The 47,299-nt window shown below is 38.2% G+C and carries 37 protein-coding genes; 30 read left to right on the top strand and 7 right to left on the bottom strand.

All coding sequences use genetic code 11. The annotated features are described in order from the left end of the window. Window positions 1-209: 209 nt before the first annotated feature. The 5 genes from ACFIK8_RS07170 (at window position 210) to ACFIK8_RS07150 (ending at window position 3,833) form a co-directional block, all read left to right on the top strand. Window positions 210-932, top strand: coding sequence for a hypothetical protein (locus tag ACFIK8_RS07170; protein WP_375653458.1), 723 nt, complete (start codon window positions 210-212; stop codon window positions 930-932). A 72-nt stretch (window positions 933-1,004) separates the two neighbouring features. After that, the gene (bet, locus tag ACFIK8_RS07165) at window positions 1,005-1,817 is read left to right on the top strand and encodes a phage recombination protein Bet (protein ID WP_375669074.1); all 813 of its coding nucleotides are present in this window, start codon (window positions 1,005-1,007) and stop codon (window positions 1,815-1,817) included. 1 nt (window position 1,818) lies between these two features. Next, window positions 1,819-2,442: a lambda exonuclease family protein gene (locus ACFIK8_RS07160; protein WP_375669073.1), complete on the top strand. Its 624-nt coding sequence runs from the start codon at window positions 1,819-1,821 to the stop codon at window positions 2,440-2,442. 120 nt (window positions 2,443-2,562) lie between these two features. Next, window positions 2,563-2,781, top strand: a complete 219-nt coding sequence (locus tag ACFIK8_RS07155; RefSeq protein ID WP_273723922.1) for a hypothetical protein — start codon at window positions 2,563-2,565, stop codon at window positions 2,779-2,781. An 8-nt stretch (window positions 2,782-2,789) separates the two neighbouring features. Next, window positions 2,790-3,833 (top strand): tyrosine-type recombinase/integrase, encoded by a 1,044-nt coding sequence (locus ACFIK8_RS07150; protein ID WP_375635686.1) that lies wholly within the window; start codon window positions 2,790-2,792, stop codon window positions 3,831-3,833. A gap of 357 nt (window positions 3,834-4,190) precedes the next feature. Here the strand turns inward: ACFIK8_RS07150 and ACFIK8_RS07145 are convergent, their stop codons facing one another. Further along, window positions 4,191-4,427: an EexN family lipoprotein gene (locus ACFIK8_RS07145; protein WP_375656187.1), complete on the bottom strand. Its 237-nt coding sequence runs from the start codon at window positions 4,425-4,427 to the stop codon at window positions 4,191-4,193. Between the two features lie 1,052 nt (window positions 4,428-5,479). Beyond that, a complete protein-coding gene (locus tag ACFIK8_RS07140) occupies window positions 5,480-6,220 on the bottom strand; it encodes a hypothetical protein (protein ID WP_375636382.1) in 741 nt (246 codons plus the stop codon). A gap of 396 nt (window positions 6,221-6,616) precedes the next feature. Between ACFIK8_RS07140 and ACFIK8_RS07135 the strand changes: the two genes are divergently transcribed. The 24 genes from ACFIK8_RS07135 to ACFIK8_RS07020 all read left to right on the top strand — a co-directional run bounded on the left by ACFIK8_RS07135 (window position 6,617) and on the right by ACFIK8_RS07020 (window position 37,052). Then, on the top strand, window positions 6,617-6,943 hold the full coding sequence (locus tag ACFIK8_RS07135) for a TrbC/VirB2 family protein (protein ID WP_375636380.1): 327 nt from the start codon (window positions 6,617-6,619) through the stop codon (window positions 6,941-6,943). After that, window positions 6,944-7,252 carry a type IV secretion system protein VirB3 gene (locus ACFIK8_RS07130; RefSeq protein ID WP_273788309.1) on the top strand — a complete coding sequence of 103 codons (309 nt, stop codon included), beginning with the start codon at window positions 6,944-6,946 and terminating at the stop codon, window positions 7,250-7,252. A gap of 22 nt (window positions 7,253-7,274) precedes the next feature. Further along, window positions 7,275-9,629 (top strand): VirB4 family type IV secretion/conjugal transfer ATPase, encoded by a 2,355-nt coding sequence (locus tag ACFIK8_RS07125; RefSeq protein WP_375636421.1) that lies wholly within the window; start codon window positions 7,275-7,277, stop codon window positions 9,627-9,629. After that, a complete protein-coding gene (locus tag ACFIK8_RS07120) occupies window positions 9,626-10,147 on the top strand; it encodes a type IV secretion system protein VirB5 (protein WP_375636378.1) in 522 nt (173 codons plus the stop codon). Before ACFIK8_RS07125 ends, ACFIK8_RS07120 begins: the two co-directional genes overlap by 4 nt. Next, window positions 10,134-11,120 carry a type IV secretion system protein gene (locus ACFIK8_RS07115; protein ID WP_375636376.1) on the top strand — a complete coding sequence of 329 codons (987 nt, stop codon included), beginning with the start codon at window positions 10,134-10,136 and terminating at the stop codon, window positions 11,118-11,120. Before ACFIK8_RS07120 ends, ACFIK8_RS07115 begins: the two co-directional genes overlap by 14 nt. 197 nt (window positions 11,121-11,317) lie before the next feature. Continuing rightward, complete coding sequence (locus ACFIK8_RS07110) at window positions 11,318-11,620, top strand: hypothetical protein (RefSeq protein ID WP_015856709.1); 303 nt, start codon at window positions 11,318-11,320, stop codon at window positions 11,618-11,620. Beyond that, a complete protein-coding gene (locus tag ACFIK8_RS07105; protein WP_273788313.1) occupies window positions 11,574-12,278 on the top strand; it encodes a virB8 family protein in 705 nt (234 codons plus the stop codon). The genes ACFIK8_RS07110 and ACFIK8_RS07105 overlap by 47 nt, the downstream gene beginning before the upstream one ends. Beyond that, complete coding sequence (gene virB9, locus ACFIK8_RS07100) at window positions 12,275-13,141, top strand: P-type conjugative transfer protein VirB9 (protein WP_375636374.1); 867 nt, start codon at window positions 12,275-12,277, stop codon at window positions 13,139-13,141. The genes ACFIK8_RS07105 and virB9 overlap by 4 nt, the downstream gene beginning before the upstream one ends. Next, a complete protein-coding gene (gene virB10, locus ACFIK8_RS07095) occupies window positions 13,134-14,294 on the top strand; it encodes a type IV secretion system protein VirB10 (RefSeq protein WP_375644934.1) in 1,161 nt (386 codons plus the stop codon). Before virB9 ends, virB10 begins: the two co-directional genes overlap by 8 nt. Continuing rightward, complete coding sequence (virB11, locus tag ACFIK8_RS07090) at window positions 14,291-15,361, top strand: P-type DNA transfer ATPase VirB11 (protein WP_015856713.1); 1,071 nt, start codon at window positions 14,291-14,293, stop codon at window positions 15,359-15,361. Before virB10 ends, virB11 begins: the two co-directional genes overlap by 4 nt. A gap of 65 nt (window positions 15,362-15,426) precedes the next feature. Beyond that, window positions 15,427-15,642: an antitoxin VbhA family protein gene (locus ACFIK8_RS07085; RefSeq protein ID WP_375620165.1), complete on the top strand. Its 216-nt coding sequence runs from the start codon at window positions 15,427-15,429 to the stop codon at window positions 15,640-15,642. A gap of 10 nt (window positions 15,643-15,652) precedes the next feature. Further along, a complete protein-coding gene (locus ACFIK8_RS07080; protein WP_375636369.1) occupies window positions 15,653-17,287 on the top strand; it encodes a BID domain-containing T4SS effector in 1,635 nt (544 codons plus the stop codon). Between the two features lie 154 nt (window positions 17,288-17,441). Further along, complete coding sequence (gene traG / locus ACFIK8_RS07075; RefSeq protein ID WP_375636367.1) at window positions 17,442-19,358, top strand: Ti-type conjugative transfer system protein TraG; 1,917 nt, start codon at window positions 17,442-17,444, stop codon at window positions 19,356-19,358. 1,022 nt (window positions 19,359-20,380) lie between these two features. Then, window positions 20,381-20,584: a hypothetical protein gene (locus tag ACFIK8_RS07070; RefSeq protein WP_375636365.1), complete on the top strand. Its 204-nt coding sequence runs from the start codon at window positions 20,381-20,383 to the stop codon at window positions 20,582-20,584. Between the two features lie 10 nt (window positions 20,585-20,594). Next, window positions 20,595-22,193, top strand: coding sequence for a BID domain-containing T4SS effector (locus ACFIK8_RS07065; protein WP_375636363.1), 1,599 nt, complete (start codon window positions 20,595-20,597; stop codon window positions 22,191-22,193). 313 nt (window positions 22,194-22,506) lie between these two features. After that, window positions 22,507-23,676: a BID domain-containing T4SS effector gene (locus ACFIK8_RS07060; protein ID WP_375647472.1), complete on the top strand. Its 1,170-nt coding sequence runs from the start codon at window positions 22,507-22,509 to the stop codon at window positions 23,674-23,676. Window positions 23,677-23,997: 321 nt separating this feature from the next. Then, window positions 23,998-24,945 (top strand): BID domain-containing T4SS effector, encoded by a 948-nt coding sequence (locus ACFIK8_RS07055; RefSeq protein WP_375656183.1) that lies wholly within the window; start codon window positions 23,998-24,000, stop codon window positions 24,943-24,945. A 325-nt stretch (window positions 24,946-25,270) separates the two neighbouring features. Continuing rightward, the gene (locus ACFIK8_RS07050) at window positions 25,271-26,554 is read left to right on the top strand and encodes a BID domain-containing T4SS effector (protein WP_375647469.1); all 1,284 of its coding nucleotides are present in this window, start codon (window positions 25,271-25,273) and stop codon (window positions 26,552-26,554) included. A gap of 202 nt (window positions 26,555-26,756) precedes the next feature. Beyond that, entirely contained in the window at window positions 26,757-28,751 is a 1,995-nt protein-coding gene (locus tag ACFIK8_RS07045; RefSeq protein WP_375669072.1) for a BID domain-containing T4SS effector, read from the top strand. Between the two features lie 317 nt (window positions 28,752-29,068). Then, a complete protein-coding gene (locus tag ACFIK8_RS07040) occupies window positions 29,069-32,299 on the top strand; it encodes a BID domain-containing T4SS effector (RefSeq protein ID WP_375661574.1) in 3,231 nt (1,076 codons plus the stop codon). A gap of 857 nt (window positions 32,300-33,156) precedes the next feature. Continuing rightward, complete coding sequence (gene murJ, locus ACFIK8_RS07035) at window positions 33,157-34,728, top strand: murein biosynthesis integral membrane protein MurJ (protein WP_375636419.1); 1,572 nt, start codon at window positions 33,157-33,159, stop codon at window positions 34,726-34,728. A 60-nt stretch (window positions 34,729-34,788) separates the two neighbouring features. Next, window positions 34,789-35,859 carry a tryptophan--tRNA ligase gene (trpS, locus tag ACFIK8_RS07030; protein WP_375636354.1) on the top strand — a complete coding sequence of 357 codons (1,071 nt, stop codon included), beginning with the start codon at window positions 34,789-34,791 and terminating at the stop codon, window positions 35,857-35,859. 63 nt (window positions 35,860-35,922) lie between these two features. Further along, the gene (locus ACFIK8_RS07025; protein ID WP_015856726.1) at window positions 35,923-36,414 is read left to right on the top strand and encodes a universal stress protein; all 492 of its coding nucleotides are present in this window, start codon (window positions 35,923-35,925) and stop codon (window positions 36,412-36,414) included. A 59-nt stretch (window positions 36,415-36,473) separates the two neighbouring features. Continuing rightward, complete coding sequence (locus tag ACFIK8_RS07020) at window positions 36,474-37,052, top strand: NifU family protein (protein ID WP_273723704.1); 579 nt, start codon at window positions 36,474-36,476, stop codon at window positions 37,050-37,052. 1,131 nt (window positions 37,053-38,183) lie between these two features. On the opposite strand, the gene ACFIK8_RS07015 is transcribed toward ACFIK8_RS07020, so the two are convergent. Together ACFIK8_RS07015 and ACFIK8_RS07010 are read right to left on the bottom strand one after the other, a co-directional pair. Next, window positions 38,184-38,519 (bottom strand): zinc ribbon domain-containing protein YjdM, encoded by a 336-nt coding sequence (locus ACFIK8_RS07015; RefSeq protein ID WP_015856728.1) that lies wholly within the window; start codon window positions 38,517-38,519, stop codon window positions 38,184-38,186. Between the two features lie 1,060 nt (window positions 38,520-39,579). After that, the gene (locus tag ACFIK8_RS07010; RefSeq protein ID WP_375661576.1) at window positions 39,580-41,208 is read right to left on the bottom strand and encodes an alpha-D-glucose phosphate-specific phosphoglucomutase; all 1,629 of its coding nucleotides are present in this window, start codon (window positions 41,206-41,208) and stop codon (window positions 39,580-39,582) included. A 216-nt stretch (window positions 41,209-41,424) separates the two neighbouring features. Between ACFIK8_RS07010 and ACFIK8_RS07005 the strand changes: the two genes are divergently transcribed. Continuing rightward, window positions 41,425-41,946, top strand: coding sequence for a peroxiredoxin (locus tag ACFIK8_RS07005; protein WP_375644925.1), 522 nt, complete (start codon window positions 41,425-41,427; stop codon window positions 41,944-41,946). An 806-nt stretch (window positions 41,947-42,752) separates the two neighbouring features. Here ACFIK8_RS07005 and ACFIK8_RS07000 read toward each other — a convergent pair. The 3 genes from ACFIK8_RS07000 to pyrF all read right to left on the bottom strand — a co-directional run bounded on the left by ACFIK8_RS07000 (window position 42,753) and on the right by pyrF (window position 46,747). After that, window positions 42,753-43,385 carry a replication protein gene (locus ACFIK8_RS07000; protein ID WP_375644924.1) on the bottom strand — a complete coding sequence of 211 codons (633 nt, stop codon included), beginning with the start codon at window positions 43,383-43,385 and terminating at the stop codon, window positions 42,753-42,755. Window positions 43,386-43,886: 501 nt separating this feature from the next. Beyond that, entirely contained in the window at window positions 43,887-45,374 is a 1,488-nt protein-coding gene (gene hisS, locus ACFIK8_RS06995) for a histidine--tRNA ligase (RefSeq protein WP_375669071.1), read from the bottom strand. 527 nt (window positions 45,375-45,901) lie between these two features. Next, window positions 45,902-46,747, bottom strand: coding sequence for an orotidine-5'-phosphate decarboxylase (gene pyrF / locus ACFIK8_RS06990; protein WP_375669070.1), 846 nt, complete (start codon window positions 46,745-46,747; stop codon window positions 45,902-45,904). Between the last annotated feature and the right edge of the window lie 552 nt (window positions 46,748-47,299).

Raw genomic sequence — 47,299 nt, 5'->3', positions numbered from 1 at the left:
GAAAATTCTAGATGGAGTATATATTTTCGATAATGTAAATATTTCTGGTAATCTTGAAATTCGTGGACGCAATTCAATCATCTACGAAAGTGACTATTCAGCAAGCGATATAAGCTACATAAGCCGTTTCTAACACCGAAAAACCAATTTTTAAACACCAGCGTGATTCACGCCACGGGTGAATTGTACGCAAATCAAGGAAATAAACCATGAAAAAGAAATACAAACTTACTGATGAAACAATTCAGTTTGATGGAAAAACTCTTCACCGTATTCGTGCTTTAAGGGATTTTGATGATGTCAAAAAAGGAGATCTTGGTGGTTTTATTGAAAAGGAATATAACTTAGGTCATAAAGGTAATTGCTGGGTGTATGATGATGCCAAGGTGTATGAAAGCGCTACCATTTTTCATAATGCTAAGATATTTGATGGCGCTTGTATTAGTGGAAATGCTTCAGTTTATTCTGATGCACAAGTTTACAGTCGTGCTGTTGTTTACGGTAATGCCAAGGTTTCTGGTAGTGCACATGTTTTTGGTGATGCTGTTGTTCGCGACAAATCTCATGTTTGCGGTGATGCAGAAGTTTACAATGACGCACGTATTTATGGTGACGCAGCAGTTTTTGAGAATGCACGAATAAAGAATAGTGCCAAGGTTTACGACAATGCTCGTGTATATGGGAACGCAATAATTTGTGGTCCTGCTCTCATTTATAACAATGCTAAAGTTTATGGTGATGTCATTATATCATGCTCCAATTTCACGTATGAGGATGATGTTAATTATGGAAATGTTGAGATTTTTGGAGATGCAAAAGTTTATGATAGTGCTCGCATTTATGACGCAGTCAAGATTTTTAGAAATGCCGAAATTCGTGGATTAGCTAATATTCGCGGAAACACGAGAATTCCTCAAGACATAAAAATTTAACAACAAACCAGCCTTTTAACAGATGCGTGATTCACGCCACGGGTGAATTGCGCGCAAATCAAGGAAACCAACATGACAAATTCTCCTTTAACAACCATGGCAAGCAAATATGGGTTTTCTCATGATGAATTTCGTGAAACTATTATCAAAACATGTATCAATCATAACTTCTCTCATGAAGAATTCGCTGCTTTTATCTCTGTTGCCAATACTTATGGATTAAACCCATTAACAAAAGAAATCTATGCATTCCCTAAAAGAGGCGGCGGCATCATACCCGTTGTTTCTATCGACGGTTGGATAAAGATCATCAAATCAAATCCTGACTTTGATGGCATGACCTTTCAAGATCAACTCAATGAGGATGGGAATATCATTGCTATCAAATGTGCTATTCGTCTCAAAGGGATTAAAGACCCTATCGAAGTCACCGAATATCGCAAAGAATGCGAACAAGAAAAAAGTGAACCTTGGAAAAAATACCCCGCACGTATGTTGCGCCATAAAGCTACTATACAGTGTGCTCGCTATGCTTTCGGGCTTTCCGGTATTTATGAAGAAGATGAAGCCGCACGTATCCATGAAGCAAACCATAACGTACAAACGAAGTTAGTTTCTTATGACGTGCTTACGCAAATCAAACAATTAATAAACATCACTCAAACAGAAGAAGAAAAAGTGCTTGAGTATGGACGAGTCCAAAAGCTTGAAGATCTTCCTGATGAAAGAGCACAAAGGATTTTGGATGTTTTGCAAAAGAGACAGCATGAAAAAGAACAATCTTTCCTACAACAAAAGCAAATAGAAGCGCCTATACAAGATGCCGAATATATTCACGTCCAAGATATAGAATATGCACCACAAGAACAAAGAACGGTGGTGTGAGATGGAACAAAGAACAGCAGAATGGTTCCAAGCACGCTTGGGTAAAGTCACCGCATCTAATGTTTACAACATTATCAGTAAGACAGCAAAAGGATTGCCTACAAGCAAATATGAAGACTACAAAATCAAACTCATAACAGAGCGCTTAACAGGCGAAACAAGCCCCTATTATGAAACTGAAGATATGAGATGGGGTATCGAACATGAAGATGATGCCTTGAGAGAATATGGCTTCATTTATGATGCCGATATAACAAAGTGCGGCTTTATCCAACACCCCACAATAGAAATGGCGGGGGCTAGCCCCGATGGTCTCATTGGAGAAGACGGTTTAATCGAAGTCAAATGCCCGAGATCAGTAACACATATGCGCTTTTGTATAGGTGACGAAATCAAACCAGAATATCACGCACAAATGCAATTCCAAATGGCTTGTACAGAACGAAAATGGTGTGATTTCGTAAGCTATGACCCACGTTTTACGGGGGAATTCTTTCACTTACGCATGAAAGTCAAGCGTGTTCTCCGTGATGATCAACAAATTGAACAGATCAATCAAGCTGTTGAAGCCTTTTTAGCAGAGATAGAACGAGAGATACAACAACTCTCAACAAAAGCTGCTTAACCTTATGGGGGTGTTTTGTTCCCCGCATATCTACGAGCACCCCCACCCTTCCTAACAACTTTCAACACAAGCGTGATTCACGCCACACGTGAATTGCATCTCAATGTAAGGAGAAAAGATATGGCGCCTCGTCCAGCTGCTATAACGCAACCAGCCATTGCACGCGCTTTAAGAGAAGCTAAAAAACAAGGTTGTGAACTCGTAGAAATCAAACCTACCGGTGAACTGCTTATCTATCTCAAATCCGATATTCCACTACCAAATTCAGCAGCGCATCCAGACAAACTTTTAGATTTGTCAAAGAATGAATATTACGAAACCGCGCTCTCTAAGATGTAAAATTGATTATGCCAAAACCACGCCCTCCTCATCTTGTCAAACAAATTACTCAACATGGCAAAATTGTATGGTATGTACGTATTGGTCATGGCAAACGCATTAGAATACGCGGTACCTATGGAACGCAAGAGTTTGTTGATAACTACAAAAGCGCACTTGCCGAGTTACAAGGACTTATACTTCCTAAATCCAAAACCGGTAAACTTGTTGAAGGTTCATTTGCATGGCTGCTTAAACAATACTTTAACAGCTCTAATTGGCATAGCTACTCTAATACTACAAAGAAACAAAAAGAATACATTCTTATGAAGATATGCGACTCCATAGGAAATATTCCATACCAAGCAATTGAAAAGAAACATATCATAGCCGGTGTTGAACGGCGCAAAGAAACACCAGCAATGGCTAGAAACTTTCTGAAAGCCCTTAATGGACTTTTTAATTGGGCAATTGATCAAGGTCTTTTGGAAAATAATCCAACTTTAGGCGTCAAAAAACCTCCTCTTAAAAATAAAAGCGGCTTTCCTATTTGGACAGAAGAAGATGTTGAGAAATATTATCAAAGATGGTCCCATGGTACCCATGAACGCGTTTGGATTGATGTTCTTTTATATACGGGCTTGCGTCGTGGTGATGCGGTACGAATTGGTTGGAAAGATGTGAAAGATAATATCATTCATCTTAAGACAGAGAAAAGTAAATTCCAAACAGATGTCTTTCTACCTATTTTACCGGAATTAGCCAAAACGCTTGAAGCTGGTCCTATTGGAGTAGAAACATTCATCTGTAGTAAAACTAATCAAAAACTCTCCAAAGAAAGCTTTGGCGATACATTTAGAGACGCTTGTAATGCGGCTGGCATTAAAAAATCGGCGCATGGATTAAGAAAATTAGCAGCAACACGCGCAGCTAACTCTGGTGCAACAGTATCACAACTCAAAGCAATTTTTGGCTGGACAAATGATGCTATGGCATCTCTTTACACAAAGAGCGCAGATCGTAAAAGACTAGCTCTTGAAGCTATAAAAAAGCTCCAAAAAGATGAGGGATAGAGGCAAAAAAACTCAATAGAATCAAGATTCACCTATTCCCCCATATTAGACATAACTATTTTATTTTACTTGCTTTTTATATACCATTCACGGACACCACCGTGAAATGGGATTGGCTGCCTTAAGAGATGTTTCTATAAGACAATGCTATCCAGTTTTCTCATGATCATAATCCTCAATCTAACAAAGATGAAACAAACAATAGGATTGCAAATATGATTTTGGAAGCTCATCTGAAAGATGAAAAATGATAAAAAATCTCCGCTATAAAATTTAAAGAAGAAACTATTCGTTGAACCGTAACTTCTTTATTTTAGAATTTTTATATAACACTTTACTGTTGAGTATGCATAACCGTTAAAACGCATGACCACGATCTATAGAATTAAGCTTTGGCGAGAAAAACATTTCAGTATCTGCTTGTAAAACATTTTGACAATTTTTAGATTCCTTAACAGCTTGTCCTGAAAGAAAACACTTCTTTCCCCATTCTTCCCTTAATTTTGCATCTTTCTTAAAATCTTCTACGCTATAGTTTTTTTCACACCCCACAGCGAATAATAGAGCCATGCATAATAAAATATTTTTTTTCATTTTACCCCTCTTTAAATACCTTATCTGTTAACATCATCCCCCAAATGAGTTCTAAATTTTCATACTGTACGAGAATACAGCCTTACTATCACTTGCTTGCTTTCAAAGTGAACACTCTGAGTAAAATAACGCAAGAAGAGCTCACAACAGCCATCGTATGAGTTTGTCATTAAAGCACAATGAGAAAGAAAAAGCCCAAACTGAGTAAAAATGACGAAATCAGAAGACGCACTAATGTTTTTTTCCAACTGATTTCAAATAGTGACATTGCGATAGGAACCGCGCCCCGCGCCCTATAGAAAGCCTATGAGCATTATAATACTTAAGTATCACGATCAATAGACTACAAAGCCTTTACAAAAAAGTATGAGCTCTTTTTACCTATTTGTATGTTGATTATTGTTTCCCCCATCAAATGCTTAAATAAAAACGTCTTGTGATATATAGAAACAATCAACAATGCAAATCATTTTTACGAAGATTTTTTCGTGTGGAGTCTGTTTGAAATCCATCTTTTCGAAGTCTGAATTTAGAAGCAGATAATTATGAAAGCTTTTCAAGGAATGAAACAGTTTGATCACTTTTAAAGAAGTAAAAAAACGTGATCCAATCCTGAAGACAAAATTCTGATGAAAAAAACTTTTGCTATGAATTCTTTTAAGGCACTGTAAAATATTCTATCCGTTATATCAAATGTTACGCCATTTTGAGATCTATTCATTTTTCACTTTTATCAACTCTGCTCTAGAAATCCATTTCTTGAGCGTTTTTTATCGTCTCATTTTCTCCTTCAAACACAAATACTCAAAAATGCTTTGCCACTAACAATGACATTTTCCTGCTTTTATAAAACACATAAGTAAAAATAGAGGAGGGATTTTGAGAGCAAACCTCCCTTGAAAAGGGAAGTATTATTCATTTACTTCACAAACGGAAATAATCTCACGGTTTATTCAAATTTGCCCTATGGTCTTTTGCCCTATGGTCTGGTGCAATTTTATTGATAAAGTTTCCTTTATACAAATTTAAATAAATATGTTCGTTAAAGCCAATCACGGATTTTCAAAGGGGTTGTAAGATCCATTATCTCGCCGCCATTTTAAAGGTTCAGTGAAATCACTTGACCAAAGACCAATCTTGTTGTTGCGTGCTTTTTCTTCCGCATGATGGTACTGGGTTGGAATAGGATCTTTCCCCTCTTTTGAGAGTACCAACATACCTTCTGTAAGACCTGCCTCAGCTAAATCAACCCCTTGAACAAAACATTGCGCATAATAAACACCATTGTGCATCAAAGCCTGTTTACAGGATAAATCCTGCCCAAGTGTTTTGGTGACAAGCCAAGCCGTTGTAACCGCACCACAGGGCCATTCTTGATCATTTAATCGTGCTTTTTGGCGTGGTGCACATGTGTCTACACCATAAAGATGAATATCACGGGTGATATATGAGCGCCAAGATTGTGCAGCAGGCGTCAGCAATTTAAATGTAACCCCACTTGTAACAGAGGCCTTACCATGAAAAACAACAGTATTATTTGCAACATCGTTTGATGAAACACTCTTCTGCAAATCGAGAGCTAGTTCATTTTTTTCTAATTGCTGTTTGGTGATAGATTTAACCAAATTTTCTTCTTCTCGGTTTTCTTCTTCTCGATAAAGATTGAGAATATCTTGTATATCTTGCATCCCAAATGTTTTAAAAATGCTGAAATCTATTTTATCTTTATATTGGCTTAATCCCCACACTATGGAACCCATAATGTAAATAATAACAATCAATTTAAATAGCATTTCTTAACACGCTCACTCAAAAAATTCATTGTTTTTCTATCCTTTCATATTATATATCACCAATACCCTTGTTTTTAAAGAAAAAATCCAGATATTTGTGTTGCATATTAACTACATTTTGTAAAGAATAATATTCCTTCTTGCATTGTTTTAATATTATTGTCTTTACCAATGAATACAACTTAAAATTGCCATTTTTATGTAACACAATCTCAATTTGAAAAGACTTCTGTCTCTTTAAGAAAAAGAGTTTGAGAGTGAACAGATCCACTATCAAGGCTTTTAAAACAAACAAACGAGAAGAATTAACTGTCATCAAATAACAGCATTTTTCAGTTTTTAGAGGCAATAGAATGTCGACATATGAACAAATATTATTTGTTAAAGAGAGGTAAAATGACAGATAATAGATCCCAGAACATCATTTTTATCGTTATCATGACCATGCTGCTTTTTACAGCATTGCTTGTATCAGATCCTTCTTATGCTGCTCCTGCTGCTGATGGGAGTGGTTTCGCAAAACTTGAAGGTGTTTTAGGTAGCATTGTCACAATGATGACGGGTCCAACGGCAAAGCTTATTGCAATTATATGTGTTGCTGCTGTGGGTATTGGCTGGATGTACGGCTTTATTGATTTACGCAAAGCAGCTTACTGTGTTCTTGGTATTGCTATTGTTTTTGGTGCCCCTACTCTTGTCGGTAAATTAGCGAGCACGGCATAAATGAACGAAGACACTCTTTTCCTTGCCTGTACACGACCGTCCATGTTTGCCGGTGTCACAATGGAAGCGATGGCGCTCAATGTCATGGCGACGTCCGTTCTTTTTATTTTAACGAGTGGTTTTACCGTGATTGGTTTTGGTATTGGGATGCACTTTATTTTGCGTGAAGTGACAAAACATGATCACAACCAATTTCGCGTATTATTTGCTTGGCTCAATACCCGAGGAAAACAAAAAAACCTCAACCGATGGGGAGGAGGTTCTACCTCCCCCTTACGCCTTATCCGCACTTATAAGGAACTAAGCTGAAGGAGCCAAACCGGTGAAACAGATGTCAATAATGAAACGGGAAACTTTGCCTGAAGAATATATTCCCTATATACGCTATATCAACCAACATGTCGTTGCTTTAAATTCGCGCTGTTTAATGGTTGTGATGGCTGTTGAGGGCGTAAATTTTGACACTGCGGATATTGATCAATTAAATTCTTTACACAACCAATTAAACACCCTTTTAAAAAATATTGCAGATGAACGGGTTGCTTTATATTCTCACATCATCCGCCGCCGTGAAACGATCTACCCAGAAGGTCATTTTCTTTCATCTTTTGCAACAACATTAGATGAAAAATATAAAAAGAAAATGGTTTCGCAAGAACTATATAGAAATGATCTGTTTATTTCACTGCTTTGGAATCCCGCAGTAGATAAAACAGAACAACTGGTTTCATTTTTTCAGCGCTTAAGTAAAGCGAAGAAAACACAATCTGAACCCGATGAGGAAGCTGTTCGTAAACTCGAAGAGTTAAGTCAAGATCTTATGCAAGGTTTAGAAGAGTATGAAGTCCGTCTGCTATCAATCTATGAACATGAAGGTATTTTATTTTCTGAACAAAGTGAATTTCTCCACCAGCTGGTGGGGGGAAGACGTGAGCGTATTCCTCTCACATTTGGAACTATTGCTTCAACGATTTACTCGGATCGTGTTATTTTTGGGAAAGAAATTATCGAAATTCGCCATGAAAGTAATGAACGCTTTGCTGGCATGTTTGGATGGAAAGAATACCCTTCTAAAACACGCCCTGGTATGACTGATGGTTTGCTTACGGTACCATTTGAATTCATTTTAACACAATCCTTTGTCTTTAAAAGTAAGGCGGCCGCCAGTGCGATTATGAGCCGCAAGCAAAATCAAATGATCAATGCAGCTGACCGTGCTAGTTCACAAATTGATGCACTCGATGAAGCGCTAGATGATTTAGAATCAAACCGTTTTGTTTTGGGCGAGCATCACATTTCTTTAGCTGTTTTTGCTGATCATCCCAAAATATTGACTGAAAACTTATCAAAAGCACGAGCCCATTTAACCAATGGGGGAGCCGTAATTGCCAGAGAAGATTTAGGCTTGGAAGCAGCATGGTGGGCACAGCTTCCTGGAAACTTTAGCTATCGTGCGCGTTCAGGCGCTATTACCAGCAGAAATTTTGCCGCTTTATCGCCCTTCCATTCTTTCCCTGTTGGCAAACTAAACGATAATGTTTGGGGAGCTGCTGTCGCATTGCTAAAAACACAGGCAGGTTCACCTTACTATTTTAATTTTCATTATGGCGATCTTGGAAATACGTTTGTTTGTGGTCCATCGGGATCTGGTAAAACAGTGATTGTTAATTTTCTTCTTGCACAATTACAAAAACACAATCCAACAATGGTTTTTTTTGACAAAGATCAAGGAGCAGAGATTTTTGTACGAGCTGGAGGAGGAAAATATAAACCTCTAAAAAATGGGCAGCCCACAGGGATTTCTCCCTTAAAGGGCATGGAATACACTGAAAAAAATAAAATCTTTCTTCGTAATTGGATCTTAAAGCTGGTAAGCGCTGAAGGGCAAATCGTAACAGAAGAAGAGCGACAAGATATCGCCAAAGCCATCGATTCTTTAGAAAACTTACCCCCAACACAACGCTCTCTTGGTGCACTTCAACTGTTTTTTGACAACACATCAAAAGAAGGTATCGCCATACGACTACAACGCTGGATTAGAGGCAATGATTTAGGGTGGGTTTTTGATAATGATCAAGATGATCTCAATTTAAATGCACAGTTCATTGGATATGACATGACCGATTTCTTAGACAATGAAGAAATTCGGCGCCCCTTAATGATGTATCTCTTTCACCGCATTCTTGATTTGATTGATGGGCGGCGCATCATTATTGTCGTTGATGAATTCTGGAAAGCTTTGGAAGATGATTCATTCAAAGCTTTTGCGCAAGATCGGCTAAAAACAATCCGTAAACAAAATGGCATGATGCTCTTTGCAACACAAAGCCCTAAAGATGCTTTGAACTCAACAATCGCGCACACAATTATTGAGCAGTGCCCCACCCAAATATTTTTTCCAAATCAAAAAGCAAATTACAATGATTATGTCGAAGCTTTCAAACTTACTGAGCGTGAATTTGAACTGATACAGTCAGAATTAAGCAGAGAATCCCGCCGTTTTCTCGTCAAACAAGGACAAAGTTCCGTCGTTGCAGAACTTAACTTACGTGGAATGAATGATGAGATCGCCGTTTTAAGCGGCACAACAAAAAACATTGAACTCATGAATGAAATTATCAACGAATATGGAGCAGACCCTGACAAATGGCTGCCCATATTTTATCAAAGGAGAAAAAATCAATGAAAAAATATGGCTTAGTTACACTGTTATCTTTTTCTTTTATTTCTCATGCAATATCACAAACGACACCCGATGCGGATGAATATTATAAACAAGCACTCGAGAATACACAAAAATTAGATGCTGCAAAATCAGAAACAGCTGAAAGCATATATAAAACTGCAACTGAAACTGCAAAAAAAATTAAAGCAATAAGTCATCAACTTGAACAACTTAAGTCACAAACAGATACAACAGCAACAGAAGCTGTAAAAAAACCTAGCCTTGAAGAGTTGCAGAAGCTTCAAGCTCTTCAACAAGAGCTTCAAGTAAAACTTTCTCTTCTTCAAGCCGATCTTCAAGTGGCTTCTTTAAAACTTCAGTCTCTTGATATGATTCAAGCAAGAGATACGAAAACAAAAGACGAAATGCGTGAAGAAATGGAACAACAAAAGCATAAATACCTTGAGGCACAATTAAAAGAAAAAGAAAAACAATTAAAAGAAAAACTTGGAAGTACGAATACAAATGTCAGACTTTAGTTTTTCTCCATTTGAAAGCGTTTCTGGGTATATTTTAACCCCTCTCGATAATGTGATGGACACAACGGTGAGAGGGTTATCTTCTGCTATTTCAGCACCCTTAAATCTCGCCGCAATCATTTTTATCTTTCTTTATGGCTATAATGTTATGACAGGTCGCGTTGCGCTTTCCATGCATAGTCTTCTCAATAATGTTGTTAAAATCGTTGTTGTGACAACAATGGCAACGAATGCGGATACATTTAATACTTATGTCAAGGATATTTTCTTCAATGATTTATCCAACGCTATTGGGAATGCACTTAACAGCAATCCTGCAAGCTCCAATGTTTTTGATTATATTTTGTTAAAGGCAAATGCTCGCTATCAAGAAGTTTTATACAATGCTTGGTTTTTTGAAAAGATCATTGTGGGGCTTCTTGGTTCTATCATGCTTTTAGCCGTTATTCTTTTTTGTATAGGTGGTTTTATTGTGCAAATGTTTGCACAAGTTGCTCTCGTAATGATTATAGGTCTTGGGCCTCTATTCATTAGTTTGTATTTGTTCAACGCAACGCGAAAATACACCGATGCATGGATTACAACTTTGATCAATTTTACCATTTTACAGGTTCTCGTGATCATGCTTGGAACAATTATATGTCAAGTTATTCTACAGGTTCTCAAAGTTTCATATGAATCAATCTATGTTCTTTTCCCCCCTGTCCTCGTCATTTCGATCATAGGGGTTATTATCTTCCGTGCGCTTCCCGGTATTGCAACAGCGCTGGCCTCTGGTGGACCATACTTTAACACTGGTGTCTCTTCAGGGGGACAGGTTTTCACAATGCTTGCCAATGGTGCAAGAACGAGTGCTAATACAGTAAAAAATGCTGCTTTACAAATCTCAGGTGCTGCCGGTAACGCTACTAAAGGTGTGGCAAGCGCGGCAGCAAAAGCAGGAAGATCTGGAGGTGGTCGTGGTCGGTTTTAAGATAAAGCACCTCTTTAAAAGAATAAGCATTTTTGTTTTTGCCTTGCGTGCGCCCTTTGGCGCACGCGCCATGATCCTGTTTCAGGTAAGATCTAACATCTTAGATCTTACAACAAAACCAATCACATAGACTTTTAAAAGTGTCCAGAATAAAGGCTCTCATGCATTGTATTCCAAGATATTTGTGAGTTCAAAAAATGAAACGAAAAATAACTTTTGTTATGGTCCTAACAATCGCTCTTACTGGTTGTGCCTCTTTGAGTGGCCCCAAAAAACCACCACGCTGCAATGGCAAACATACCCGTGCTTTAAATAAAGATAAGTGGAATTGGGACAATCAAAACGTTGTCCACCCAGAAAAGAGCGTAAGGACTGTTACCACTCCCATCATTCTCAATACTTTAGAAAGTGAAAAAGCAACAGCCAATTCAGCTTTATTAAAGCCGGTTATTCATGAAGCACGATCTGATAAAACTGTGGAGGTTACGCGTGAAAAGTGATGCCCTTGAAGAATATATAAAAGAAGCGCGCTCATTTGACATTGATCGCATGCATAGCATGCGCGTGCGAATGAAAATTTCCATGGCTTTAACAGTGCTTTTTGGATTGATGACGATTGCGCTGGCTTTAGCTGTCGCAGCTTTGACGCCTTTAAAAACGGTAGAGCCTTTTGTTATCCGCGTCGATAACTCAACAGGCATTATTGATACTGTAAGCGCCCTCAAAGAATCCCCTAACGACTATGATGAAGCGATAACGCGTTATTTTGCCAGCCAATATGTTCGTGCCCGTGAAGGTTTTCAAGCATCAGAAGCAGAAAACAATTTTCGCTTAGTTTCTCTTTTATCTTCTCCAAAAGAACAAAACCGTTTTGCAAAATGGTACGCGGGCAATAATCCAGAAAGTCCGCAAAATATTTATCATAACATGATTGCTACCGTCACAATAAAATCAATCTCTTTTATAAGCAAAGATCTTATCCAAGTTCGTTACTATAAAACGGTCAGAGACTTTAATGAAAAAGAAAATATTTCCCATTGGATTTCAATATTAAATTTTTCCTACGTGAACGCACACATTTCAACGTCTGATCGTCTCATCAACCCTCTTGGTTTTCAAGTATCGGAATATAGATCTGATCCAGAGGTGATAAAATGATCAGACTTTTACAAACAACCTTTTTAATTTTTACGATCACTCTCAACTTTCACACTGTCCTCTCACTTGCAGAAACAGCGCCTGTCAGTGCACGTAAAGATAACCGCATCAGATTTGTCAATTATGACCCCTACAACGTCGTACAAATCATTGGCTCCATTCGCTCTTCAGTTCAGCTGGAATTTGCCGATGACGAAGAAGTAACCTATGTAGGAATTGGAAATTCCGTTGCTTGGCAAGTTGCACCGGCTGGTCACTTTGTTTTTCTCAAACCACGTGAAATCCAACCTGTGACCAATTTACAAATTGTCACAAGCCGTCAAGATGGAACACAACGATCTTATCAATTCGAGCTGCAAATCCGTGAAGGCGATGTTTCAGCTGGCAATGAGACATATTTCTTGGTAAAGTTTCGTTATCCAGAAGATGAAGCCTTGCGTAAGAAATTAGCCGAAGCAGAAAAAGCAAAACAACGTGAAGAAAACTTTGTCAATGATGTTTTAAATATCCATGAAGATTTTGGACCACGCAATTGGGCTTATGAAGCCCAAGGTTCATCCCTCATTGAACCTGCTTCTGTCTATGATAATGGAAAAACAACAACCTTTACCTTTTTAGGCAACATTGAAATCCCTGCCATTTACATTGTATCGCCTGATGGGCAAGAAGCGCTTATTCCCAAATCAATTAAAGGCAACAAGGTTATTGTTCATGCAACAGCTGCACAATTCACGCTACGGCGTGGGAATGAAGTATTGTGCATCTTTAATAAAAGGTTCGTACCAGAAGGAATTAACCCTGAAACAGGTACGACATCACCATCTGTACAACGTAAAGTGAACCTAGGAAGCAGCCATGAATAACACCGTGGATGAAAAAAGCATTAATGATCGCGATACAATAAAAAATGCTCAAGGAAAAAGTCAACAGAACAATGCAGGAAAAGCTATTGCTCTTATTATTCTTTTCAGTGTCTGTCTTTATTTAGCCTATTCAACACTTGTTACAGAAAAAAAACAACCAATTGAATCTTCAAAAGAAGGAAAAGTTATAAAACAAACAGAGCTTTTTCGCCCTGCAAAGCCTACCCCTTCCCCCCTTGAACAGCCTCAACGAAATAACGCTCTATTGCCAAAAGTCGAGCTACCAACACCAAACATCAATCAATTAAATTCTGATGACTCACTGTTGGAAGCAGCACAACGTGCTCCTGTATTAGCTTATGCAAATACACAACAAGGCAAAATAGATTCACAAACAAATAATGGTGTTTTGCCTCACCAACTTGAAAGTAAACCTGATGAAACGACACAACGTTTTAATCATCTTCTCAAACCCACAGTGCTTGAAGGTATTCGTGCTTCAACCCTTGGCAATCGAAACTACATCATCGCGATGGGAACTTCTATCCCTTGTATTTTAGAAACAGCCATCAACAGTGATCAACAAGGTTTTGCCAGCTGTATCGTTTCCAGAGATATCTTATCAGACAATGGTCGTGTTGTCCTTCTCGATAAAGGTACCCAAATTGTTGGTGAATATCGCGCCGGATTGAAAAAAGGCCAAACACGTCTCTTTGTGCTATGGAATAGAGCAAAAACCCCTAATGGTATCATTATATCCTTAGCTTCACCTGCAACAGACAGTTTAGGGCGTTCTGGTATAGATGGAGATATTGATAACCATTGGTTAGAGAGGATTGGATCTGCGCTTCTTGTTTCCCTGATAAAAGATGTGACAAACTATGCCAATAAACGTTTAGCAAAAAAACAAGAAAAAGAAGAAACTGAAACAATCTCTTCAGGACAAAATATTGCAAATATTGTCGTCGAAAATTATGCCAATATTCCTCCAACATTATCCAAAAACCAAGGAGAAATGGTGAATATCTTTGTTGCCCGCGATTTAGATTTTTCCAGCGTTTATAAATTGAAAGTCATCGAAAACAAAAAACAGATTACCAATCGAGCTGTTTCAAGAAACTTTTACAAAAATTCTGCGATACCTTTAGAATGAACTCAAATTTACATACCATGAGCGATGAAACCATCGCGATTGTTCTCACAAAACTTGAACCCATCCGTGCTTTTTTGAAAGATGAAAGTCTTTTTGAAATTGTTATCAATCGTCCCTATCAAGTAATGACGGAAGGTATTGATGGATGGAAAACAATAGAAGCACCGGCTCTCTCTTTTAATGAGCTTATGGGGATTGCAAAAGTTGTCGCGTCCTATTCCAAGCAAAACATATCAGACAAGAATCCAATATTATCGGCTACTCTGCCAGGTAATGAGCGCATTCAAGTTGTTATTCCGCCGGCTGTCGAAAAAAACACGATTAGTATGACAATTCGCAAACCATCATCGCAAAGTTTTTCTCTCGAAGAGCTCGCGAATAAAGGTCTGTTTTCGCTCTGTGAACAGATATCTTTCACGCCATTGAATGATTATCTTTCTCGTTTTAACGAACTCAAAATCATCGAGCATAACTTAGCTCATGCCTACTGCAATAAAGACTTTGTCTCCTTTTTAAATCAAGCTGTAAAATGCCAGAAAAATATTTTAATTGCAGGAAAAACTGGTTCAGGTAAAACAACATTATCAAAAGCATTAATCGCCAAAATCCCTCAAGAAGAGCGTATTATCACCATTGAAGATACACAAGAATTGGTGATACCGCACCCTAATCATGTCTCGATGTTCTATTCAAAAGATGGACAAGGCTTAGCCTCTGTTGGACCCAAAGAATTGCTTGAATCATCTTTACGGATGCGTCCTGATCGTATTCTTTTGCAAGAACTTAGAGATGGTACAGCCTTTTATTATATCCGCAATGTCAATTCAGGTCATCCAGGTTCCATTACAACTGTTCATGCCTCAACAGCCCTTGCTGCCTTTGAGCAAATGACCCTTTTGGTCAAAGAAAGTGACGGAGGAGGTGATTTAGAGCGTGATGATATTCGAGGACTGTTGATTTCAATGATTGATATCATCATCCAATGCAAACGGGTTGAAGGAAAATTTAAGGTCACAGAAATTTATTATGATCCCTTCAAACAACGAAACATCTTTGGAGGAGACTAAAAGAAGATCACATCGGCTGCTAAAGGCTCTTTTAAAGCAACGATTGCACATAAAAGGAAAAATACATGAAAACCAAAGCAACAGAAAACAGCGAAAATCTTTTATCGATGACAGTGGAAGAATTAAAACAACGCCGTGAAGCGGTTGAAGCAGCCATCAGCACTCATGCAATAGAGGGAATAGCGCTACATTCCAAAACGCTAAAAATTTTAGAAGAATATGCAAGGGGGAATATTTCACTCGAGGAATTTAATACTCTCATGGACAACGTAACATTATAAGGAAGCTACAATGCCAAAAGCAAAAGAAAAAACAAAAAATATACAGACAGTTTCTCCCCATCATTATGTCTACCCGAACACCACAACACTCAAAAATAAATATGGAATAAAAAACTTGAAATCCTTTCTGGAGAAATGCTCGCATGATACAGCAAAAGCGATGGTTAATCTGCGTGAAGCCCCCCTACCAGAAAAATTTGATACCTCCTATCTATGCTCTATTCATTATCAGTTGTTTAAAAATACCTTTGAATGGGCTGGTCATCTTCGCCATCTTCCCTTTACATTTGAAGATGGTACCACAGCCGCTATGCCCGAAATGAAAAGAACAGGATGGGAAAATCCTTTTGCACTCGGTGATGAAATCCCTGAAGGTTTACAAAAATTAGATCAAACACTTGCCGAAAAAGATAATTTGCAAGGCTTAACGCGTGAGAAATTTAACTCTGAAGCAATAAGCTTATTTAACTTCCTTAACCAACTCCATCCTTTTAGAGAAGGCAACGGACGTACACAACGGGTCTTTTTTGAAAAGCTTGCTCAAGCAGCAGGCCATCAGCTTGATTTTTCACTTGTTACAAAAGAACGCATGATGCTCGCCAGTGTTGCTGTAGCAGAAAATGGTGATCTAGAACCAATGCAACATCTATTTGAGGATATCTCTAATCCCAATAAAATACTTCTTTTAAAGGAATTCATGAACAACATGAAAGAACTTGGGCGCAATGTTAATGATCGTCCCGTTATGGTTGCAAAAGAAGGTGAAACCTACACAGGGATGTATAGAGGTGCTGGTTATGATAGCTTTGCATTCAATGTGAAAGGGGCTTATATCATCGGCAATAAAGAGCATCTCACACCAGAACAACTCAAAACATTAAAACCCGGTGACAAATTTACCTTTACAGTTCCAAAAACAAAAGAGCTTGAAAGCATTCTCATTCCAGAAGAAAGATTAGCTCCTTTGACAGAAAATAAAAAAGCCGAAATGGTTGCAGAAGATTCTTGCGTCCACGCAAGCTTAAAACAGGTCCAGAAATTGGCAAAAATTGTTTATGGTAAAGAAAAAACATTAGATAAACAGATGCTAGAGATCATCAAAAATCCAAGCTTAGGCCAACAGCTCGCCAACCAGATTGAAAGAGCACCGCACTCTGTTTCTCATCTTGCAGGTTTCAGTTTATGCGGACTACAAAATCAAGCACGTGCAAACGCTAAAAATCATCTTGAGATGCTCTGTACTACCGTTGCAAATTTCGCCCATGCTGTAAAACATGCGGAGAAGGAAATTACTCAAGAACATGCAACAGAACAAAGTCGTCGTGCAAAAATAGTAAAAATGCCAAGCAAAAGCTTACAAGAGCTCTTCACCTTGCCAAAAGAATTACAGCAAGAAGCTTTAGCAAAAAATCCTTTACTTCAAAAAGAGCTTACCGACTTTGTAAAAAACATCAATAGCCGTCTCTCACTAACTGAACATAAAGCTGTCAAAAATAATGAGTATGAAACACTGGCTCAAAGCATTGGTGTATCAGAAAATAAAGCCAAACAAATTACACAAACCGTTAAGCAAGCCAAAGAACTACATCAGCAAACACAAGTATGCACAATGCATCGTTCCAAAGCATTTTCTATGGCTTGCTAAGAATGGATAAAAGCTTCCTACTTTATAAGAAGGGCTCATAAACGAGAACTGTTTGGCGTCATCTGCGCTTTTTCAAAAAAGAGAGAGTTTAATATCACACACCTGAAAAAAGAGCTTTTAGCAGCATAGTCTGATAGAATTGAAAGTAAATACAATGAAATATACCAAGACACAAATGGTGCTCATTTTAACACCAATCGCTTTAGGTGCTTTAACGATATTCCTTGTTCCTCATTTTTTGTTGTTTATAACAAATGGACTAAAGAGCAATCAAATTTATTGGACTCTTCGTTCAGAACCTTTACTAGTCCTAGCACTAACAGCTGCTGTGTCATTGTTTTATAGTCTCTCGCAAAAGCTGCACTTACGTAAAGGAATTACTTTCGTTTCCCTTATCTTTTTTGGAACCACAGCTCTTTACTATATTGGTGGAGAAATAAAACGTTTAGGTCCCTATGTTGGACAACAAGGAATAACGTGGAATTATGCGCTTCAATTCATGGACCCCATGGTTGTCTTTGGCATCATCATTGGTGGTTTTTTTTCCATTATTCAATTCATAACAACCTCTCCACCTAAAAATAAGGTCAAGCGTGCAAAAAAAGGTGTGTTTGGTGAATCCGCATGGATGAATTTAAGAGAGGCAGCGAAAATTTTTCCTGCCAATGGGCAAATTGTTGTGGGGGAAAGATACCGTGTTGATCAAGATAATGTGTGCAAAATTCCCTTTTCACCTGGCAATAAAACAACATGGGGAAAGGGGGGAACAGCCCCTTTGCTAACCTTTAATCTTGATTTTGGTTCAACTCATATGATCTTTTTTGCTGGTTCTGGTGGCTATAAAACCACAAGTACAGTAGTTCCCACGTGTCTAACCTATCCAGGGTCTATTATTTGTCTTGATCCTTCAACAGAAGTTGCCCCAATGGTCAAATTTGCGCGTCAAAAGATGGGGAATAGAAATGTCATTGTTCTCGATCCCAATTCATTTTTAACAAAAAATTTTAATGTCATTGATTGGCTTTTAGACGACAGCGTACCACGCACACAACGCGAAGCAAATATTGTAAGCTTTTCTAAATTGCTTCTTACAGATAAAAAATCAGACAATTCTTCAGCGGAATATTTCTCGACACAAGCTCATAACCTTTTAACAGCCCTTCTTGCTCATGTTATATTTTCTGATGAATATAAAGACAACGAGCGCAATTTAAAAACATTGCGTGGAATTCTCTCTCAATCAGAAACAGCTGTTGTCAATCAACTACGTATGATTCAAGAAACAACACCTTCTCCTTTTATTCGCGAAATGGTTGGTATTTTTACAGAAATGGCAGAGCAAACCTTTTCAGGAGTCTATACAACCGCATCAAAAGACACTCAATGGCTTTCTTTGTCCAATTACGCAGATCTTGTCTGCGGAGATGATTTTTTTTCCTCAGATATTACAAATGGCAATACAGATGTTTTTCTCAATCTCCCCGCAAGCATTTTAAACAGTTATCCAGCTATTGGACGCGTGATTATTGGCGCTTTTCTCAATGCCATGGTTACAGCAGACGGTAACTATAAAAAGCGTGTTTTATTTGTCTTAGATGAAGTTGATCTTCTAGGCTATATGAATATTTTAGAAGAAGCGCGCGATCGTGGACGTAAATACGGTACATCTTTAATGCTTTTTTATCAATCCTCTGGTCAGTTGGTCAATCACTTTGGAGAAGCTGGAGCACGTTCATGGTTTGAAAGCTGCTCCTTTGTCAGCTATGCTGCCATTAAAGACCTCCAAACTGCCAAAGACATTTCAGAACGCTGTGGCCAAATGACTGTTGAAGTAACCGGAACAAGCAAATCAAGAGGCTTATCTTTAGGAAAGAGTTCATACAACGTCAATTACCAACAAAGAGCTCTGATTTTACCCCATGAGGTTATTCAAGAAATGCGTCAAGATGAACAAATTATTCTTATGCAAGGACAACCTCCTTTGCGATGTGGTCGCGCCATCTATTTCAGAAGAAAAGAAATGTTAGCCGCAGCTGCCAAAAACCGCTTTGCCCCACAAAAGAAAAACTAGCCTCCTATTATGAGATCTTGACTATGAAAAGAACAACAACAAAAACAATATACATTTCTGTTTTTTAAAAGCCCGTTAACAAAAAGTTTTTGCCCACTTCCTCACACACATAGGGAAAACATGATAAAAAAACCGTGTTTTTTCCTTTTTGTATTTTGTGTATTGTTTTACCAGCGCCCATCGTCTTTATAAAAAACACCAATCCCCTCAAATCACCTATAACTAAACCAACATCTCCACTGAGGAAAGCCTGTAAATACATTCCTACAAAGCTTTTTGTGTATAATTTATCCCCTACAAAAAACCCAAAATTTAATCTTTGAGATAAGAACTCTCAAGACACCTACACTCAAGAACATCGATTTTTTCCAAAAAAATATTTTAGATATGCATCAAAATGAATAAATCGTTCTTATACAAACTTTTACCCCTTTACGATATCATAAAGTGTTCTATTTTAAAGATAAAGCGCTGAAAAAAGGCTTTTCTCCCCAACTAAAGAAAGGGTTTCCTCTCTTATGGATCTTAAAGCAGCGCAATACGATAAGAGTAACAATACAAAATAAAAAACAATTTGTTTCAAAAATACACAAACAAGATGTTCATATGGCAAGATGTTCATATGGAGCAATAAGAAAAACATAATGGAGAAAAATTTTTGATGACTGCTTTTGCCCATAGATTCACTAATCTGAGTACTGTGTATGAAAAGTACCAACTCCATCCGCAAACCAAGAGCGATTGCACCCGCCATATCCACGATCTTCATCAAAGCGCTCTTGCAAATAACTTTGTTAAAAGTAAAAAACCAACAATTTTAAACAACATTTTTCTTTTTGACCTCTTCCTTACACCTCAAAGAATGAAGGTTTTATCCAGAGTCAATTTGTAGATAATCCATTTTCTGACCACTCATGGGATTCATATCAGCGCCCTCAATAGCAGTATTTTACAGCACAAGATAATAAACAAAGGAAACATCAGAAAAGCTTTCCAAAAATAAATGAAAAAAGAAAATATACATGAAAACAATCACAACAGAACATTTGGCATTTCTCACACCAAAAACCTTTCAAAAGTATCACAAAACGATCGATACAACCATCCATACACTTGAGGGAAAAGCGCTCCCTCTCATAACACCAAAATCTCAAAAGAATACGCGAAGGGGAATTTTTCACATGCAGCGTTTAAGACGCTTATCAACCACCACCCCACCTACCTAGGAGAGATTATATGTTAGAGCAAAATTATTTATATAAAGGTACCCTAACACTCAAAAATAAATATGGCATAAAAGACCCCAAAAAACTGTATGAACGCTGTGCCCATGATACCGCCAGAGAAGCCATCAATTTTCGCCATGAACCACTTCCACAAAAATTTGATTCCACTTATTTAAAATTAATCCACTGGAGCCTCTTTCACAAAACTTTTGAATGGGCTGGAAAAACCCGCGATATATCCTTTACATTTGAAGACGGAACCTCTGCCCATATGCCGGCGATGCGTCCCAAAGGTTATGAAGTTCCTTTTGCTATTGGTCCACAGATAAAAAAAGAGTTAAAACAACTCGAAAAAACACTGAATGAGAAGAACAATTTAAAAGGTTTATCGCGCCAAGAATTTGCTGAAAATGCCGCTGAAGTTTTTATGGTGCTCGAGCACGCACATCCTTTCCGAAAAGGGAATGGGCGCGTAAATCGAATGTTTATGGAAAAACTTGGACAAGCAGCAGGACATACCATTGACTTTTCTTTCATCACAAAAAGACGCATGACAGCAGCTTGTATTGAAGCCATGCAATATGGCAATCCCCAACCGATGAAAGATCTTTTTGAAGATATCACGCATCCGCAAAAATCCCTTGTTTTAAAAGAATTCATCTCCCAAATGAGAAATGCTGGACTGGATGAAATTAACAATCGTATTGTTGTTGCCGCAAAAGAAGGGATCCCCTATGAAGGCATCTTTAGAGGTTTTTCAGCAGAAGGTTTTGTCATGGAAGTAGACGGTGCTTTCGTCGTCGGCCACAAAGATGATCTCCCCCCAGAACTCGTCAAAACATTACTCAACGGTGCCCGCCTCTGCTTTCAAAAAAACAACGTTCAAAGCTTACAAGAAACACTGATCCCAAAAGAGACATTAGCACCTCTCACACATGAAGAGTTATTCACAAGGATTTCACATGACCCTTATGTTGAAGCATGCCGAAAAGAAATCGAAAATTTATCAAAGACTGTTTATGGTAAAGCCCACGCATTAAAGACAAAAACGGATATCTTAACGGCAGATCCAAACTTCGGAAATCAGTTTGCCAATGAAATTTTACAAAACCCTCAATCAATTTCTAAACTTGCAGGAAGAAAAATACTTGACATGAAAAGTCCAAATCGCAGACAGGCGGAACAAACTGCTCCACAACTCAGCCAAGCCCTTAAAAATTATGCCACAATAACAGAACAAACAAAAGAAGAAATTTTAGAGCAACATCAAAGAGAACAAAAACGCCTGAGCCACACTGTCGAAACACCTGGAAAAAATTTACAAAACCTGTTTGCCTTACCAGGAGAACAACAAAGAGAAGCTTTATTGCATTCTCGTTCACTGCGACAAGAACTCCATCACTTTTCGCGCCAACTACACAATCGTCTATCTTCAGAAGATCGTAAAGCCATACAAGAAAAAGATTATACCAGACTAGCTTGCCTACTTGGGACATCGGAAAGCAGAGCAAAAGAAATTGCGAATACTGTAAGGAACACCAAAGAAGCACAATGTCAAGCTCACACCTTAAAAGTTAATCGCTCTTCATCACTTGCTCTTACCGGCTAGAAACGCGTGAACTTTTGCCTTCCAACTAACTCTTGGCGCAAATCATTTTATCTCCATTGCGCCCACCAGTTGTTTTAGAATGTTACAAAAAACAGTCCTAAAAATGAATCCTGTAATTTACTATAACTTATTGATAAAATTTCATAAAAAAGCTGTATAAAAGACATAAATATCCACTATATACAAATATGAATAGCGCAAAATCTTTGGAGGTCATTCAATTCGATATCTGCCTTGTGTCTTACAGTTATCAAAAAGTGGGGAATGCGCCAAAGCCAAAGAGGTTTTCTAAAAATATTGAAAGGAAACAGCCATGAAAAAAAGTCACCCAACCGCTTCTACCAATATAGATGAACTAAGACAACAATTTGAACAACAAAATCTAGGAGCTTCTAATGTAGAAGACCTCTACGCAAAGGTTAATAAACCACCCAAAGAACAGCGCAACTCACAACAATATACACTTCAACAACCACCAAAAACGATCTATGCTCCCCAAAAGCCACTAGAACAACAAAACCTAGGAGCTTCTAAGGTAGAAGACCTCTACGCAAAGGTTAACAAACCACCCAAAGAACAGCGCAACCCACAACAATATACACTTCAACAACCACCAACAACGATCTATGCTCCCCAAAAGCCACTAGGAAATCCCTATGACAGACTTGGTGGAGAACCAAGTGATGGGCGACGCGCCGACAGACTCGTAGATCCCTATGCAGTAACCGATCTGGAGGCAAAAGGTTGGCAAACGTCCCCCTACGACACAGTTGGTGGAGATGCACAGGGTAGGCATTCTTCCCATGAACCAGAACATCTCTATGCAGAGCTTGAATTTGGTGAACGTGGTGGTCTCTCTCCCCAAAAATCACTCGAATCTGTCTATGCAACGGTTGGCATGGGGGCTGAAGGCAGGCAAGAATCTGAACAACGAGAAAATCCCATATATCAAGGCGTTGGCTCAGGCAAGATCTCCCCTCCCAGAACCCCAAAAGATGTTGTTACAACAAAGCTTTTACAAAATACAAGCTTTCAATATGGTGTAAGAGAAATCCAAGAGCGATGCAGAGTTGTTTATGGTAACGAGCATGCTTTGAATGGACCACTTGCGAAGATCCTTGATGATCCTCAAAATGCAGAACAAATCTTATGGGATCTTGCAGAAAATCCTCAAAGCGCTGGTAAGCTTGCAGGTCACAAAATACTTGGTGTAAAATCTCCAAGCCGCAGAGAAGCTGAAGAGGAGTTTACTCACCTTTGCTCAGCTCTTGAGAGACATATGCATAACACACAAAAGCTCCATAAACAATTTACACATGAACATGAAAGAGGTCAAAAACAAGAAAGTCCAGAAAGAGACCCAGAACACAGGCATCACCACCATCATCGTCGTCATCACACAAGAGGACAAGAACAAAATAGTCCAGAGCACAGCCCACAACGGCAAAGACATGGCGAAAAAGGAATGGCTTTTGCCATGTAAGTGAGCCCCCGTAAAGTACATAAATTTTTATTTTTCATTGAATTTCTTGGCGCAAATCGTTTCATTACGATTGCGCCAAGAGTTGTTTTAAAATATTATAAAAATAGTTCTAAAAGTGGATCCGTAATTTATCATAATTTATTGATAAAATTTCATAAAAAAACTGTATAAAAGACACAAAGGTCCGTCACACTGATCCTGAATAGCGCGAAATCTTTGGTGGTCATTCAGTTGGATATCTTCCTTTGTACAAAAGTTATCAAAACTAAAAGTGGGGAATGCACCAAAGAGGTTTTCTAAAAATATTGAAAGGAAACATGCATGAAAAAACATCATCCACACCCTTCTGCAAATCCAGAAGCCCTCTATGCAACAGTTAATAAACCAAACAGAGGAAACCAGCACACACCAACCCCAGAAGAGGAAGTTCTGTACGCGTCAGTTAGCAGTATTGCTCCTTCAAGGGGTAGACACCATCATCAAAGAAGAGAAGATCCTGAAACAGACTATACAGAGGTTGCTCCCCCAAAACACGAAGCTGAAGTTACATACGCGTCAGTTAGCAGTATTTCTCCTTCAAGGGGTAGACACCATCATCAAAGAAGAGAAGATCCTGAAACAGACTATACAGAGGTTGCTCCCCCAAAACACGAAGCTGAAGTTACATACGCATCAGTTAGCAGTATTTCTCCTTCAAAAGGTAGACACCATCATCAAAGAAGAGAAGATCCTGAAACAGACTATACAAAGGTTGCTCCGCAACAAAGAGGAAGACCTTCATCTTCCCTCACAGCTGAGCAAATAACTGTCATACTTTTAAAAAACCCACATGTCCAAGCTTATGGAGAAGAGGTTATGCACTGGGGTAAGGTCGTTTATGGCAATGACACGCTTTTCCAACAACACTTGCAAGGAATACTTACAGATCCCAGTAAAGGAAAAGACCTTTCAAATCAACTTGCTGAAAATCCTGAATCTATACATAAACTTGCTGGCCGCTCCGCACTTGGCTTAAAAAGTCAAACACGCAAAGCAGCTGAAGACGGTTTTAAACCACTCGTTGATGCTATTGATGGTTATACAAAGGCTGTAAAAGAAGCAAAGGAGAGGCTTTTGCAAACCCCTCAAGCGGAGCAAAGACGCCATCAAGAAAATTCTCAGCAAGCTGAAAGAGCTCATCATCGTCATCATCACACAAGAGGACAAAACCAGGAGAGTCCAGAGCACAGTCCTCAACGACAAAGACACGGTATGGCTTATGCCATGTAAGGGGTTATAAGCATAAAGACGATAGTTTTGTTTTTCATGTAATCTCTTGGCGTAAATCGTTTTATTGCGGTTGCGCCAAGAATTGTTTTATCTTGTGACAGAAAATAGTCCTAAAAATGGATTCAGTAATTGACTATAACTTATTGATAAAATTTCACAAAAAAACTGTATAAAAGACACAAAGTCCCATTACGATGGTGACAAATAGCGCCGATCTTTGGAGACCACTCAATTTTGATATCTTCTTATAAAAACCATAAAAATATAAAGGGCGAGAGTGTACACCAAAGAGGTTTTCTAAAACAATTCTTGAAAGGAAACATGCATGAAAAAAGATCACCCTCACCCTTTTTCATCCCCTTCAATACAAGAACTTATAGCGCTCTATGAAAAAGCGGCGGCAGAGGTTACAAGCCCAGAAAGCCTCTATAAAGAAGCTCCTTCCCAAAGCAAAAGACTGTCATCCATACCGGAAAAAGATGAGGAAAGACAATCTCTTTTAAAAGAAGAAACTGTACATGAATCAACAAATCCAACAACGCTTCTAACAAGAGGTAGCTCTACCAAAAGGCAGCAAAAACCTGAAACGACACATTCAACAGTTACTTCACAAGTTTCTCTAAAAAGGGCAACAAGAATTCTCTCAGAGGAAGAAATCATTCAATTGCTTCCACACCATTCATTGGTTCAAACATATCGAGAGGAAATCCAACGTTTATCCGCAAGTGCATATGGAGATTCAAATATTTTGCAAGAAAAAATGGAGGAAATTCAAGAAAATCCCGCTGCAGGAAAGGAGCTCTCATGGCGCATGGCAGCCCATCCTGAAAGTATCGCTAAACTTTCAGGCACCAGTACGTTGGGCTTCAAAAATCGAACGCGCAAACAAGCGGAAGAAGATTTTTCCGCCCTTTGCGTCACCGTTGATTGTTATACAAAAGCTGTAAAACAGGCAAGAGAGAGTCTATCGCAATCTCCAGAGCAAGAACTCAAAAACTATGAACGTTTAATGGGAAAGGCAGCAGTCACTGAACTTCTGCAAAAACCAGATCAACGTGAAAAAGAAACTCTTTCAGAGGCAGAAATTTCTACCAAAATTCAACAACATTCAAAAGTCAAAAGGCACCATGCCCAGATCAAATATTGGTGCGAAGTTGTTTTTGGTAACGCAAACATTTTGCAATCACAAGTGGAAAAACTTTTCCAAAACCCTGAAACAATAGAAGCGCTCGCACAGCAACTTGTCGGAAATCCTCAATCTTTTCACAAGTACGCTGGTATCAGTCTTTGTGGCTTTAAAAATCAAGCACGCAGACACGCTGAAGCTGGTCTTTCTCACTTAATTGACGCCGCTGACAATTATGCAACGGCTGTAGAACAAGTAAGAGAGAGCATTTTGCAAACCGAGCAGGCAAAACAAAAACGCCATGAACCATCTTCTAAACGGACGCAAGATTTGCATCAACAACAACGCTTATCACAATCTGTTGAACGCACTGAGCATTCAACAGTAACTCATGAAGAAGCAACAACCTCTACTCAACAAAGAGAAACAGATTTTAGTCCTCGCAAAACTGCGATACCAAAAGCGATGGCTTTTGCGAGCTAATAAGTTTTCACATTGAATCTAACGTCTTGGCGCAACACATGGCAAAGGTCATTTGCGCCAAGAGAGCCAAATCTTGTGAACAATTCAGTTTCATATCCTCTCTCATAAAAGCAAGTGAAAAAGCATACAACAGAATAAAAACCAACGTACATTTTTAAATAGTATTTAAAAACAATATTGGAAGAGTTTGAAAGGAACATGTATGAAAAAAAGAAATCCTTCCCCTTTTATCACCGAAATGATGGAAAAATTTCAACAACAGACTGAACAATCCCCCACCAGAACCCCCCCTCCCCAAGTTTCTCAAAGTTTGCCAAAACCAACTGTACAAAAACGCCCAGAAAATTTATCACACCACCCAAAGATTGCTCCACCGCCCCCCCCACGCATGAAAAACCCAGTGCAAACCAGCACAATACCTCCTAGCACCAAAAACCAAGAGACGCCTCCCCCACAAAAAAAAGTGGCTCCGCCAAAACCTCCGCGTGCAAAAGAGAGACAACAACATAAACCAACAGCTCAAGAGTTCCCCTCCCTACAGACAAAAGTGGCTCCGCCAAAACCTCCGCGCATGAGAGAAAAAACACAAACCGGCACAACAATCCCCAGTTCAAAAATCCCCAGCTCAAAAATCCAAGAAAACTCCTCTCCGCACACAAAAGCAGCGCCACAAAGACCTCCACGCGAAAAAGATAGGCAACAAAACAAACCAACAGTTCAAGAGTCCCCCTCCCTACAGACAAAAGTGGCTCCGCCAAAACCTCCGCGCATGAGAGAAAAAACACAAACCGGCACAACAATCCCCAGTTCAAAAATCCCCAGCTCAAAAATCCAAGAAAACTCCTCTCCGCACACAAAAGCAGCGCCACAAAGACCTCCACGCGAAAAAGATAGGCAACAAAACAAACCAACAGTTCAAGAAGAAGAAAGTCGCTATGCAACGCCTTCTCATCAGACGCCCCCACGCATGAGAGACAGAGTGCAAAACGGTGCAAAAATTCAGAATCCTGAAGCACACTACCCAAGTGTTAGACCCAAAACACCATCACATATGAAAGTCAGGCAACAAAGTAGTTCATCATCACAAGATAGTGGAACATATGCAGTACCTCCTTCACGAAAACCGCACCATATGGAAAACAGAAAACAAAGCGATGCTGCCATCCCAAAACCTGCCTCTCCACACACAGCAATTGAACAGCCAAAACCGTCTCACGGACAAAAAAAATCTATTAATACAATGGAACGAGAGCTATTACTCGTAGCATATCAAGAAGAAATACGATTTTTGTGCGAAAAGGTTTATGGCAACAAGCTTATTTTAGAAGAAAGAATAGAAGCAATCAAAGAAAACCCCGATATGGGAGAAAAGCTCTTATGGGATGTTACAGAACAGCCTAAGTCTATTTCTAAGCTTGCTGGTAAAAAAGTTCTGGGCATAAAAAATCATGCGCGCAGAAAAGCTGAAGAAAATCTTCCTACCCTACGTACTGCCATTAACGATTATGTGTATACTTTAAAATATACAAAAAGTGAAAAGATTTCACGAGGTTCTCACACGGAACAACAACACCAGCGACAAGCACAAGAGAAAGAGCCAATAAATCAACATTTACAAAATCCGCTCAATTCAGAAAAGAAAATAAAGCCTCTCTCAAATCAGGAAATTGCCCGCAGAGTTCAACAAGATCCATCGGTTCGATATGGTCAAAGAGAGATCGAATATTGGTGCGAAATTGTTTATAATGATCCATTTATTTTGCAATATAGAATAGAAGATATGCAAAAAATTCCAGAGATAGGAGAAGAGCTTGTATTTCAAATTGAAAACCCTTCTAGATCTTTTGCTCCGCTTGCTGGTAGGCAAGTCCTTGGCATAAAAAATGGAGCACGCAAAGCTGCTGAAGAAAATCTTCCTACCCTGTGTACCGCCATTAAGGATTATGCTGAAACTGTAAAACAGTTAAGAGAAACCATTGTGCAAAACCATCAGGCAGAACAACAAAAACGTCATCAACCGCTTAACGATCCCGATAAAAAATTGCAAAAGCAGCAAAACTTATCGCGGTCCCCGAAGTTACCTGAACGCTCAACTGCAAAGCAGCATCAAGAGGTTGCAGAAACTTCTAGACAAGAAGACCAGCCGCATGTTCGACCGCGCAGAGCCGAAACATCAAAAGCAATAGCTTTGTCGTGATAAATCTCCTAATTGTTGGCTTTTCATACAAAACTTTGGTGCAATTACCTTGCCAAGATTGCATCAAAGATGGTGTATAAAATACAGAAAACTTTGAATAAGACACCCCATTATTTTACAGAATTCATTGATAAAATTTCACGATAATACTTCATAAAAATTACAAACTTTAACTTTGTTCCATGCGAATAAGGTCAATTTTTTCAAGCATCCAAATGGGCATTCTTCTTTGAAGAAAACGCAATGAAAATAATTAAAGGCAAAAAATGTAAAAAAAGCTTTCAAAAAATAATGTTAACATTTGAAAGGAAATATACATGAAAGAAAACACTAAACATTATGCCTCTTCCACACAAGAAGAATTGCAAGAACAACACCCTGCAATTAGTGCAGCCATTTCTAAGCAAATCAATAAAGCATCGCAAAATTTCTTTTATCCCAATAGCAAAGTGCTTAAAAATAAATACCGCATCAAAGAGCAAGAAATATTAAAGGAACAATGTTGTGATGATGTAAAAAAAGAAATGATAAAACTGCGTCAAGAACCTCTACCTGAGCAGCTTAATTCCTCCTATCTAAAATATCTTCATCAACACCTCTTTTCCCGTGCATTTGAATGGGCCGGACAAACACGCGAAGAACCTTTTACATTTGAAGATGGTAGTGTTGCTTCTATGCCCATTTTGAAAAGAAAAGAATTTACAAAACCTTTTGCGATTGGCAGAAAAATACAGGAGGGACTAGAAAAGTTAGATAAAACACTTGCTGAAAAGAATAATTTACAAGGCTTAACTCGCGAAGAATTCGTTGAACAAGCAGCTGGAATAATGATAGATTTGCACCACATGCATCCTTTCAGAGAGGGCAATAGGCGCACAAAGAGACTGTTTGTTGAAAAACTCGCTCAAGCAGCAGGACATAAGTTAGACTTTTCTCTTGTGAGCAAAAAACGTAAAGACTTTGTCCGCGCCGCTGCCATGGAACATAGCGATCCAGAACCTATGAAGCATCTGCTTGAGGATATCTCAAATCCAGAAAAATTGCTCATTTTACAAGAATTTACCAACTCTATGAGAGAGCTTGGATTGGATGAAAAAAATTATTATCTCGCTGTCGTCGCAAAAGAAGGAGAAACCTATCATGGTACCTACAGAGGCAGTGGACCCAATGGCTTCATGCTTGATGCCAACGGGATTTTCATCTTGGGAAATAAAAAAGATCTCACCCCAGAGCAAATACAGACATTAAAAATCGGTGACGCCCTCTCCTTTACAGCGCCCAAAACTCAAAACCCAGAAAAAACTCAGCGAAAAACATTGCTTCCAGAAAAAAAAAGAGCCGTTCTCACAAGCGATGAAATAACTGAAAAGAGCAAAGATAACGCATCCATTCAAACAAAGAAAAAAGAAAACGCCCTTTTTTCACCATGGATTACCCCTCATGCTTTACATGACAGCATTGAAGTTATGCCTCAAAGTTTGCAAGAACAAGAACAAATGGCCAAACCAATTGCGCAATCTGCTTCCTCCATGAGGAAAACACAAAAAGATTTCCAAAAAAACATTTTACAGACCAGCAATACAGCGACAAATGATCCAATATCTGTCCAAACGACAAAGGAAAAACGCTCTGATCATCAAGAAAGAACAAAACAACCCCCAAAAAAAGCAATGGCATACTGGGACACTGGTACAAAAAAGACGGACAGCGTCCCTCTCACCTTACAGGAGAAATTATCCTCATCGCCTGAAACCGAAGAAAATAAGACAATGTACCGTAATTTCTTTTGCCCTAATAGTATCACCTTAAAAAATAAATATGGAATAAAAGACTATAAAAAATTAAAAGTGCAATGTGCCCATGATACAACAAAAGCAATCATTCATCTACGCCAAGAAGCGCCACCGCAAAAACTAACTTCCACATATCTCCAATATATTCATCACACCCTATTTAAAAATACTTTTGAATGGGCCGGACAAACACGCGAAAAACCATTTACATTTGAAGATGGTACCGTTGCTTATATGCCAATGATGAAAAAAGCTGGTATTTCTTTTGCCTCAGCAAAACAGATACAAGAGGGACTAGAAAATTTAGATAAAATACTTTCTGAAACGAATAGTTTAAAAGGCTTAACCCGCGAAACATTTATTGAACATGTCACTGAAATGTTGATCCAGCTCAACTATACGCATCCCTTCAGAGAAGGTAATGGACGCACACAACGAATGTTTTTTGAAAAACTTGGGCAAGTTGCTGGCCACACACTCGACTTTTCTCTTGTAACAGAAAAACGCATGAATCTTGCCAGCATTGCATCGCTAAAACATAACGATAAGGAAGAGATGAAACATCTTCTTGAGGATATCTCAAATCCAGAAAAAATACTTATTTTAAAAGAATTCATAGACAATATGAAACATATTGGATTTGAAAATATTCATCATCATCTTATTATAACAGCGAAAGAAGGTCATACCTATAAAGGCTTCTACAGAGGCAGTGGACCCAATGGCTTCATGCTTGATGCCAACGGGATTTTCATCTTAGGAAATAAAAAAGATCTCACTCCAGAGCAAATACAGACATTAAAAATCGGTGACGCCCTCTCCTTTACAGCACCAAAAGTTCAAAACCAGCAAGAAGTGCTTATCCCCGCAGAAACAATAGCCCCCCTTACCAACAATGAAATTGCCACAAGGATAAAAAACAACGCATCCATTCAAGTAAGAAGAAAAGAAATCGAAACTTTGTGCCAAATCATTTATGGCAATCGTCATATTTTGCAGAAAAGAATAGAAATGATCCATGAAAATCATACTGAAGGAGAACAGCTCACCTATCAAATTGCCACCTCTCCCCAATCTATTTCTAAGCTTTCTGGTAGCAATGTATTTGGCATAAAAAACAACGCGCGCGCCCATGCTGAAGCAAATATTTTGCCCCTCTGTAGAGCCATTGATCGTTATATCAATATTTTTAAACAAACAGAAAGAGACATTCTCCATACCCATCATGTAAAACAAAGGCGGTGTGAACAGTCGGTAAAAATTCCTGAGGCTTGGATGAAAAATCTCTTTTCCTTGTCAAAAGCACAACAGCAAGAAACTTTATCAAACTCTCCTGAATTAAGGGGGGAGATAAGGACTTATATCAAAAAAATCAATGAGCGCTTATCCTCAAGCGAGCATGAAGCTATAAAGGAAAATAATCCTGAAAAACTTGCGAAGTGTCTTGGCACATCAACCGTTAAAGCAAAAGAAATTATGGAAATAGTCAAGCAGATAAAAGAGATAGAACAGCATATACACCCCATGTATTTTTATAACCATAAATTCGATGAGTGCTTAGCACCAAACCAGTATCAATCTATCCAGCATCAATCTATAAAGACAAACAATGAAAAAAAATGTTCCAACACTCTTGATAAAGAAGCAATTAAAGTGCAAAAAATGACAGAAAACGTCAATCAGAGTTCTAAAAGACAAGAAAATATTCAACCTCACAAAACAGAGCACGCAAAAGCCATGACAATGAATATCTAAAGGATTCATAAACTTTAACTTTTTGCCCTCTCTGGTAAAAATGATAGCCTTTACCCGCCTGCTTTCATTGGCAAATCAATCGCACCTCAACGGGAATGGAAACCATGAGAGAACAAATTTATCTTATTTCCTCAGATTTTATCCTCATTAACTATGAAAAGAAACCTGAACAAGTAAAATGAAAGGATCAATCATTTTTGAAAATGATAATTAATCACTTTCATTACCTATAGTGCTAAAAACAGACAAAATGCTGTTGAAAGATCACGTCTTCCTATCCTTTTGTTTATGTAATCTCTAAAATGGGAAGGCAGCCTAATTTTGAGAGAATATAAAGCCGTAAAGGTAAAAAGCAATCACGAGCTTTGCCATCACCTTTTAGCTTAGCCTTACAACTTTTAAAAACATCTAAAGCACTGTCTTTTAAATAATGGATAGATAATGGAGATTGTACATTGCTTCACGCTTTTATTTTATTTGCGTTCTTTAATAGGGTCATGCCCCTTACATAAAAACAGAACGGTATTGGGGTGCACTATTCACGACATCACACCATAAAGAGAAATTAACATTATATATCCCTATATGTCCCTTCAAACTGTCATGATGTCGCTCCCATATTTCAGTTTGAAAAAGAAATTTTAATTATTTTATGGCAACAATAAAAATTGTAATGCAACAGTAAACAAGGAGCATAAAAAAGTCTTCAAGCACCATTGTTGACAGAAAGATAAACACCGTCGTAAAACGCTTACAAAAAGTATCCTTGATTGGGATACAGATCAGATTTTTACGATTTAAAACGGTTTATTTCTCCTATCATCGCTTCTCTTTTACAACGAACCCGATATATCTTTATGACATTGATTAAAAAAATTGCAACAGTTGCTTCCGGAACCCTCATGAGCCGTATTTTTGGCTTCGTACGCGAAATGCTTATGGCAGCAGCCCTAGGGACTGGTCCTGTTTCTGATGCCTTTAACGCTGCTTTTCGTTTTCCCAACACATTTCGTCGTTTTTTTGCTGAAGGTGCCTTTAACGCTGCTTTCATTCCTCTTTTTGCAAAAAAAATTACTGAAGATGGTCAAGAAACAGCATGCAAATTTGCAGAAGAAGTCTTTGGCGTTCTCTTTTCGATGCTCTTACTGTTAACGATTGCGATGGAACTGAGTATGCCTTTTTTGGTACGAACCATTATTGCCCCAGGTTTTACCGAAGATGCAACAAAATTTAACGCTACAATTCACTTTACTGCGATCATGTTTCCCTATTTAACCTGCATGTCGCTTGCTGCCATGATGGGGGGCATGCTTAATGCTCTGCGACGCTATTTTATTGCCGCCATTGCCCCACTCTTTTTAAACATTATTCTGATTGGTGTGCTTGCCTATGCTTGGATCTATAAACTTGACGCTTGGCATATCGGCTTAAATCTCTCTTGGGGTGTATTGGCAGCAGGACTTCTTCAACTCACCTTAATTGCCCTTGCTTTGCGTCAAAGTGGAATGAAAATTTCCTTCCGCCAACCCCATTTAAGTCCTAATGTTCGCAAACTATTAACTTTAGCATTCCCAGCAGCCATCACGGGTGGCATCACACAAATCAATTTGCTCATTAATACCAACATTGCTTCTAGTCAATCGGGTGCTGTCTCTTCTTTGATGTACGCTGATCGTCTTTACCAATTGCCTCTAGGTGTAATCGCCATTGCCGTTGCAACCGTTCTTTTACCAGAATTAACACGCGCTTTGCGAAGCAAAAAGCACAAAGAAACCCACCATTTACAAAACCGCTCTATTGAATTAACGCTATTGTTAACACTTCCAGCATCCATCGCTTTTTTACTGCTCTCCACTCCCATTGTCAGTTTGCTCTTTGAGCGAGGACAATTTACCAGTCAATCAACACACCATGTTGCACAATTACTGGAACTTTATGGATTAGGACTTCCAGCTTTTGTTCTCATTAAGGTCTTTATTCCTAATTTTTTTGCCCATGAAGATACCAAAACACCGATGATTTTTACAGGTATTTGCGTTTTCATCAATATCAGTCTCGCCTTAACATTATTTCCTATTCTATCTGCACGAGGCATTGTTATTGCTGAAATTACCTCTGGATGGGTCAACGCCCTGTTGCTTTGGGGTGTCCTTATCAAACGCGGTTATTGGAAATACGACTTCCAACTGATAAAGCAAATATTATGTCTCATGATAGCAACCCTTTTGAGTGCACTAGCCCTCTATTACGGATTGAATGTGTTTGGTTTTTTGTCTTTTCCTTTATCCTCACAAGCATCCTTTTTCTTGCGCGCCAGCACCTTAGCTGGGATCATGCTTGGCATATTCTTGATCTATTTTAGTGCCTATTTTTTATTCAACACCCATTCCTTTTTTCACATGCTTAAAAATTTGAAAAAACGCTCATAATATCTATACTTTGTCAAAAACAATAAAACAAATAACCTTAATTGAAGAAAGAGCACTCCTATGGATACCTTCACACCACTTGTCTTTTCCGGCGTACAACCGAGTGGTCATTTACATCTTGGCAATTATCTTGGAGCCATTCAGCGTTGGGTTGAATTGCAAAACTCTCATCACTGCCTCTACTGTGTTGTGGATATGCATGCGCTCACGGTCAACCCAGATCCCCTTACTTTACGCGAATCCACCAGAACAGTGACAGCAGCCTTTTTAGCCTGCGGTATTGATCCTCAACAACACATTATTTTTAACCAATCACGTGTTTTTCAACATGCTGAACTTGCCTGGATTTTTAATTGTGTTGCCCGTATCGGCTGGCTTCAACGCATGACACAATTTAAAGATAAAGCAGGAAAAGATCGCGAAAAAGCATCTCTAGGGCTTTTTGCCTATCCCACTTTGATGGCTGCTGATATTTTAGTCTATCGTGCAACGCATGTTCCAGTAGGCGAAGATCAAAAACAGCATGTTGAACTCACACGCGATATTGCACAAAAGTTTAACAACGACTATGCACAGCGTATTGCCGAATTAAATTTTGGTATCTCTATGCAAACGGATGAAGAAAAAAAACAAGGCTTCTTTCCCCTCCCAGAGGCGCTTATTGGAACAACAGCCACACGCGTTATGTCTTTGCGCGATGGGACGAAAAAAATGTCAAAATCAGATCCTTCAGATTTTTCACGCATTAATTTGACCGATGATGCTGATCTTATCGCAAAAAAAATACGCAAAGCCAAAACGGATTCGGCTCCTCTTCCCGATACCCTTACCGCTTTAAAAGAACGACCAGAAGTGGATAACCTGCTTGGTATTTATGCCGCCTTTGCCAAAGTTAGCAAAGAAAAGATTCTTTTAGAATTTTCTGGTCAACAATTTTCGCATTTTAAAACCGCTCTAGCCGACCTTGCTGTCTATAAGCTTGCCCCTATAACAGAAGAATTACGTCGACTTCATCAAGAAAGTGATTATATCGACTCTGTTTTGCATGATGGCGCTAAACGTGCTAGTATGCTCGCAGAAGAAAATATGAAGAAAATTCGTGAAATTATTGGATTTTTGCACGATACATAAAGGTAATAAAACTAAAAACTGTAGAGAGCAAAAAAATCGTTTGTACAAATATAGAGAAAGTGCATGATTTCCAAACCCAAAAATCCGAAAAAAGAACCCAAGAAAAAGAACTTAGTCATTATCGATGAAACACCAGAGTGTCGGCGTGCCGTTGCGTTTGCCGCACAGCATGCCCAAAATACCAATAGAACATTGGTATTACTTTGTGTCGTTGATAGTGCAGAATTTCAACATTTTCTGGGTGTAAACAACGTTATGCGCACAGAATCAACGCAAAGTGCTCATAAAATATTAGGAGACATTGCCAGTGAAGTCCGCACCACCCATGCGCTTGAAACAGAAATAGTGGTGCGTGAAGGAAAAAAAATTGATGAGATTTCCAAACTGATCGACGAAGATAAAAGGATTGCACTAATTGTTTTAGCAGCCAGTGGACATACAGAAGGACCAGGACCCCTTGTTCAATTAATCGGAAATAAAGGGACAGCTTTTTCAATCCCTGTCATTGTTATTCCTAGCAATCTTGCCGATGAAGATATTAGATCTATTGCCTAAAAAATATAATATTCTACAATGTAAGATCTTCCCAATCCTTCATTATAAAAGGAGAGTTTATGTTTATTCAAACTGAAACCACCCCAAACCCTGCAACGCTTAAATTCCTGCCAGGACGCGTGGTTCTTTCTGAGGGCGTATTAGAATTTCGTGACCCTGAAGAAGCAGCTAAAAACTCACCTTTGGCAGCTAAGCTGTTTAATATTCCCAATATCAATGGTGTTTTTTTAGGCTATGATTTTATCACCGTAAGCAAAAAAGAAGGAGAATGGCAACATCTCAAGCCCGTCATTTTAGGCACAATCATGGAACATTTTCTATCCAATGAGCCAGTGATCACCACCAACGCTACAACACAAGCACAAACCCATGCCCTTAACGAAGAATTTTATGACGAAAAAGATGCTGATATTGTCTTAACCATTAAAGAGCTGCTTGAAACGCGTATCCGCCCAGCAGTTGCCAATGATGGTGGAGACATTACTTTTCGCGGATTTGAAAATGGTATTGTTTATCTCAATATGCGGGGCTCCTGCGCTGGATGTCCCTCTTCAACGGCAACCCTCAAACATGGTATTGAAAATCTTTTACGCCATTTTATCCCTGAAGTTTTAGGCGTTGAAGCCATGCCACAATAAATATTGGCCTCAATAGGTAAAATAACCACAGCGATTGCCCCTCTTCAACAGCGCTCAAACATGGAGTGCAAAAATCTTGCGTCATTTTATTCCTGAAATTTTAAAAGTAAGCTATGCAGCCATAAAAATACAGTACTGTTAAAAAAATCTGTCTAATAATGATACCTTCACTCATATTTCACCTCCACATATGCCTTAAAAAGATTTCAAAGCCCCTTTTAAGAAGCATAGGTTGTTTCAACAAACCAATCCGTACACAGAAGTACAATGCATGGATGTGCACTTTAAATTTATTTTGTTTCATAATCTTGTCATGTAATTTTAACCAAGAAACCACGACCCGTTACAAAAAAGAAAACCCAAAAAAGAAAACATTGTAAGATAGAGTGCCCATTTGCTCCATCTTTCTCAGTTCTCCCAACAATAAAATCACGCAAAATACTTCTTGTAGCAACCAATCGACAAAGATCACATTTTGCAACTTGAATGAGAATTCTGACATTCTTCTTATTTCAATTCTGTTTTTATTGCATCAATCAAAATCGTCCGCTTACACAGCACAAACTGGATAATAACAAAAACTATTTTTAATAGCTCTTATGCACACTTTTTATAAGGGACTGTTGCAACACTAAGAGCTGGAAAATGCATGACCATACAACCTTATCAAGATCATACCATCCTTTTTCCATTCTTAAAATCAAGAATTCCCCCTCTATCATTTTCAATCTCATTTCCATAAATATGACGCAAACGGTGTAACTACCTGTAAAAATAAATACATTGAAGCTAGATCTATTATGGTTGTTTGAGAAATTATCTGATAAAAAAATGAGAATATTTCTTCAATTCAGCAGGAATAAGTTTGTCTGCTTTACCACGTTGTTCTTCTCATAAAGCACATACTTTTACTGTTGCATGTAAGTCAACATCCAACTTCATCCATAACCGCATATTAAAAGAAAAGACAGAGCCACTATTCCTCTGCGATACATGGCTTTGCAATAAAGGAAAATATATTGCCTCTATCTGATTGGTGTAATCTGTGAAACAAGAAAAGAATCCCATTCGAGAAGAATGTAAAAATAAAAAACCAACGAAATGTAAAAACAATTGCAAGGGGATAAATGCCTAAACTTTTTTCACAAACTCCGACTTTAAACTCATCTGACCAATCCCTGGAATTTTGCAATCAATGTTATGATCCCCATCCACCAAGCGAATATTCTTTACCTTAGTACCACCTTTTAAAACAGATGAAGCGCCTTTTACTTTCAGATCTTTTATCACCATAACGGTATCTCCGTTTGTTAAAATCTGACCATTGGCATCATAAACAGTATCGGAAAGAACAGTATCATCGTTTTTTTGTGGCCATTCATGTGCGCATTCAGGACACACAAAATTTTCACCATCTTCATAAGTATAAAGACAATCACAACGAGGACATTTAGGATATTGGGTCATAAATTCCCCTTTTAAAAAAAATCATTCACTATGACTGGTCATAAAGCAAGAAGTGCTTATTGTCCATTATTTTAGAAAAACATTTTCCTTTGTTTCAACCCTCATCTGCCAACTGTGTTCATGAATGCTATCGTCACATACCATATGAGTTTATAAAAATGATTGATCATTATATAACTTAAATGAGCCCCCCGCATATCATAAAATTTACTCACTTCATTCTCTCTAATAAATTAATCAAAATCATTTTCTTATACATCAGCAATGCAATTAACGAATGGATAAAAAACAATTAGAAAAGGAACCTCTCTAAATAAAACGCTCTCAAAAAGCTAAAAACTGAAAAACAAGAAAATGATGCCCTCAACTTGACCTTTTATTTAAGTAAAGATAACAGTCACAATGTTAGAGAACAGACTGATTTATAATCATAGTTAATGGTTTTGTATATTGAATGAGAGCCGATAAATAAGCTGAGATTCTCTCACCCCCTTTTACATTGAATCAACCAAAGCCTTTTGCTTGCATGCTACAAGTAGGAAGAGGCGTGTAAAACGATTATTCAAAATACTAAATATTTTCAAATATAAGAACCAACATTGAAAGCGAGCAAAGTGAATGATGGTACGGTCTTACTCTCTCATAAGCGTAAAATTGTGCTGCTCGATAGATGGTCGCTCATCCCTTTCAAAAGCAGCACGCATAAGATGCGTTTTTAGTGTTTTGAGAGAGACGCTTCTTTAAAACAAGCATATGAAATGTGCAACAATGATAATATTTTTTTTGCATAAGGAACATCTCCCCTATTAAACAAACATTGCTATCAAACCATCAAAAACCATCGGACATAAACTCCCCGATTATGCCGGATTATAATTACCTACAGGATTCGGTTTTAAGAAGCCCGCAGTTTTAGAAATCCGATTGATATGTAAAGGAGGAAAAAACAAAGCGCGCTTGAAAATGGAGGATCTGCCTTATGGCAAATAAAATCACACCCCTAAAATCATACCTCATGTGATCAATCATCATACCTTTACAAAAAAATATTCCAATGAACTTAGGTGATAATATCAGGGCGATCTCGCCCCAATGCTTGTTGTATATTTAACAGTTTTAGCGCCACCTGTTGCAAAGGTTGGAGAACTTCTTGCGGATTAAAATTGTGTTTGCGCGGATCACTTTCATACTGTTCAAAATAAAGTCGTAAAGTAGCACCTAGCGTCCCTGTTCCCGACAACCGGACCACCAACCGTGCTCCATTTTCGAAAAAAATACGTATACCTTGCCGCGTGCTAACACTCTGATCAACAGGATCATGATATGTAAAATCATCTGCTTTTTTGACGAAAAATCCTGCAATTTCAGTTCCTGCATGTGGTAAGTGCGTACGCAAATGTTCTATAAGTTCCAAAGCTTTATCTGCTTCGACTTCTTCATAATCATGCCGTAACGTGTAAAAACGCCCATAGGTGTACCAATGCTGTTGAACAATTTGTGCAACAGTTTTTTCTGTTACCGCTAAAAGATTTAACCAAAATAAGACAGCCCATAAACCATCTTTTTCGCGGATGTGATGAGAGCCAGTTCCAAAGCTTTCTTCACCACAAAAGGTTACTTTCCCCGCATCCAAAAGGTTTCCAAAAAACTTCCATCCCGTTGGCGTTTCAAAAAAGTTTAATCCGTGTTTTTCCGCAACCAGATCAGCAGCACGCCCCGTCGGCATAGAACGCGCTATCCCCACAACACCTTTTCGATATCCTTTAATGAGGTGTGCATGTTCAGCCATAATAGCCAAAGAATCTGAAGGTGAGACAAATTGTTGACGACCAATAATGAGGTTACGATCTCCATCACCATCAGAGGCTGCACCAAGATCTGGTCCTTGCTCTGACATCAATAAATCATAAAGAGCCTTGGCATAAACCAAATTGGGATCCGGATGACCGCCTCCAAAATCTGGCAAAGGAATACCATTAACCACCGTTCCTTCAGAAAATCCTAAGCATTTTTCAAAAATTTCATGAGCATAAGGCCCTGTTACCGCATGCATAGCATCAAACCGTAAAGTAAGACCTCGAGCAACGGCCTTGGCAATACAGTCAAAATCAAAAAGCTCCTGCATCAAAGCAACATAATCAGCGACAGGATCAATAATATCAATCCGCATGGCTCCCATAAAGATCGTACCTTGCCTATCTAAATCAATATCTGGTGCTTCAAGAATTTTATAAAAGGAAAGACGTTGCGATGTTGCAAAAATAGCATCACATAAAGAATTCGGAGCGGGTCCACCATTGGAAACATTGTATTTGATACCACAATCTCCCTCTGGACCACCAGGATTATGGCTTGCAGAAAGAATAAGTCCACCATGGGCATGAGTTTTACGAATAAGATGCGAAACAGCAGGTGTAGAAAGAATACCGCCCCTTCCCATTTTAACACAAGAAACACCATGCGCCGCTGCCATCTTCAACACAATCTGAAGGAGAGTACGATTAAAAGTGCGCCCATCGCCTCCAAGAATCAACATTTTTCCTTCAAGAGGCCCAATGTTATCAAAAAGAGACTGTATAAAGTTTTCTACATAATGAGGTTGTTGAAAAACAGACACTTTTTTGCGCAAACCAGACGTTCCCGGTTTTTGCCCCTCAAAAGCCGTGGTTAAAACTATCTTTATGGTCATGTAAATACTTTCATATTCTTTCCTTTAATTTTAAGGTGAAGAGTATCCAAAGTCGACCATTAATTCTACTTGACGGAAGTGTGAAATATTTGCACACTCGTTAGAAGTAAAAATTCTTGAAGAATCCCTTTTATTTAAACCGTTCTTTCCGATATGCTTTTAAAGACAAAAGCTGTTTTAAAACGAAATTTTTGTAAAAAATATAGGAGCATCCTTATGATGAAAAAAACTGTTCCCAATGTAACATTCCATACACGTGTCCGAGATGAAGTGGGTGAAAATAATTCTTATCGGTGGCAAGAAGTTAACAGTGATGCTTACTTTAAAGGAAAGCGTGTTATTCTTTTTTCTCTTCCTGGAGCTTTTACCCCTACTTGCTCAACTTTTCAGCTGCCTGACTTTGAAAAACTCTATGATGAATTTAAACAAGCGGGTATTGATGAAATTTATTGTCTTTCCGTCAATGATGCTTTTGTCATGAATGCTTGGGGAAAAACACAAAATATCAAAAACGTGAAATTAATTCCTGATGGCTCTGGTGAATTCACACGCAAAATGGGTATGCTGGTTGCAAAAGACAATGTTGGTTTTGGCATGCGATCATGGCGCTATGCTGCCGTTATTAATGATGGTGTGGTTGAGAAATGGTTTGAAGAAGCAGGTTTTTCAGATAATTGTGCAACAGATCCTTATGAAGTTTCTTCACCACAAAATGTTCTAAAAGCTTTGAAAAACTAATTCCGCCCCCAAATCGTCTATTTAAACAAAATTTAACGACACAAATTTCCCTAATAAAGAAAATTTGTGTCGTTTGTATTTTTTGAAACATCTATTTGTCAAGACAAACACTGTAAGTTGGTTGTGCGTTTTTGGTGAGAAAATATTCCAGCAATAATTTTTTAATAGGTATTTCACGTTTTAACTGCTTTGAAAAAACTTGAAAAATTTCCAGTAAAAAATCTAAACCAATTATAGTGCTCAAAGAATAAAAAGCTAAAAACTGTTGCACGCTATCAAAAAATGGGGATGCAATTGCGAAATGCGCAAATTCATACAAAACTCTCTCAGAAACATCAAGGACTAACGTATCGATGAAATATGCACGATCAATGCTAAATTTCTCCTATTGAGAAAAACTTTGTGTCAAACAATAATTTGATTTATAATTTTTCATGTCGAATGAGAGGCACTGAATATCATAAGATTGTTTTATTTTATCCCTTCTTATATTGAATCCCTTAAAACTATTTTCTTGCTCATTAGCAAGTGAGATTGGCATATGAATAAACGATTAAAAAGAGTAAAAGTACGTCTCATAAACGCTCTAAAATACAAGAGCTATGAACACCATTACTGCAAGGTTCATAAAAATATCAAGAAAGAAAATATTGCATAAAAACGGCTCTGCATAAATAACTGTTCATGAAGAATATTAAATAAAAACAGATCCCGTAAACATTCCAATTCACATACCATAAACAGACTCATTGCTGTTCTCATAGCCATTTATTCTAAGCTTTTATTTTTCTCTAAGAGAGAAACAGTTAAAGAAGGCGTTTATTTGGATATTCTACCATAAAGTGTGTTTTCATTTCTTCCTCTTCTATCTCTTCCTCTTCATCGAACTCAAAATCTTCATCACATTCAGGAAGCCCAAAAATATCTGGATTAATGAAATAACAATATTTTTTTGTCCCCTTCGCTACAATTTTATTCTTTTCTAATTCTTTGATACCTTCTTTAAAACTTTCAAAATTAAGATATTCTGGTTCTTGAATTGAAAGATCACAAATCAAAAATTCATTGAGAGTATCCTCATCTAATCTTACCTGATCAAACCATAAATCCACATCATCTTCATCTGACATTTTCCCTACTTGCCACAACATCACAAAAAATGCTTTCATACCACTAAATGATAGCCCAAAAATCATACGCCGACTATCGGACGCTCCTGAAAACGTAATTTGCGGAAGATCTTCAAATCCGAAATTTGAAGGAGGAAGTTTAAATGATTTTCCAATATCTTCAGGTTTTTTCAAAATAAAGGGATTTCTTTCATATAATACTGTAAAATCATATTGGGCCATTTTCATTTCTCCGTAAAAAATTGATTTGTTATAATAAATGAATAATTTCAAATGGTTGTCATTATAATCTCTTATAATTCCTCCCATATTTTCCCTTTAAAAATTGTCTGATTTAAGTTATTCGTTGCTTTTGAAACTAAAAAAATCTTCTAAAATAAAACTCTTGAGATTTCTTTCATCTCTCATGGATGTGAGATTGTAGACTGCCGACAATAAAACAGTAGAAATATGATATCAGCAAATGAGAATTCAAAAATTAAATCCATATGAATGATCAATATTTCTATAAACTATTGGGTTTCTGTTATTGATCATCAATTTTTCTAAACAGGATTGCGTCAAGAACCTCAAATGCTTCAGTGTCCAGTATCTTGCTTCACGCAAGGTACTTACCTCGCGCGCTCAAAAGCATTCATTTCATAATGAAGACAAAGCATTTTTATCTTTAAAAAATTGCTTTTATGCCGCAGGAACTTAAAAAAATAACGCGATTTTAAGAATATCTAAACAAGTAAAATACAAATTCTGAAAATTGAAGAGGAAATGTTCGAGCTTTTCCCAACAATCGCTTTCACAAAACTTTTATCATTACCGTTTTTGGGCTGCCAAAATATCTTGTACTGTTTGAACCAATTGCTCTTCATCAATCATCACTTGCGCAGGACGGCTTTCACGCCATGTTTGATTGTCCTTAATTTCGTGGGACAAACGCGCCCCTTCAATCAAATCTTTAATCTGTATTTTTCCGCTCTCACGTTCTTGTGAGCCTTGGATCACCACACAAGGCGCTTGACGTCGATCTGCATATTTCATCTGCGCTTTTATCCCCGATGCCCCCAAATAGAGCTCAGCACAAATTCCCGCACCACGCAACTGCATCACCATTTTTTGATAGCGTGCAACAGCTTCTGGTTCTTTATCCATCATCAACACCACAACCGGCCCTGTTGTCTCCTTCATAGGCAACTTTCCAAGATTTTGCAAAGCAGCAATCAAGCGTGAAACCCCGATTGAAAAACCTGTTGCTGGAATATTTTCACCACGAAAGCGTGCCACCAATCCATCATAGCGCCCACCACCACCAACAGAGCCAAAAACAACTTTTTGCCCATCATCATTGAGAACATCAAAAAGCAATGCCGCCTCAAAAACAGGTCCAGTATAATATTCCAATCCACGAACCACCGAAGGATCAATTTTAATGCGATTGTGATAACCATTAGCGACAAAGATTGCTTGCATTTCCTCAAGCTCGCGAACCCCTTCAAGCCCCTGAGCACTCTGACCAACGACTTGTCTGAGAGCATCAAGGATTTCTTCTGCTGTTTTTGCGTTTACAGTCAGTAAGGAAAGAATACACTCAATCTCTTTATCCTTAAGCTCGGCCCCTTTTGTAAAATCACCACTTTCATCCAAACGCCCCTTGCCTAGAAGAAAACGCACGCCTTCAGGACCAAATTTATCCAGTTTATCCATTGCTCGAAGCACAGTTAAGCGCCTTTCAATCTGCTCCCTTTCCCCTAAACCAATCAATTCTAAAACACTTTCCAGAATTTTTCGGTTATTCAAGCGAATGGCATAATCATGCTGCTGAAACCCTAACTTTTCCAAACTGTCTGCTGCCATCATACAAATTTCGGCATCCGCTGCTACCGTTGGTGTTCCAACAATATCCGCATCAAACTGCATAAATTGCCGAAAGCGCCCTGGTCCAGGTTTTTCATTGCGAAACACAAAACCAAGACGATAACTGCGATAAGGCTTTGGCAAAACTTCAAAATTCTCTGCAAAATAACGGGCAAGAGGCGCAGTAAGATCATAGCGCAAAGACATCCATTGCTCATCATCATCTTGTAGCGAAAAAACGCCCGCATTTGGACGATCTTCATCAGGCAAAAACTTACCCAGCACATCTGTATATTCAAAAATTGGTGTTTCCAGTGCTTCAAAACCGTAAAGTTCATAAACTTCACGAATTTGCGCAATCATTGTTTCAGTTGCATACAACTGTGCACTTGTACGATCCACAAAACCACGGGGTAAACGGGCTTTAGTTTTTTCTTGTTTCAATGACATGTTATTCTCTAGCAACAATATGTGTTCACGGATAACCATTATCCCATAGAAACCAACGCTGCAATGACTTTATCAATCTAAAAACTTTTAATAACATGTTAGAGTCCTTTATTTTACAAAAGCAATATCCTTATAAAGCGATATTCTAAAAGAGTTTATCCTGTAAGATGAGTCATCACCCTTAAACTAAAACGTCCCCAAAACGAATACACTCTCCAAACCCTCTTATGCCTCATCTCTCTGTTCAGGTATTTCTTTCATTTTTTTCCTTTATCTCGTCTTTCTTGAAGCAATTTTTCATATATTCCCAAGATTTCTGCATTTTTTTCAAACCTTTGCTTTCCGTATTTGGTCCTCCCAATCCCAACAGAAAATAAGAAATATATGAACACTTTTTGAAAAGATCAAAAACAACTCTTAACTTTAGATAAAGAAAAACACTTCTTGAAATTCGTATCTGACTTAAAATTTGATAAACCACCTTCTTTTATAAGAGCTTTTTTTCTTTGATAACTTAGCAAAAAACTTTAAGATAGAAGCGTGTTTTTAGATTGCTCGGCAAAATCATGAATAACATTTTTTAAATCAACACTATTTCGACCAACCTCTGTAATCGATCTTGAAATGGAAGGAATAAGATTCTGCCATAGCCTTTGAGGAAACTGCTGAGTTAATTGTGTTATTGTTCCCCCTTGAGCCCCAATGCCAGGAACGAGAAATAAGTTATTTTCTAACTGTTCGATTGTATCTTTTGCTTCATTGCCCAATGTTGCTCCAATCACTGCCCCAATAGGACCAACATGATGATATTGACTTGAAGATTGGCTATTATATTCAAAAATACGCTGCGCCAAATGAACAGAAACCGTTTGATCACCAATGCGCGCATTGCGAATGTGCCTTCCCTCTGGATTCGAAGATTGAACAACCATAAAAACAGCCGTTTTTGTTTCTTCTGCAATCTTTATTAAAGGAATGAGAGCATCAAATCCTAAAAAAGGATTGACTGTTATGGCATCTGCTTTAAACGCACTGCTTGAACCAAGCCAAGCTTTACCGTAAGCCTCAGCAGTAGAGCCAATATCCCCTCTTTTCGTATCAACGAGAACCAACAAACCTTGTTCGTGTGCATTTTCAATAAGTTCTTTGAGAATTTGAAGCCCTTCCACCCCATATAACTCAAAAAATGCGGCTTGAGGCTTTATCATCCCCACTTTACCCACAACCGCTGTTAAGAGGATATCACAAAAATCTTTTAGACCTTTATAATCACAGCTTAAATTCCATGATTGCAAAACTTTATGACTCGGATCAAAACCAACGCAAAGCGGTCCATATTTTTCACTATTTTTAAAAAAAGCTGAACAAAACATTTTATATCCTAACACGGTCTGTCTTTAAACTTTTTGATACAATCAAAAAGAAAAGCATTTGTCAAAAGAATACAATACTGAAAACACAAAGAAAGAGCTCTCTATACAAAGTGTGCTTTTATTTATGAAACATAAATATATTCCCATTCGTAACGCTTATCACATGTTTATCGATCAAGACGTTGTCATGAGACAAAAATTCAAATTTATGAAAGAATATAAACAAAAAAAGCGTTCATATTATTTTGTTCAATGACCTCATAAAGCCCAATAGGCGTGCCTTTTCGTTTTCACACCCTTTTTTATGATCAACAAAAACTCTCTATGAACACGCTTTAAACAAAAGTTTCAAAAGAAAATGCCCCACCATGATGATCTCGATCTTAACTTTAGATCTCTCCTATCCCTTTTTAGCGCATATCTATTCACTTTTGGAACATAATTGGCAAAAAGACATTGTATCTCCAGCATATTGAAGGAGATAAAACATGGAAACTCGCATTCCTGAAGACACACCATTCGATACGAATTTTCTAGGAGAAACATCTCTAG

This window comes from Bartonella sp. MR168JLCBS (assembly GCF_042194175.1).
Note: the sequence above shows the minus strand (reverse complement) of the source record. Positions and strands in the feature narration are given on the sequence as shown.

Excerpts from the sequence above, each read along its gene's own strand:
- ACFIK8_RS07065 (WP_375636363.1), top strand. The coding sequence starts at position 20,595 with ATGTTAGAGCAAAATTATTTATATAAAGGTACCCTAACACTCAAAAAT.
- bet (WP_375669074.1), top strand. The coding sequence starts at position 1,005 with ATGACAAATTCTCCTTTAACAACCATGGCAAGCAAATATGGGTTTTCT.
- ACFIK8_RS07025 (WP_015856726.1), top strand. The coding sequence starts at position 35,923 with ATGATTTCCAAACCCAAAAATCCGAAAAAAGAACCCAAGAAAAAGAAC.
- ACFIK8_RS07020 (WP_273723704.1), top strand. The coding sequence starts at position 36,474 with ATGTTTATTCAAACTGAAACCACCCCAAACCCTGCAACGCTTAAATTC.
- ACFIK8_RS07115 (WP_375636376.1), top strand. The coding sequence starts at position 10,134 with ATGTCAGACTTTAGTTTTTCTCCATTTGAAAGCGTTTCTGGGTATATT.
- ACFIK8_RS07050 (WP_375647469.1), top strand. The coding sequence starts at position 25,271 with ATGAAAAAAGATCACCCTCACCCTTTTTCATCCCCTTCAATACAAGAA.
- ACFIK8_RS07170 (WP_375653458.1), top strand. The coding sequence starts at position 210 with ATGAAAAAGAAATACAAACTTACTGATGAAACAATTCAGTTTGATGGA.
- ACFIK8_RS07135 (WP_375636380.1), top strand. The coding sequence starts at position 6,617 with ATGACAGATAATAGATCCCAGAACATCATTTTTATCGTTATCATGACC.
- ACFIK8_RS07015 (WP_015856728.1), bottom strand. The coding sequence starts at position 38,519 with ATGACCCAATATCCTAAATGTCCTCGTTGTGATTGTCTTTATACTTAT.
- ACFIK8_RS07080 (WP_375636369.1), top strand. The coding sequence starts at position 15,653 with ATGCCAAAAGCAAAAGAAAAAACAAAAAATATACAGACAGTTTCTCCC.
- ACFIK8_RS07085 (WP_375620165.1), top strand. The coding sequence starts at position 15,427 with ATGAAAACCAAAGCAACAGAAAACAGCGAAAATCTTTTATCGATGACA.
- ACFIK8_RS07060 (WP_375647472.1), top strand. The coding sequence starts at position 22,507 with ATGAAAAAAAGTCACCCAACCGCTTCTACCAATATAGATGAACTAAGA.
- virB9 (WP_375636374.1), top strand. The coding sequence starts at position 12,275 with ATGATCAGACTTTTACAAACAACCTTTTTAATTTTTACGATCACTCTC.
- pyrF (WP_375669070.1), bottom strand. The coding sequence starts at position 46,747 with ATGTTTTGTTCAGCTTTTTTTAAAAATAGTGAAAAATATGGACCGCTT.
- ACFIK8_RS07105 (WP_273788313.1), top strand. The coding sequence starts at position 11,574 with ATGAAGCACGATCTGATAAAACTGTGGAGGTTACGCGTGAAAAGTGAT.
- virB11 (WP_015856713.1), top strand. The coding sequence starts at position 14,291 with ATGAACTCAAATTTACATACCATGAGCGATGAAACCATCGCGATTGTT.
- ACFIK8_RS07160 (WP_375669073.1), top strand. The coding sequence starts at position 1,819 with ATGGAACAAAGAACAGCAGAATGGTTCCAAGCACGCTTGGGTAAAGTC.
- trpS (WP_375636354.1), top strand. The coding sequence starts at position 34,789 with ATGGATACCTTCACACCACTTGTCTTTTCCGGCGTACAACCGAGTGGT.
- ACFIK8_RS07010 (WP_375661576.1), bottom strand. The coding sequence starts at position 41,208 with ATGACCATAAAGATAGTTTTAACCACGGCTTTTGAGGGGCAAAAACCG.
- ACFIK8_RS07150 (WP_375635686.1), top strand. The coding sequence starts at position 2,790 with ATGCCAAAACCACGCCCTCCTCATCTTGTCAAACAAATTACTCAACAT.
- ACFIK8_RS07040 (WP_375661574.1), top strand. The coding sequence starts at position 29,069 with ATGAAAGAAAACACTAAACATTATGCCTCTTCCACACAAGAAGAATTG.
- traG (WP_375636367.1), top strand. The coding sequence starts at position 17,442 with ATGAAATATACCAAGACACAAATGGTGCTCATTTTAACACCAATCGCT.
- ACFIK8_RS07120 (WP_375636378.1), top strand. The coding sequence starts at position 9,626 with ATGAAAAAATATGGCTTAGTTACACTGTTATCTTTTTCTTTTATTTCT.
- ACFIK8_RS07155 (WP_273723922.1), top strand. The coding sequence starts at position 2,563 with ATGGCGCCTCGTCCAGCTGCTATAACGCAACCAGCCATTGCACGCGCT.
- ACFIK8_RS07145 (WP_375656187.1), bottom strand. The coding sequence starts at position 4,427 with ATGAAAAAAAATATTTTATTATGCATGGCTCTATTATTCGCTGTGGGG.
- ACFIK8_RS07110 (WP_015856709.1), top strand. The coding sequence starts at position 11,318 with ATGAAACGAAAAATAACTTTTGTTATGGTCCTAACAATCGCTCTTACT.
- virB10 (WP_375644934.1), top strand. The coding sequence starts at position 13,134 with ATGAATAACACCGTGGATGAAAAAAGCATTAATGATCGCGATACAATA.
- ACFIK8_RS07005 (WP_375644925.1), top strand. The coding sequence starts at position 41,425 with ATGATGAAAAAAACTGTTCCCAATGTAACATTCCATACACGTGTCCGA.
- hisS (WP_375669071.1), bottom strand. The coding sequence starts at position 45,374 with ATGTCATTGAAACAAGAAAAAACTAAAGCCCGTTTACCCCGTGGTTTT.
- ACFIK8_RS07125 (WP_375636421.1), top strand. The coding sequence starts at position 7,275 with ATGTCAATAATGAAACGGGAAACTTTGCCTGAAGAATATATTCCCTAT.
- ACFIK8_RS07140 (WP_375636382.1), bottom strand. The coding sequence starts at position 6,220 with ATGCTATTTAAATTGATTGTTATTATTTACATTATGGGTTCCATAGTG.
- ACFIK8_RS07070 (WP_375636365.1), top strand. The coding sequence starts at position 20,381 with ATGAAAACAATCACAACAGAACATTTGGCATTTCTCACACCAAAAACC.
- ACFIK8_RS07000 (WP_375644924.1), bottom strand. The coding sequence starts at position 43,385 with ATGGGAGGAATTATAAGAGATTATAATGACAACCATTTGAAATTATTC.
- ACFIK8_RS07055 (WP_375656183.1), top strand. The coding sequence starts at position 23,998 with ATGAAAAAACATCATCCACACCCTTCTGCAAATCCAGAAGCCCTCTAT.
- ACFIK8_RS07045 (WP_375669072.1), top strand. The coding sequence starts at position 26,757 with ATGAAAAAAAGAAATCCTTCCCCTTTTATCACCGAAATGATGGAAAAA.
- ACFIK8_RS07130 (WP_273788309.1), top strand. The coding sequence starts at position 6,944 with ATGAACGAAGACACTCTTTTCCTTGCCTGTACACGACCGTCCATGTTT.
- murJ (WP_375636419.1), top strand. The coding sequence starts at position 33,157 with ATGACATTGATTAAAAAAATTGCAACAGTTGCTTCCGGAACCCTCATG.